This window comes from Paenibacillus sp. EB106-05-06-XG162 (assembly GCF_058791655.1).
In genome coordinates, this window is the sequence record NZ_JBYTDT010000001.1 from 1 (window position 1) to 57,671 (window position 57,671).

Here is a 57,671-nt window from a genome sequence, read left to right on the forward strand (position 1 = left end):
TCTACTTAAAAGTATTGATGGTCAAAACCTGAGAAAACGAGAGTATTTAAGAGCTAAGCGTTTCTCTATAGAGGGAGGATAGTTTAACAGTTTCGCGAATACCCTACATATGGAATTATTTATAAAGTTCGTGAATAAGACGTTAGGTGAAATACAAGCAATACGATTAATATCTAAACACCAGGAGTGATTTAATGAAAAGATTAAAGAAGGTGTTTCTTTTATCAATTATTTTTTCCTTTTTTATTATTTCGGGATGTGGTAATGATCAATCATCAGGAGATGTTGTTGAAGATGGCTTAGTTACTAACTCAATTTCTTTTGGGTTGGGTGGAGAATTAGATAAGACGAAAGTAACCTATAACTTTAATCTTTGGAACAAAACCAAAAGACCAATTACTATTAAAGTAGTTGAGCCAATACTTTCTGGAGAATTATATGAACGAATTGAGGGAAGTAACGGAATCAAAAATGAAGTTAATAAAACCATAAATGGAAGTTCAGGAGAATTAATAATGGGTTCCTTTACATTAAATACTCAAGGATTAGATAAACAAGAAATTGAAAATCTGAATATTGATATCAAGAAATTCAGAATAATTACTGAACAAGAAATAGGAATAGAAATAAATCATTGAATAAATGAACTCGTTAGTTAATCAAGGGGGCTTGTACTTCACCTAACACCGTATCTACGCTGCGGGCTACGCCCTTGGTTCGCAAGATGATGTAGACATAGAAGTGGTTTCAGCGAACAACCCTGCGAGGCTAAGTCCATCGGACCCGGCGCGTCCGCGCCTTAAGCCTCTCGGGTTCGTAGATACAAGAACGTTAGGTGAAACTGCTTGAACAAGAATGAAATCAGGGAGAGGAAGAATTCAATGTTTCTTTATCATTTTAGTGAAGAGTCACAGATAAGTATATTTCATCCTCGTAAATGTAAAAATCATGAACTTTTGCCGCCTGTTGTTTGGGCAATAGATGAAGAACATTCAGTGAATTATCTATTTCCAAGGGATTGTCCAAGAGTAATATTTAGAAGGTCTGACACTATGAGTAAAGAAGATGAACAGCGGTTTTTTAAGGATAGTAGTGCTGAAACAATTATCGCTGTGGAGAATGACTGGATGGATAGAATTCTAAATACTAAACTGTGTAGATATACGTTTCATAGTGATAGTTTTGAGATGGAAGATGGAACTGCAGGGTATTATATTTCCCGTGTTTCAGTAGAACCTTTAAAGATAGAACCTATAGATAATTTATTGCAAGAAATAGTAAAACGAAGGGTTGAGTTGAGGTTTACACCAAACTTAAATCCTATAAGGGAATCGGTTATTTCCTCAACTATTGATGATTTTTCGATCATTAGATTCAGAAATGCTAAGCAGCTTTCATAAGAGAAACGAAAGTGTACTCATAAGCACCTTCGCCTGACACCGTATCCCCGCTGCCCTTGGTTCACAAGAAGCGATAAGCAATGAAGCTGAAGATTCAGCTACGGAGGAAAGATAGTTCATTAACGCAAATCGTTGTCAAACTAGTAAGGGTTAGAAATCGTGAATCGTGAAGGAGGCGTCCTGCGGTGAAAGATTCGGCAAGATTGTTCGATTTTCAAGCGCTCAGCGAAGACATGGTAAAAAGGCTGTTCGCCGCTTTCGACCCCAAGGCAGGCATTACCCAAGTGTCGCCCTTGACGAAAGGCATGAGCACCAGCAATTATGCCTTACGGACAGACAGTGGTAGCAAGTATGTATTAAGGATTTATCCCGCTAACAACGACCATAGCCGGACTGAAGTGACGGCTTACCAGTATGCGAAAGCAAGGATTCGTACCCCTGAAATTTTCTTCTTCGATGACAGCAAACAGATTGTACCCTTTTCTTACTTAATCATGGCATTTATTGAAGGCTCAACGCTAGGGGATTTTATTGTAAGGAACGAGGGGTGCCCCGACCATGTTGTGCACCGAATCGGTACTGCGCTTGCCTTGCTGCATCAAACGGAATATCCGCATATTGCGCTCTTAGACAAGCATTTGCAGATCGCGGAACATCTTGAATCCTTCGAGAGCCAATATTACTCGCTGCTAAACGGCCATGCAGGGACCCACATTCAACCTTCAACGAAAGTAAAGTGTTTGCAATTCCTAACGAATCACGCCGCAATGGTAGAGAAGATTGCGGACAAGCATGTGTTCTCGCATGGCGATTTCATTTTCTCCAATATTATGATTACGCCTTCATTGGAGCCTTGTTTCATTGATTATGAGTACTGTTTTGCTGCTCCTGTCTTTTATGACATCGGCAAATTTTTCAGGACAAGGACGCAAGTTGAGTGCTATATCGACGCAGACACCGTTGCCGCCTTTCAGGAAGGCTACAACCGAAAGGCGAGAGAACCTTTGCCCGAGGAGTGGTACGAGCTTTCCAAGCTTGCTGATATTTCCACCATGCTCCACCTCATCAACAAACCACAAATTCCTGACGGATGGGGAGCGGCCATAGACTGCGAGATAGAGAAAAATTTGGAACTGATACTGACCGGGAAAGCCGGCAACTAAAAGTGCCGTTATCGTATAAATGAAAAATGGAATCTCGGACAAGTAAGACAAACATGAATCATTGAGCTAACGGGACACGATAGCACAATACACACCTATGACGAAGCTGCCGGCACGATGCTTCATTACGTTAACGGGCAGGTTAGTATTAATCAGCAACACATGGTAAAATTTTTTAGAGTTGCTCTTGATGAAGAAAAGGGCAGGTTTATTCAGGAGGTGGTGGCTTATTCATTAGTGCGATCCTCCTTGTGAGAGTAGCTATACATGGCGTAAGGGAATTTAAGTAAGCCTTAGAGCAATCATAAAGATTGACGTTTTATAAATCACTTGGTAACATGTTAGGTATCTAACATATGAGCGGGTGATTTTTTTGTCTTTATATGAACAAGTCAAGCGCATTAATGAAGCTGAATATACGATAAACCGTCTGATCTTCAAACATTATAAGCAATATTTAAATAGCGGTATTACAACTCAACAAGCAGTTGTATTAGATATTGTGTACTTAGCCACACGTATTACGGTCGGTGAAATTGCGATGGAAATGAATATTAGCTCTAGCGCAGTTAGCCAATTGATTGCAAAATTAGAAAAGAACCAATATATCAAGCGAGAAATTAATCTGCAAAATCGACGCGAAGTGTTTATAACGTTAGATGAAAAAGGAATGGAGTATTTTTCGAAGCAAGATTATGTAGAACAGCAAATCGCAGATAAAATTTACAGCAAACTTTCATCCAAAGAGGTAGACGAATTGGAACGCATTGTTGATAAATTAAAGGAGATTGCGATGAAGGAATATTAATAGTTTCTTCATATTCAATGTGTTAGATATCTAATTTATTTAGGAGGTTAACGAATGAAAGGTTTACTTGAAAATATTGCGTTTAATGGGGCTGTGTATAATGAGCAAAATGGGCAAATCAATCAGTATTATCATGGCTATCAAGATATCGCCAAGCAGCACCATATTACGGAAGATACACAGTTTAATCTAGCGTCATTAAGTAAAATGTATACAGCGGTCATGGCGTTCCAGCTCATCGAAAAAGGACAGCTGCAGTTAGAAGATAAAATTACAAGTTGGTTTAACGCACCACATTTTACAGAAGTGACAGTTGCACAATTACTTACACACACATCTGGAATTCCGGAGTATATTGCAGAAAATTCAACAACAAGTGTTGAAACCTTTATCGAAGTGGTGCAACCACAATATGCGCCGAATGAGCGTTGGTCGTATAGTAATACGAATTATGTTTTGCTCGCCAAAATGATTGAGGATGTGAGCGGCTTATCGTATGAAACTTATTTACAACAATATATTGCAGAACCATTACATCTTACCCATACGACAACACAACCTACAAAACAGTACGAAGCGCAAGGCCAAACGTATGATTATGAGGAGCAACAATATATTAAGGCGATGGATGATCCCTATTTCCACGAATGTGAAAAATATAATGATGGATATGGTGATGGTGGGATTTATGTAACAGTGACAGAGGTAGCGAAGTTTTTAAAAGCACTTTGGCAAGGTCAGTACATTAGCAAAGAGATGGTGCAATTTATGTTAACACCAACAGAAGCTGCTGAGCATTATAGTTATGGTTTTATCATTCAAGATGAGTGGGTTGGTCATACAGGCGGATGGATTGGTTGTTCAGCACAGGCCTTTATTCATAGATTAACAGAAGATGTGATTGTGTTCGCGACGAACCAAGAAGTATTTCCGCAATATGAACAAGAAATTATGGACTGCTTCATGGGGATACAGGATGCTGTAGAAGCACCAAAACATGTCGTTATTCTACCACTTACGAATAAAGATAATATTACGGGTCGATATGAATTAGCAGATGGACTTGGCACAAGATTTACGATTGAAAAGGATAAACAATGGATAATTTCATTTGAGCATCAGTTGTCTGTGCCACTCTATAAAATAGATGAGTCGTATTATTGGGTACGCAATACGATGAGTTATGTAGATGTTGCGAATCGATTATTTATCGATGAAGGTGTTGAAGTGCCGTATCAAAAGGTTGATTGAGCCTAACAAAGGTTGAATGGAGGAGAAAGGGATGAGAGCGATTGTATACGAGCGGTACGGGCCGCCGAATGTGCTGCAGCTGCAGGAGGTCGCCAAGTCGGAACCGAAGGACGACGAGATTTTGATTAAGGTCCATGCTGCAACCGTCGCTGCGGGGGATTGTCGCATACGCAAGGCAGCCCCTTTCCTGTCGCGGCTGTTCAACGGTCTATGGAGACCAAGGCGAATCAAGATTCTATTTTTGGCGGATTTTTCAGTTTGGTATTATTCCATTTCATCAGCTTTACGCAGTTTCATTTTGAGTCCTCCTCGAAAGTAAACAAAGTTAACGTGGGATCGTATTTATCATTTTCAATGGCATTAATGGTTTGTCTTGTAACGATGGTCTTTATTCAACTTTTTCACTAAAGGTAAAACAGGTTGGGAATTTACAATCTTGTTGATTCTTATTCAATGTACCCCCTCCTCAATTTTAAAAGTAACCAGATTACTAAATAACGATAAAGGTTTCCCATTACTTATATAGATAATTTTACCACACCTTCATTCTGGTGATCTAAATTACTGCCCGTTGCTTCAATGAAAACGGCAGCTGTTCGTTTGATCAATTGCCTCTAAATCATGATTAAACTATAGTTCTCCGTTAGCTCAATAACGAACATGTCTTTGTCATTGCGTTTTTCTTTTATAGAAAACTTTTGACCACAAGAAGACTGTATTACCTATATATCCTCCATGAATGGGCTATTTATGCCGATTATTTCGGCCATTTTCATCAGGACCCTGTCCCCCGGAGAAAATAATTGTAGGTGGATGTGCGACATTAGCCTGCTTTCAATAAAAATCGATCGCTTTATGACGGAGGTGGCGGAAATCAACAAACTACTTGTTGAACATCACATTCCTGTCACCCGGATTGAGGAGCAGAAGAAAAGTCTGGAGGATATTTTCCTGGAGCTGACGGGAAAGGAGCGGAGCTTGTGGATCACAACATTAGGACAAGAATACTTCAAAATCCGCCGCAAAAAAATTTGGGTTATGATTACATTATTTCTTGGTGTGCAGATGCTGTGAGCCTTCATGTCTATCAGCCGGTCCATTGCCAGTAATCCGAACCACGCCGTTTGGGAATCGATCATTTTCAAGATTTGAACTCGCGGGTGTGGTCGAATCGGCGGGCAGAGCTATCTCTCTTAGAACCGAAGACAATACCAAAGCGGAACGGCTGCTTCTCGCTCAAGGCTACAGTCCAGCCTTCAGCGGCAGCCGGATTGAGCTCAACAATCTTCCAGAACATATATTTTTTTTAGCCTAGCATTGTTCCACTTTTAGCAAGTCGAACGTGTCCCGTTAGTTGAATCATTTATTTACTAACCACATTAATATTCTGGACTAGGTCCGTAGATACCGTAGATACATCTAAGCTGATAAGCTGGTATTCTCATCAAGTCTATTAGACAAAATAATATAGATAATCAAGGACAAGGGCATTGTCAATATAAAAATTAATCTAATGCCAAATGAAGAAATGCCACAGAATTCAGCAATTCCTCCGCAAACCCCGTTCAATGATTTATCCCGCGATGACCTTTTCAATTTTTGTTGAATAGCCTGGGAGCAAATTACTGCGGTAGTTCCTCCCTGTTTTCATTGAAGTAACGGGCAGTTTAATGCAGTAACGTATTCAATTCATGATATGATAATAGGGATACCATATGGGTTTTCAAGGGGGATTTTTATGATATTTAGTAAATTATTCAGAAAAGATACGTCTAATATGAATTATCCTTTGATGATCCCCCCTTTTGATATCGAGTTTAGTGAGATGAATCCTGCACAAGCTCGGGAACATCTAAAATGGTATATTAGCCAGGTACCAGAAAGAATAAAACTTTTATCTGGAGTATCTGCTATACCACTTGACTACTCTGAGGCATCGTTAATACATTTATGGGAATGGTTTTTGCCCCGCATCAGAAGTGAAAAGAAAAGCAATGAAGAGATGAGTAAGGAATTATCCGTTATTCCAGAATGGCTAAAAGATACATATTCAACGGACCCAAGTCACACCAATAAATTAACCAAAGACTCGACCGTATTAGCAATTGATATAAGTATGTATCTTTCTAACTTGTTTCTAAATAAGTATCCAATGTTAAAGTGGTCGGTTAATACAAAAGCGAAAAAATATGTTTATTATAACAAGCCTGTTATCTCTGGATTCGGAAAGAATGAACTAAGCTCGGTTAACGTTGTGATTAATTTAACGAGACGTGTAGCTATTGATGGCGAAAAAGACCCAAATGGACTATTCAATCTTTACAGTACTTGGAGTAAATATATCCCAAACGACTGAACTACTATGAAAGAACGGATTAACTTTCATTCTCTGTGGTGCCGAGCGTTCTGCGAGGCATGGATGGCTAACGGGACACGATAGTTGAACAGAGCGAGGAGCAGTTTGCTACGGCAGCTGCTCCTTGTTTTTATTAAGCTAACGGGCAGTTATGCGTAACTTCCAGGGAATGTAAACGTCTAAATAAAGTAAGGAACGAGGAGGCAGACATTTCATGGGAGGAACGAATGTATGGGATGCGGAGTGGGAGGTTAACGAAGAGCAGGCGCGGACGCTGATCGGCAGACAATTCCCTCAGCTGTCATCGAAGCAAGTGAAGCGATTGGGCTGGGGCTGGGACAATACGGTTTTTCTCATCGGTGACGAGTACGTGTTCCGGTTTCCAAGAAGAACGATTGCAGTTGGCTCGATTCGTATGGAAGGGAAGCTGCTGCCGAAGCTGGAGGCATATATGACCATCCCCTATCCGAAACCGTTGTTTTATGGCGAAGCAAGTGACGAATACCCGGCACCATTTCTTGGCTATGCCTACGTGCCAGGAGATTTCCCCATCGGTTTGACGGAAGAACGCCGGGCTTTATCGGCAGAGACGCTGGCGAAATTTTTGCGGAGATTGCATGAGTTTCCGGTGCAGGCGGCGCTGAAGTGCGGAGTTCAGCAAGATCATCGAAGCTTGACGGACATAGCATCGCGCAAAGTGAAATTGGAGGGCTTTCTATCGAAGGTGGTTGAACACTTGTCGCCGGAGGAGTCCGGTGTGATCGAAGCGTATATTAGCAGGCTGCAAACGGACCGTGTCGAGGCGGTGAATGCACTGCTACATGGCGATCTTCATTTCAAAAATATGCTTGTGAATGAGAACGGGATCGTTTCCGGCATCATTGATTGGGGCGATCTGAGCGTAGGCCATCCGGCTTGCGATTTGAGCGTTGCTTACAGCTTTTTACCACCTTACGCTCGCGGCGTGTTTTTCGAAACTTACGGAGGAGCGGACGAGGAAACGAAGCTGCTGGCGCGGCTGATCGCGGTATACATCCCCGTACTGATCTTGATGCAAGCGGTCGATGACGGGAATGAAGCGATTGCGGCAGAGGCGAAATCCAACATCATGCGAGCACTGTCGGATTAGGCTCATTATTTCGTTGCAGCTATGGGGCTATGGCTATCGGCACCATTTTGTCGTTTAAAGGCCGCGATAAGGTACGATTCGCCTTCTCTGATGCCGCTTTATGTTGAGGAACACGAAATTCAACAGAGTAAGTCGTTGCGCTAACGGGACACGTTAGTTCAAAATACGAGGTAATCAAATGGAGAATGATTAATGAAACCTATGGGATGGATTCCTTTAATAAACATAAGCAACGATGAGAAAATATGGGTTGGTACCAAGATAAGGATCTTTAATGTCGGATCGAATGTGACAGATAAAGAGCTCGACTATTATGATTATCTTGTATCCTATATTTACGATAATAATGACCTTCTTCAGTTAACTAATTTGTCTCAAGGAGAAGCCGGGAATATTTTATGTGTGATTCCAAAAGACAAGCCAAACCACTATTCAATTTGCAAATCGCTAAAAGAAATGTTGGGTCTGGATAAAATTTTCGTACTTTTTGAATAGTCCTAATCTAGCTAACGGGACACTATAGCTCAACGATGACACGAAGGCAGCCGGCCAGAACGATCGGCTGCCTTCGTTGCGCTAACGGGCAGTTTTCTTTAGATACAATATTGATGTTCGGATATGTATAAGCTCTCCTGCAATGGCCAAAGATACTTTTTTATAACGAAACTTTACCTATACACGTAGTAAGACAGAATGTTACCATATTAATATTGTCCTATAATTTACCATCACTGGGGGGTATCTTAATATATGAGCATCAACTTGCAAGATTGGATTCAGGACGCTGATTTGGCCAGCATTCAAAAGGCAATGGCTACGGGTGAATGTACCTCCGAAGCCCTCGTTCTAGCATATATCGAAAGAATTCATAGGTATAATCCATTGATCAATGCGGTAATAGAGATTAATCCAGATGCGGTTGAAATCGCAAGGAATCTTGATTTTGAGCTAAAAACAACAGGTAGTCGGGGGCCACTTCACGGAATACCAATCCTGCTCAAGGATAACATCGATACACACGACCGAATGCATACGAGCGCTGGTTCAATCGCATTGGCTGAGTCGTTTGCTCCTGAAGATTCGTTTATTGCCGCTAAACTCCGCGCTGCCGGCGCAGTTCTTCTAGGAAAGGCAAATATGACCGAGTGGTCGAATTTTATGTCCAGCCGTATGCCTGCTGGATTCAGTTCTAGGGGTGGATATGTGTTGAATCCATATGGACCTGGCAAGCTCTTCGTCAGCGGGTCAAGTTCAGGATCTGCTTCAGCAATAGCCGCGGACCTGGCAGCAGCAGCGATAGGAACAGAAACCGCAGGTTCGATTATTGGGCCGGCCAGCCAACATTTTCTCGTTGGAATAAAGCCTACTGTAGGGCTTACGAGCCGCAGTGGCATAATCCCAATCTCCATAAGTCAGGATACACCAGGACCAATTTCCAAGACAGTCACTGATGCAGCGATTCTACTTGGGGCAATCGTCGGTTTTGACGAAAACGATAAGGCAACATGGAATAGCCCGCAACGTACTTTTCATGACTATACAACTTATCTCGACCGAGACTTTCTGCGTAAAGCTCGCATTGGGATTCCCAGACATTACTATCATTCATTGGATGATGAAAGACTTTCAATCATGGAATCCGCCATTAATGTTCTACGTGAGCAAGGTGCTACAGTTATCGATCCTGTGGACCTCTATTTGGAACAGCATCCATGGAACAATGATGTTATCTGCTACGAATTCAAAACAGGCCTGAATCACTATTTATCGAAGTTGAGCTCGGATATGCCCGTGCATTCTCTCCAAGAACTGATTGCTTATAATCAGAAACACGCTGCTTCCTCATTGAAGTTTGGCCAAAATAATCTGATTCGCTCGGAACAAAATGCACTAAACGAGACAACCTATCAACTTAAACGTCAAGAATATAACCATCCGACTGTATTGCAAGGAATTGACTATGCACTCGATCAACACGGCTTAGATGCATTAATGCTACCCGGTGATATTGATGGTATGTACATTGCTGCCAGATTAGGGTATCCTCTTATAACGGTGCCCGCCGGTTATTCAGCCAAAGGAACAATTGATGCGGATGGAGATTCGACGCAGGGTCCATTTGGTGTTGTCTTTTCCGGGAGGGCTTTCAGTGAGCCCACGTTAATAAGCATCGCCTATAGTTTTGAGCAGGCAACACTTTTTCGTCGTCCGCCAGATCTGGGCGAATTGAAGTAATCACATTAGTCTTAACAGCTATGTAGACCATGTCTCTGCAGGGACTTATCCATCGTGATTACGCTAACGGGACACTATAGTTGAATATCATACATTTTGAGCAGGCTGCCTAAGCCTGCTAATTTTATTGAACTAAAGGGCAGTTTAGCATGGTAGAACTGCTATTTATTACTCTCACCATTTATGATAAGGCTCACCGTAATTTAGCCTACAACTTTACTGAGTTGTTGGCTAATTTTATTTTACAAAATACGTTAGTTGATTGGATAATAAAGGGAAATGTGGGAGGAGTGTCGAAGGTATTAATGCATCTTAATCTACACTTCGAAGGGGATATGAGATTGAGTTTATCTGTGGCATCAAATTAACTGTAAGTCACAAATCTCAAATTCTAGACACAAATGTGAAATGAGAAGGGAGAAATGAGAAAATGCAAATTAGTGAAGAAATCAAACGGGAAGAAAAACTTGGGGACATAACCGGCGTTACGTGTATATACGTTCCGGTTAGTGACGTCTATAAGGCCGTTCATTGGTATCAAAAAAATTTAGGATGTACACCTACAGACCACAATTCGGTTGAACCTGGGATGGAAATAGCGATCTTGAGATTTCCTGATCATACTGGAAAGCCTCATGGAGCTACAGGAAGAGTCCCGGCTATATTCCTTATGGGTGGAGGGGGAGGGGCATCGAAAGAAGCCGGAACTTTAGGTTTTACTTGGGATAACGGTGATAGACAGGCCGTAGCTTGTTTCATTACTCCCCGTATCCAAGAGATGTACAATCGTTTCAAGGAAAACGGAGTGAACATAGTAGGTGAAATTCGGCAAACATGTGGTCCGAACTTGCAGTTCTATGACCTGGATGGGAATTTATTAGAAATATGGGAAGACGGCGCGGATAACAAGCAAGCGGAGGACATAACGGGAGTTTGCTGTATATACGTTCCGGTTAATGACGTCTATAAATCCGTACATTGGTATCAAAAAAATTTAGGATGTACACCTACAGACCACAATTCGGTTGAACCTGGGATGGAAATAGCGATCTTGAAATTGCCTAATTATCCAGGAAAGACTTATGGACCACATGAGGCTATATTCCTTATGGGTGGAGGAGGAGGGGCATCCAAGGAAGCCGGAAGTCTAGGATTTACTTTTGACAACGGTGATAGACAGGCCGTAGCTTGTTTCATTACTCCCCGTATCCAAGAGATGTACAATCGTTTCAAGGAAAACGGAGTGAACATAGTAGGTGAAATTCGGCAAACATGTGGTCCGAACTTGCAGTTCTATGACCCAGACGGTAATGTGTGGGAAATATGGCAACCTTAAACATGGTACAAAACAGGCTACCGATTGGCGGCCTGTTCAGCTAACGGGACACTATAGCTTAATAAATAACTAAAACGCGGCTGCCGGCATGTTTCGGCAGCCGCGTTGCGCTAACGGGCAGTTATGTATAATAAAAAGACTTCAAGGATTGATGACTCAATTTTCCAATAATGGTTGTATAATGGAAGGAAAGTTATTATGGCTATTCGCTGTAATGCGTGGTTAGTAAAAGCCGCGAAGTATAAGGACTTCGAGTTAGTAGATGCAATATTGCTTTTAGTAAGTCTTAAACATTTCTACTTAATCTTTGATACTTCTGGATGGAATAGTTTTATCGTATTTAATATAGTAGTATTAACTTTAATGTTATTAATATCCAAAAAAAGGAGACCGGCGCTGATCTATCAATTTATCTATGATCAACGCTTCGAGCTCCATGTCGTGAAGATGTACTGTTTTTGTGGTTATGATGACTGGACAAGGCGGAAAGAAAGCCGACGAAGCAACGCTATAAGCGGCTTGAAAAACAGATTCATCGCATCTTTTTGACAACAGGTGTCTTTATGGTAGCAAGGATGTCAGCGAATCCCTGAAGAAACAAATAGTCCGAGAGAACCGCTGGTAGCCGCGAATGTGCTGAATCAACGGTTGTGACAGTAGTTCAGAACATTTAAGCAAATGTTGGAGGTTTGATGATGGGGAATTTCATGACGAATAAAAAAGTTTTTTTCTACTCAACATTTCTAATCTTAGCGTTAGATTTCGTTGTTCTATTGTTACTACACACTTACCAGGTTCTTTTCTTAAAAGAAACATATTATTTACCTCTTATTTGTCTGAATATTATTTTGACTTTTTTTTCATAAAGAATACTGATAAAGGATTTTACAAAATTATTATAATATTGATTATGCTCTTATGTTTTTATTATCTAGTTAAAAGTTTATTAATTCAGTGTTATTATCCCTTTTATTACAAAGAAATTACTTCACCCCAAAAGAGTAAGTCAGTTATCATCGAATATCGATTTGATCTTTTTAATCAGGGAATAAGTCATTATAGAGTTTATCAAAAGGAATATGCTTTTTTAATAAGAGAACTCACAAAAAAAGAAATCAATATAACCGTAACCGGACTATATTTTCTAGATCTAACTCAAAAAGATTTATTCGATTTTGAAACTCCCACATGGATAAACGAAAAGACAGTTATTTTTGATACTCTTGAAGGTTCGCGTAAATTTAAATTAAAATAATTCGATTTAAACTAGATTTAAATTACGCAATGAATAAAGGGGCTATATTGTAATTAAATAATAAACAGGGTATTATTTAAGCGTTATTTTTCATCTGCCGAAAAAAAGAATACATGATGGTTGATACATTGTAAGTTATTTATACGGTGAACCGTATCATAAGTAGAATTGCTGATCTTTAAGCTAACGGGACACTATAGCTTAATAAATAAAAATAGCGGCTGCCGGCATAGATCGGCGGCCGCTTTGCGCTAAAGGGCAAGATAGTATAATTGTGGTCGATTTTGCTAAATGACGGTAAAATGTATAAGCCAATATCAAAGGAGGCAATCCATGCTCGATATTAATAGAATTAAAGAAGTTATTCCACATAGATATCCCTTTCTTTTGGTCGATGAAGTCTTAGAAGTTGTTGAAGGAAAGAAAGCCGTTGGAATTAAAAATGTGACATTCAATGAACCTTATTTCCTTGGTCACTTTCCTGATTATCCCGTCATGCCTGATGTCTTAATTGTAGAAGCACTGGCACAGGTCGGTGGTATCGTGATGTCCAATGGAGAGAGCAGTAATCATAAAATAGGTTTATTGACTGGTATTGATAATTGTCGGTTTAAACGGCAAGTAAAACCAGGAGACCAACTCGATCTTGTGTTCGATGTAACGCGAATCAAGGGACAGATCGTCAAAGGAAAAGGTATCGCCACAGTAAACAATGAGCTAGTTTGTGAAGTTGAAATAATGTTTGCATTCAGTTCGATTTAGTTTCTAAGCTAACTTGAACGATAGTTGAATTAGACAGGGAGCAGATCGCCGTGGCAACTGCTCCCTTCTTCATTAAAGTAACGGGCAGTTTAGTTATTGTATAATCCGTTCTCAGAGGTAGCCTTCTCCGTTAATGAATGGCTGATTTAGACATTTCTAAATCCAATAAGTGAAGCATTCGATCTCTTTGATTATCTGAAATTGTAAACGACTGTTGCCAATTTGCATTTTCTGCAGTTTGAACAGATTGTGGTGTGCCAAAACTCTCAACGAATCCTGCTGGCTCCCCTTTTTGTAACCATACAAGATAGTCAAAATTTCCTTTCTTAGTGCCGATATGGATCCAGTAATTAGGCTTACCTGGTTTCATGTCACTGGCTTGTTTCTGTTCGTTAAATGGCTGTAAGAAGAGTTGAATAGTTTTTTTCTTTTCTTTATCCGTATCGCTCAGCCTTTTCGTTTTGGGGTCTATATTCCATCGTGCTACGATTTTATATTGAGAGTCAAAGACACGAACATCCCAAACCTCGTTTCCAAACAAAGTTGGAAATTTATTTAAATAACCTATCGTACCAAAACCAATTACGGAGAAAACCGCAAGTATGGCAAATGCAAATATCCATTTTTTCATCGTTTTACCTTACTTTTCTGTTGTATTTTATGATATAAGTTCTTGTATTTTACTAAACGTAACCAATTACTACAAGGCTTATTTAATGGAAACCATTTGATATTTATCGTTCAACTAACGGGACACGTTAGTTCAATATAGACACCACGTAGCCGGTCAAGGAGATCGGCTACTTTCCTTATGTCCAGTAAGTTGGTTAGGGAATATTAACTAACAACAAAATACACATATTCCGAAGAAGTAATTAGACTTAAAGTTTTGGCATAATAAGTGAAACGCATACAGAGGAGATTATACGAAATGTTTAAGAAAATACTATTGTGGTTCAAGTCATCCAATGCGAAGGACACCAAAAAGACTTCTAGAAAATCCTCAACACCGAATGTCCCTAAAAAACGAACTATTAATTCCTCTCGAATTGGAGAACTCGGTGAATATAAAATAAATATACAACTGGACCAACTTCCAAAGGATACAAAATACCTAAGTGATATTATGATTAAAAACCCCAAATCTCGTACAGGTTTCTCTCAAATTGACCATATAATCGTATCACCATACGGATTATTTGTCATTGAAACCAAGAACTACAACGGAGAAATTAAAGGAGGCCGGTCTGATAAGTATTGGAGGGTAAGTAATAGATTCAATATGTTCAATCCTTTAAAACAAAACTTTGGACATATTAAAGCACTTGAGCGTGTGTTATCTAAACTACCCGACTTACTATATATCTCAATGGTCTCATTTGCTATGCGATGTCGCTTTAGTATTGATCCTGAACTGAGGAAGATTGAATCCAATGAGTTAATTGTCTATGATACAGAACTATCAGAGTTTATTAATCGTAAGATAAATAGGATTAAGGCTACTTCAGATAAGTCATTGTTGACCGAAACTGAAGTTCAGAATATATACGAAATAATTCAAAGCTCCAATATTACTGATCCAGCGCTTAGATCAGAGCATATAGCTAAGATAAAAAAGGAAAAAACAAAGGATTAACATGGACGGCGAAGAAAATTTATAAATTGTAGTTTGGTAGCCTATGATACAAATAATCACCCAACCTGAAGGAGATGTATAAAGATTAAGAATAAATTCGAATTTACTTCGGTTGTTTTAATAGGTAATGGCGAGTTAACAGACGATTTTACCATCGAAATCGCACAAATTGCTGACCGTTTAACCGAACAGCTGGAGATTGCGAAGAAAGCGCTGCAGACCATTGTGGAGAGTACTGAACATGGTAATGAGGCAGCCAAGACCATAGCCGCAGAAGCTCTGGATGCAATTATTAAGCCCTAAAATAACCTATGCACCATGTAAATCTTCCCGTGCATTCACAATTCTCGAATAATGTTGAGATCTGAGACGTTAGTTGAATAGCAAAGCAGAACGAAGCTGCCGGCGTAACATGCAGCTAATGAAATGATGGTAGAGCTGGCGGAATCCATGGTGTAAGGTAATTGAACTAACGGGACACTAGGGAATGATATCAAGTTCTTGTCATTCATCCCGACAAATGTCGAGGGACAAGAACATTGTCCCATTGAAAGTCGCTATTAGGTGGGCATTAAAGCAATTAGCAGATCGAGGAGAAATTGAGGCTAATGTGTACCCTCACCGTTTTCGCCATACCTATGCGTGTCAGTTACTGGATAACGGAGCACCGTTGGAGTTTATACAAGGCATGCTGGGCCACGAGAAAGCATCGACCACTCAAATATATGCCCAGCTGCGTGGGGAGCGTAGACGAGAGCTATATCGCCGGTTCTTTTAGCACCAACCCCACCTGGTAAAAAAACGTTGATATGCAAGCTTATGTAGCGTATACAAGTGCTGCTCACTTAGAACTTTAGCATTGAAATTTTTGGAATATCAGAAAGACTCCTGACCCGTCTTGGTATAAAATTGAGAGCTGAGTTAAATTAAAAAGGATAATAAAAGCATAATTTAGAACTATTCTACATCGTTTCGTGTTCACAATGTCAAAAAATTTGATAATACCGGCGAAGATCTCGAGGATCTGATCTCGATCGGCACGATCGGTCTCATTAAGGCGATCGAGAGCTTCCAGCCGAATAAAGGCACGAAATTAGCGACATTCGCGGCTCGTTGTATCGAGAACGAAATACTTATGCATCTCCGCAGCTTGAAAAAAACTCGTAAGGATGTTTCCTTACATGATCCAATTGGGACGGATAAAGAAGGTAATGAAATTACGTTAATTGATATCCTCGGCTCCGAAGCCGACGACGTCGTGGAGAAGGTGCAGCTTAAGATCGAAAAGTCGAAGATCTATCAGAATCTCGAGATCCTGGATGATCGCGAAAAAGAAGTCGTCGTGGGCCGCTTCGGACTCGAAGCCGGCGGCGAGGAGCGCACGCAGCGGGAGATTGCAAAGGAGTTGGGCATTAGCCGCTCGTACGTGTCACGGATCGAGAAGCGGGCGCTGATGAAGCTGTATCACGAGTTTTATAAGGCGAAGCGGTGAGATAGATATTCAAAAATGCAGGCATGCCGGATAGCGGATGCCTGTTTTTTTCAATATAAAAGCGGATATTTCTCTCAAAATGAAGGCCAAAGGAGAGCATATCAAGCGACTCGAAGCTGAGAAAGACTATCAGCTCGGCGATGTTGATAGAGAGGGGTCGAATAGAACGTTAGTTCAACAAGGAACTCTTCGATGGAACAGAGAATTTTATTTAGTAATCATTATTGGGAATAGATTTGCAATATAATCAGTATTATTAAATAGGGCGCGTTACTATTCAATTAGGCGTAAACTCACGGAAACAGGCTTTTGTCTGCTTCCGTAGAGTTTACGCCTTTTAGACGTCATAAGGAGGGATGCTACGAAAAGGCAGGCAAAAACGGTAAATATGATTATGCGAGATACGAGGGAGGAGAAAAGAAATTGAATGCGAGGAATGCGATAAAACGTATGATGGCAATTGCATTGGTATTGGTCATGACACACTCTTTATTCGTGGGGGCGGTGTCGGCGGCCGTATCACTTCCCAATGAAAAAACTACAAATCTGGCGCTGGGTAAGGATACTAAGGCGTCCGGTGTAAGCGCTTTCTCAAAAGAAAATGCGGTGGATGGCAACACGGGCACCCGCTGGGCTCATGAAGTGAGTTCCGCCTGGATCAGTGTGGATTTGGCCGCGCTCTGTAAGCTGGAGAAGCTGGAAATTGAGTGGGAGAATAATTCCATTGATATGGACTACTCACTCCAGTTTTCAAACGACAACGAGGTGTGGAGCGAGGCGGTCACGGGGCAGAAGGTCGGCACGTCGCACAGCACCATCGTATTGGACAGCGGCGTGACCGCGCGGTATGTCAAGGTCAGCGCCAAGGTGACAAAAGGATATCCGTCGGTTTCCATCCGCGAGCTCGAGATCTGGGGCGTTACCCCCGATACTCCCCCGCCGCCGAATAACCTCGACCCGGCGAACATCGCCCTGGGCAAAGCTGCCACGGCATACAAGAGCCCCATCAATTACTGGGGGCCAGATAAGCTGACAGACGGAATTGTTAACCGTAACGCCGACAAGCCGGCTCAGTCCCGCTGGTCCAGCGAGGCGGGTGCGCCGGGCTGGGTCACCATCGACCTCAAGCAGCAGCAGGTCTTTGATCGGTTGACCCTCGAATGGGAGCAGAACGTCGTCGAGGATTACCATATTGAGGTCTCGGACGACAACAAGACGTGGTCGAAGGTCTACACAGCAGATACAAACAAGGAGGGCTATCCTTTTACCGACCAGGTCGTCCTGAAGAACGCGGTAACTGCGCGGTACGTCAAGCTGTCAATCGACAAACTCAAACAGGGCGCATACCCTAGCGTCTCCCTGTATGAAATCAAAATTTGGGCGCCCGATGTGTCTAGAATTAATAAGGCTCTTGGCAAAACGGCGAGCGCGTCGAAGGACGACGGCACGCATAAGCCTAATTTTGCGGTAGATGGGATTGTCAACCGCGACGCCAACAGTCCGGACCAGTCCCGCTGGGCGAGTGAGCCGCAGGGAAAGGGCGCATGGCTCATGGTGGATCTCGGTGCGCCGCTGAACTTCAACCGCGTGGCGCTCGATTGGGAGACTACGAAGATCAAGATCGACTTCCACATTGAGATCTCGAGTGACAACAAGACATGGGAGACCGTGTACACTATAGGCACGCGTGAATACGCGTTGCATGAGGAATCCATGTTGGCGGCCATGTGTACCGCACGGTATGTCAGGCTGGTGGCTGACAATGTGGACGGCTATCCGTCGGTCTCACTCTATGAGTTCGGAATCTACCAGGATCTAGACTTTGTTAGCGCAATCGACAAGGTGAAGAAGCAGCTCAAGGACATCACCCTAAAGCCCGAGGACACCGAGCTCCCGATGCCTACCGGACTGCCAAGCGGCGTGGAGGTGACTTACGGCGGTACTGACTACGAACAGGTCATCGACGCAAATCGCAAGATCCACAAGCCGCTGGTTGACACCGAGGTAGCGGTCGAGTACAAGATCAAGCTTGCGGGCAGCAAGGAGACCGAACTGTACGAGGTCAAGCTGACCGTTCCAGGCAAATACGACAGCGCGCAATCGAAGAACGCCAAGCCCAAGGTGCTGCCCGAGCTGCAGCAGTGGTTTGGCCGCGAGGGCGACTTCAACATCGAATCGGCGAGCAAGATTGTAGTAGATCCAGCGCTGGGCCAGGCATATCAGGATATGGCACAGACCTTTGCGGTGGATTATAAGGAGATCACAGGAAATGCGATCACCGTGGTGACCGGCACCACGCCCGCCGCCGGGGACTTCTACTTCAAGGCCAGCACCGAGAAGCTTGACAAGGAAACCTACGACATGGAGATTGGGGAGTATGTGACCGTCTCGGCCAGCGACAGTGTGGGCGCGTTCTGGTCCACCCGTACGATCTTGCAAATCCTCAAGCGCGACAGCACCAGTATCCCAAAGGGGCTTGTGCGCGACTACCCGTTATATGAGGTGCGCGGCTTCATGTTCGACGTGGGGCGCAAGGCGATTCCGTTAGATTTCCTGGAGATGTGGGTCAAGCAGATGTCATGGTACAAAATGAACGACTTCAACCTCCATCTCTCCGACGAGGCATTCGACCTTAGCTACTGGGGCTTCCGCCTGGAGTCTAATGTACCGAAACTGACCAGCACCGACATCTACTATACCAAGGATGAGTTCCGCCAGTTACTGATCGACAGCAAGGCACAAGGCGTGAATATCGTGCCCGAGTTTGATACGCCGGGTCACGCTTCGGCCTATACGCACGCACGGCCAGATCTGGCGCGGCCGGGTAAGAGTAACTATCTCGACGTAGAGAACCCGGATTCGCTCAAATTCATGAAGGAAGTCTTCGCAGAGTACATGGAGGATGAGAACCCCGTATTCCTGTCGGATACTGTGGTACACATCGGAACCGACGAGTACAAGGGTGGCAGCCAGGCGGAAAAGGAAGCGTTCCGCGTTTATCAGGATGCGCTGCTCAAGTTTATCCGTGACGACATGCACCGCACGCCGCGCGTTTGGGGTTCGCAGACCGAGAACAGCGGAACGACCCCGATCACCGTGGAGGGCGTACAGATGTACATGTGGTATCCGGGTTACGCGAACCCGAAGGCGATGTACGATCTTGGGTACGAGATGATCAACATCCACGACGGTAACGTATACATCGTACCGGGCGCGGGCTATTACTGGGATTATTTGAGCAAGTCCAATATTCTCAACAGCTGGAAGCCGAGCAACATGATGGGCCTACAGCTCCCTGCGGGAGACCCGCAGGTCAAGGGCGGCTCTTACGCGCTGTGGAACGACAAAACCGGCGTTAAGAACGACAACGGAACCACTGACGTGGAGTTATTTGACCGTATGTTCGACATCCTGCCCACCTTTAGCGAGCGGCTGTGGAGCAGCGCCAAGGATTACAAGGTGGCTGACATCGACGCGCTAGCGGCGCAGATCAAGTACGCGCCGGGGACCAACCCGACCTATGAGGTGAAGAGTAAGGGTCAGGTCGTGCAGTACTATGCCTTTAATGAGGGCAACGAAAAGTCTGATGCATCCTCAAACAGCTACAATCTTAAGAGCGATGCGGTCAACGCGGCCTTTGTTGAGGGGCGGGATGGCCAAGTGCTCCAGCTTAAGGGCGACGAAAGCTACGTGGAGACACCGGTGGACAACATGCGCATCAACTCCACGCTGGACTTCTGGGTGAAGCGCACGGCAGATGACGACGACACGGAAAAGGTTCTGTTCGAGTCCGATATCGGCGCGATCAAGGCTGTGCAGAAGGGAACAGGCAAAGTGGGCTTCTCCCGCGACTTCCGGGACTACTCCTTCAATTACACGCTGCCTAAGGGCGAATGGGTGCGCCTGACGCTGGTGATGGAGTACACCAAGACCACGCTCTATGTTAACGGCACGAAGGTTCACACGCTGGAGAGGACAGAGCAGGGCGGCAACAAATGGGCGTCGCTGATCACGCCGCTGTCCCGCATCGGCAGCAAGATCAACGCCTTCAGGGGTGAGCTCGACAATGTCGCGCTCTATAACTTTGCGGCCAAGGCGGAGCAAGTGAATAACCTGCCGGCGCCGGACTTTATCCACACCATTACCTTTAAGACCAATGGCGGCAGTGAGGTTAACGCAGCTACCGTAAAGGACGGCGAGAAGGCGGCGAAGCCCGTCGACCCGACACGTGAAGGGTATATCTTCGCTGACTGGTACATGGATATGGATCTGACGCAGGCCTATGACTTCAACACTAAGGTTACAAAGGATCTCATCCTGTACGCCAAGTGGGAAGTCCCGGGAATGGAAAAACCGGACGCGCCGACTGCGAAGGATGTTACCGTCACCCGGCCGGCCGTCGACCCTGCAGTTGGCCAAACTCTGATTACGATCAGTGCTGCTTTAGAGTTTAGAATTACTAGTGCATCCAATGTGGTAAAACAAGCTTGGACCTCGGGAACAGGAGAAGCGAAAAAGACTTCGGCAACTCCAGCACTCGTTGCAGGAGACAAGATCGAAGTTCGCGTGAAAGCAACCGATTCTACCCCGGCTAGTGAAATTTACACCTATATCGTTTCTGTCGATGACATTGGCAAAGCGGGGGCGGAATCGGAAACAGAAACGGTGCTAACTGGTCCGGCTACGGTTTCCGGGGATCAGACATTCACTGTTAACATGGGGCTCAATCATGTGGAGAATCCAGCTTATGCCCTGGATATTTCACTGGCCTACGATGCGGATCGATTTGAGTTTATGTCAGCAGATTCGATTATGGAAGGAATCGATATCGTAGGATTGCGTCAGCAAGCGGAAGGGAAGATTCGTCTACTTGTCGCAAGCGGTGGCGCAGACCATGCTGTCGCTGATGACGCGCAGCTGCTGGCATTTACCTTCAGAGCCAAGACGGTTGCGCAGAACGCAAAGGGCAGCATTGCCGTCACGAATATGGCGTTTGGCGATGCGCAGGGCAATGAATATATCGGCAAAAATTCTATGATGCAAATTGAGATTAAAGGCGCAAATCCAGGCATGAAAGAGGATATAAACGGCGATGGGAAAGTCAGCATTGGAGATTTAGCCATTGTAGCTTCACGTTATGGAAAAACTTCGGCCGATGCAGATTGGGAAGAAGTAAAACGAGCTGATCTAAACGGAGATGGAATCATTGATTTACAGGATCTGGCTGCAGTAGCTTTAAAAATAGTTACTGAATAAGATGCAAAGGGATATCCGGAAAAGTCGAATGACTACGGAATATCCCTTTTTTCTTGATTAGGAAAAATTTTGAAACAGGTAATTACATATATGATAAACTGTTGAATTAGCAAAAGTAAAATACAACCCCATGATCGTATGTAGATTTTGAGCAGCAAGGGAGGGATTAGAGCGCATGAGGAGCAAATTACGCTTCGGTTCGACGATAATTGTAACCGCTTTCTTATTGAGCGCGGGATGTGATGTTCCGGCCAGTGAGAAGAACAGGGAGGAGCAGCACAAAGGCGCAGCCAAGTCTATCGGCATTGTCATTTCTAATCTGGGGATGACGTTTCCTGCCGGAATGGACGAGAACGACAACCGCTACCTGAGCTATATTGAGGCGCAAACGGGACTGGATATTAAGATTACGACACCCCCTACGGAAGTGTACGACGAGAAGCTCGATGTAATCATGTCCTCTGGGAATCTGCCTGATATGCTCCATGTGTACAAGGCGGTATGGTTTGGCAACTATGCGAAGCAGGGAGCTTTTCAGCCACTTGACGATCTCATTGATCAATATGGACCCCATCTGAAAGAAAAAATCCCTGCTGAGGCGTGGGATCGAGTCAGATATGGCGGGAAAATATACGCCATTCCCAGCTTGAACGAGGTTAGCGGTGTTGAGCTGATGTACGGCAGAAAGGACTGGCTTGACCGTCTCGGACTGCATCCGCCCGAGACGCTGGAGGAATACCATGAGGTCATTCGTGCGTTTGCGCAGGACGACCCCGATGGCAATGGCATCGACGATACGATCGGTCTGGCCTTGATGATTGATCTTGGACGGTCATCCCCGTTTTTCGGCGCTTTCGGAACGCAGCTGGATACGTGGCTTGAACGGGATGGAAAGCTGGTCAACGGCAGCATCTTGCCGGAAACGAGACAAGCGCTGGCCTACCTAGCCGGCTTATATGAGGAAGGCTTGCTGGACCGCGAGTTTCCGCTGAATTTGCAAAACAACCTTTTCGAAAAAATTCAGGACGGCAAAGTTGGGCTTTTCTCGGCCACCTGGTATGACACCCGCGGCCCCATTGCGGCCAACAAGCAGAAGGATCCGAAGGCCGAATGGATCGCTCTACCGTATCCCACCGGACCTGAGGGACATAAGGGCGTATACGAAACAGATATGATCCGCGGTTATAATGTGATCCCGGCCAGCTCTCAGAGCGCGAAGGAGGTCATTCAGTTCCTTGATTTTATCGCGAGCGATTATAAGAACTTGAAGCTTGGCTTTGAGAACGAAATATGGAAATGGGAGAACGGCAGGATGGTGACCGATTTCCAGAAGCACGACGAGCAGCTGTACAGGGGCATTTATCAGTCGCTGGTGGATGTGCCGGATCCTGTTTTGTCCAAGGAACGGCTGGATTCCTTGGGGGACTTTCATTTATACGACAATCTGGAGATGATACGCCAAAACGTGATCCACAACGAGTTCTACGGCATTCCTACGTGGGCCATGAGCAAATACGACAAAAAGCTGAGTGAGCTTCAAGGCATTTTTACGAATATCATTTTAGGGATTGAGCCGATCGAGTCGTTTGACCGTTATGTGGAGCAGTGGAAGCGGGAAGGCGGGGATGAAATGACGAGAGAGGTGAATCGATGGTTTGAGCGCAGTGGGCGGCAAATGGTCAGGGGGAATGAGGGTGATTAACGTATTTCGCAGGGTAACTGACCGCTTTGCTAGTAACATCCAGACTAGGCTGACCGGCTATTTTCTGCTCATTCTCCTGCCGCTCGTCCTCATCAGCCTGTTTGCAGTAGAACGGTCAAGGGACATTTTATACGAGCAGGCCGTGAAAAGAACGGAGGTAGCTCTGTCTTCGGCGATGAACCACTTTGATCTGGCGCTGCAAAATGTGGAGGAGATCTCCACGCTGATCTCGGCGGATCCGAACTTGAATGAGCTATTGAACAAGAACGGAGCGGATTTCTCGCCAAGATCGATCGTTGATTTCTCCAACGTGCTTCAGCAGCTGTCGAACTCGGTCTCGGTCAACCGATTTGTATCGCAAATTTCGGTGTACCACCAAGCCACGCACATGTTCATCTCGACTCATTTCGGTGGCCGTAAGCTGACATCGGAGCCTGAACAGGAATGGCTGGTGGAATCTGCTCGGAAAAATGGGACAGGGATTTCGTACGTCATGGCCGATTCTCCGGTATCGGACGCCCGGACGTTCGGCAAGCTGACGGGAACGGACAGCGTTTCTTTGATCCGTTCCATGGATCTATACAATATGGATCGTATGTCCAATTTGCTCGTGGTTACCTTTAACCGGAGTAAGCTGCTCAACATTCTGAAGACGCTGCTTCCGTCGGAGAACAGCCGGGTATCGCTGTTCAATGATAGAGGGGAAGTTATCGTCGAGACGGGGAAGGCCGCAGCAAGCGGAGCTCCTTCTTCCAAGGATATGGAGGTATCGATGGACTCCGAATATTCCTCCTGGCGGCTCGCGCTCGTTCAGCCGAAAAGCGAGCTCTACCGGGAGACCGATCAGCTCCGGCTGTTCACTTTTACGATTATCGGGATCAGCATTGTGCTTGCTTTTATTATCTCTTGGGTCGTGTACAGCGGAATCGCTTCCCCGGTGCTCAAGCTGTCGCGCGGGATGAGGTGCCTAAGCAGCGGTGAAATGAACGTCCACGTCGAGACCCGAAGGCAGGATGAGTTCGGCTTCTTGATCCAGTCCTTTAACCGAATGGTATCCGTGCAAAAGCATTTGATTGAGGACCATTACGAGCAGCAGCTCCGGCTCACGACAACGGAACTGAAATTTTTGCAATCCCAAATCAATCCGCATTTTTTATATAACACGCTGGATTCCATCTACTGGGCAGCCAAAAATTATGAGGCGGACGAGATCAGCGAGATGGTGATGAACCTGTCGAAGTTTTTCCGCCTAAGCCTGGATAAGGGAAGGCAGGTATTTACCGTTGAAGAGAGCATGACCCACCTGCACTATTATATTCGGATCCAGCAGCTGCGTTTTTTGGACAGCTTTGAAGTAGAGTATCGGATTTCCGATGACACGAGAGCACTTCCGATCCTGAAGCTGCTGCTTCAGCCACTCGTGGAAAACGCGATTTTGCACGGGCTGGAGGGGAAGGAGAGCGGAGGAAGGCTCATGGTGTCTAGTCGGATGGAACAGAACAGGGTGGTGATCAGTGTGCAGAATAACGGCCCAGGAATCGAGGAGGAGCGTCTGTCCTATATCCGGAGCGAGCTCGGGCGGATGAGGTCCCGGAGCTTTCCGTCCCTGTCGCAGGAGGAGGAGAACATCAAGGATTTGTTCGGTCTGCGGAATGTCTTCACACGAATGAGGCTGTACTACGGTGAAGAGGCTGATTTGACGATCGAGAGCATGCCCGGGCCCGGCACGATTGTTGCGATTCGAATCCCCGTGAATCCGGCAGGCGACGGCAGCATGGAGACGGATGCGGTGCTGGTTCCACGGCAGAGACCGGAGATCCAAGACCGAGGTCGTACATATGACACCTACGAAGGAGGGCGGGAAGTTTGAATTTAATTATTGTGGAAGACGAGCCCAGGCTCCGAAATTCGTTGGCGTACAATATCCCTTGGGAAGACCATGGGATTGAGGTGGTTGGTCTCGCGGCGAACGGGGTAGAGGCGCTTCAGTTGGCGGAACGAAAAATGCCGGATTTGATGCTGATCGACGTTCAGATGCCGGAAATGGACGGCTTGACCTTGATTGCTCGGCTGAAGGAAAAGCAGGTCGGTAAGCGGTTTATGAAGATGATTATTTTAAGCGGTCATGACAATTTCGATTTTGCCCAGCAGGCGATGGAGCATGGGGTGTCCCGTTATTTGTTAAAGCCTGCCGGGGAGGAGCTCATCCTGAAGGCGGTGCTTGAAGCACGTGATGGGCTCCGGGAGGATTTAGAGCAGTGGAGAGGGAAGGCGGAGCTTGAGCGAAAGTGGAGGGACCATGTGCCGAGCCTTCAAAACTATTTCATTCTGAATTGGGTGAGCGGCAAATACGATGAACGGGAGATACTGAATCGGAGCAGCGAGCTGTATATGGGCTTGGAGAAGGATACGCAGCTGGCCGCAGCCGTCTTGGACTTGGATCCCGTTCCGGAACATGACGCCAGGTTCGGCCCGAATGACCGTGAGCTGCTGCGGTTTACGATCCGGTGTCTGGCCGGGGAATTGCTGTCTAAGTCCTCCTGCTGGGTATGCACGGACCCGGATTCGGACGTACTTCTTGTGTTTAGGGCGGAGCCCGAACAAAATCCGAAGGAATTCATGCTGCATATCAATGCGTCCGTCGTCAAGCTGCTCTCCCATGCGAAGGAAATTTTGAAGCTGACGGCGAGCGCCGGGATTTGCGGCAGGGCGGGACGGATGGAGGAACTGCCACAGCTATATTCGGAAGCCTGTAGAGCCCTCCAGGAAAGAGTCGTGTACGGGCCGGATATCGCCATTCCTTACCGGGAAGAAGAAAGAGGGAACAGGTCAGAAATCTCCGTGCAGCAGCATCTAGAAAAAATGCTGGAGATTGCGCTGGAGACGGCGCATGAGGCTAAAGCGGCCGAGGCGGTGGACGGTCTGTGGCAGGAGCTATTCGCTCGTACCGGGACATCGCAGCAATTCCAGGAGGGCGTCATGTATATGAACAGCTTGTTCATTCGGATCATGGTCAAGCAGGGCTGGAGCATCCGGGAAGTGATAGGCGAGGACTGGGCATTTATGCAGAACATCCAACTCCTGAACACGAAATCGCAGACACGAGCTTGGCTGGAGAGAACCGTAGGCCGTATCACAGATTATATGAAGGGACAGCGCAAGAGCAGCAGCCATCAGATCGTCCAAAAAATAGCGAGTATCATTGAGCAGGAAATCGACCAGGATATTACGCTGCATACGGTGGCCGACCGGTTGTACGTCAATTCCTCCTATCTGAGCCGGCTCTTCAAGCAGGAGATGGGGATGGCTTTTTCGGCTTACGTGCTGGAGCAGAAAATGGAGAGAGCTAAGCGGGTCCTGCAGGACGGGCAAAAGGTGTATGATGCCGCAAGGCAGACGGGCTACCGTGATGTCAGCTATTTTACGAAGGTGTTCCGTAAGTACTGGGGCGTCAATCCGGGGGAGTTCAAACCGTAGCGCGAATATTATTAGATAAGGCATCCCTTGAACTGGAAGGGATGCTTTTTTGCGTGCGCCAAAGGAGCATCAAATTACCACAAACAGTAATGATTGTCGCCTATCGGGCTTTTTAGCCTCGCATTACAATTTTAGATATCGAAGTTAGAAGGTAGTGCTCATTCATCAGAGGGGGGAATTGCATGAAGACAGGATCGAAGAAACTGCCTGTACCCGGATCGAACCGCCGAGGATATTTTCCCTCGTTGTGGAGCGATATTTGGAAGGAATGGGATTTGTACTTGCTACTGGTTCCGGGGGTTCTATTTATTTTGCTGTTTAAGTACACGCCCATGTACGGCATTACGATCGCGTTTAAGGATTTCAACATATTTACCGGCTTTGCGGATAGCCCATGGGTCGGATGGAAGCATTTTGAGAAACTGTTTACCTCACCGGACTTTGCGCGGGTATTCCAAAATACCGTCATCATCAGCCTGCTGAAAATCATCATCCTGTTCCCGCTGCCGATCATCGTGGCGCTGATGCTGAACGAGATGAAAAACATGATCATCAAGCGCTCGGTACAGACCGTCATTTACCTGCCGCATTTTCTATCCTGGGTCATCGTAAGCGGCCTGTTCATCGATCTGTTGTCCACGAACGGCGGTCTGGTGAACAAGCTACTGGTATCGCTCAACCTGGAGCCGGTCGCTTTCTTTCTGGATAACAGCGTGTTCCGAAGCGTGCTGGTCACCTCGGCTGGATGGAAGGAAACCGGATGGAGCACGATCGTGTACCTCGCTGCTTTTAGCATGGTCGATCCGACCCTCTACGAGGCAGCCAAAATCGACGGGGCAGGCAGATGGAAGCAGCTGTGGCATATTACGCTTCCCGGCATCGCTCCGATCATCATTCTCATGTTCATCCTGCGTCTAGGAAACATTCTGGAAGCAGGAACGGAGCAAATCCTGGTCATGTACAACCCGGTGGTGTATAACGTTTCGGATGTCATCGGCACGTATGTATACAGACAGGGCCTTGGTAATCAGGATTACAGCTTCACGACTGCTGTAGGGCTTTTCGAAGCCGTGATCTCATTCACGCTTGTCATTGTCGGCAACGCGCTCAGCAAAAAATACCTGCAACGGGGAATCTGGTAAAGGAGGAGAGCACGATGAGACAGGATCTCGATTTAAAAACCATTTCCGCAGGTGCAGGGGTTAACACCATCAAATCTTCCACGGGAGAGAAAGTATTTACCGTATTCAATTACTGCGTTTTCATCTTGATCGGGATTACGACCCTGGTTCCTTTTATTAACTTATTGGCAAAATCCCTCAGCAGCGAGGATGCGGTGGTGTCCGGGCGTGTCGGGCTATTCCCTGTCGGCATTCAATTTGAGACCTACAAATACGTTCTACAGGATTCCTTGTTCCTGACTTCCCTGAAAACGTCCGTGCTGCTGACCGTGATCGGAACGGTTCTCAGCCTGATCATGACCACGATAACCGCCTATCCTCTCTCCAAGATCCGGTTGCGCGGGCGCAAATGGCTGCTGCTTATGTTCGTGTTCACGATGCTGTTCAGCGGCGGTTTGATTCCAACGTATCTACTTATGCACAACCTGAATTTGGTCAACACGTTCGCGGTTTTATTTCTACCCGCAATGGTAAACGTTTTCAATATGTTGATTATCAAAAATTACTTCGAGGGGCTGCCGGACTCGTTGGAGGAATCCGGTAAGCTGGACGGCGCGGGAAATATTCGGATTTTGATTCACATCATGCTTCCGCTTTCCTTACCGGTACTCGCTACGATCGCGCTGTTTTTTGCGGTTGCCTTCTGGAACGATTATTTTACCGCCATGATTTACATTACCGATCCGGAGCTTAAGCCGCTCCAATTGTATCTGAAGGAGTTGATCGTTTCTTCCAGTGGAGATTTTCTGAAAAATAACGTGGATCTGGCGATTAACATGACCCCGCAATCGATTCAAGCGTCGTCCATTTTGCTCGCGACCATCCCGATTCTGCTCGTATATCCATTCCTGCAGAAATATTTCGTCAAGGGCGTGCTGGTCGGCTCAGTCAAGGGCTGAAGAGGGTAAAGATCATTCCATAAAGGCGGTGATGCCCTCTTAGACAAGGGTTCGGCGTAAAGGTTATCCCATTCCAAGGAGGTTAACGCATGAGAAAAAGAAAAACGATGTTTGTCGCGTTGCTGGGTCTGAGTCTAGCGGTGTCCGGCTGCGGCGGAGGAGCTTCAAAGACGGAGTCGCCAGGGTCCTCTTCAGAGGGGACGAACGGAGGAGACGGCAAGAAGGAGATCCGCATGATCATGCAGTATGGGCTGTTTGATCCGGCCATGGAGTATATCAGCCAGTACATTAACGAGAAGACGGGATACAACGTCAAGTACGAAATGCTGCCGGCGGAAAATGGGAATGAAAAGCTGAATCTGCTCATGGCCAACAAAGAAAGCTTTGATGTGATGAAGCTGAGTTCCGAGCAATTCTACAATCTCGCGACGTCGGGTGCGCTGGAGCCGATCGATGATCTTCTTGCCGCCCACGGCAATTACATCAATCAGGCGATCAAACCGGAATCGTGGGGCAGCGCGACCATCGACGGCAAGAAGTACGCCATTCCGGAGACGGGGACGGGCGCGACCGTCGGCGAGGAGCTGGTCGTACGCCAGGATTGGCTGGATGAGCTGGGCTTGTCGATTCCGACCACGACGGATGAATTGTACAATATGCTGAAAACGATCAAGGAAAAGAAAAACATTATTCCACTCACCGGCAGCAAGGACTCCATCTATGGCGATATCGCGACGACGTTCGGCGTGCTTACCGACTGGAAAGAGGTTGACGGCAAGCTGATGCACAAGGCCGAGCTTCCGGAAATGAAAGAAACCTTGGCCTTTATGAACAAACTGTATAAGGAAGGGCTGCTGGATACGGAAATGCCGATCAACACAGCGCAAAAAGCGATAGAGAAATTTACAACCGGCAAGGCGGCCGTTTACAAGCTGGCCTGGTGGAACGCGGGCAGCACGATTTCCGCGCTGAATAAGAACTTTCCGGATGCCAAAGTAACGGTGATCCCTTATTTGAAAGGGAAAGACGGCAAAGCTGTCACCGGCGTAGACACGAAAACCAACTGGTTCATTGCCATACCGAAGTCCTCCAAAAACAAGGAAGAGGCGATGAAATTCCTGAACGCGAAGCTGGAGCCGGAGACGTTTAAAGGTCTCGCCATCGGACAGGAAGGCGTTCACCATGAGGTGAAGGACGGCAAATATTATCCGATTCTTCCTAAATTCAATGATGATTTGGGTAATGCCAGTGCGTTCATCACCGGCGTTGATGAGGAGAAGTATCCGATTTATTGGCAGGCCCGTGTCCGGAAGGATCCGGTGCTTCAGAATTATTTTGAAACGTTCCAGAAAAATGCCGAGGGCATTATCGTGATTGACCCGATGTCCGTTGCGCCGCCGATTGATGCCATTTCGAAAAATACGCTGAAGCTCAGAACGTTGCTCGATGATAATGTGCTGAAATTCATCAGCGGTTCCGAGCCTTTGGAAAACTATGATACGTTCCTACAGCAATGGCGCTCGGAAGGCGGAGCCGACATGGTGAAGGCCGCTAATGAGTGGTATCAGACGAAAAAATAAAAGCTTGTCGGATATATTAGACTTAAAGAGGCATTCCCCGGGTCTTTTCGGACTAGGGGAATGCCTCTTTTTGCCGTCAGGGCAACTAATCAAACCGAGTGAATGGACGGCCACACGAGCTCGATGCCCTCTTGGCTGAGACGCCGCTGAAAATCGACCAGCTCGGTCTTGTTGTTCCGCACGGCGGAAGGCATGAGCCCGCGGTCGAGACAGTAGCTCGCGCAGTATCCCGCGGCTTCTCCGATATTCCACTCCACGGGATGGAGACGGTAGCAGCCGTTCGTGATATGGGTGACTCCGATATTTTTGCAGGCGGCAAGTATATTAGAGATCCGTTTCGGAACGAGGCTGCCGAGTGGAATTTGAAAAGGCACGGAGGAGATGTCGATATAAGGCTGGCCGCCGGTGCTCGGATGCAGATCGATGCGGTAGCATCCGATGCCCACCGAATCGTGGAACGTCTCCGCTCGCCCGTCCGGACGGCATTCGGCGGCTACATGCTGCTCAAGCACCGTAAATTCCGCCTGAATCCGTCTGGATTCGCGTATGTACGGATACATCGCCAGTCCGTCTCCTGTGCCGACGACATCCGGGCGGAGGCGAAGGCCGGGATAGCCCTGTCCCCCGTCCGGACGGGGAGCCGCAGTCTGAAGCCAGTAGAGCAGGGAGAGGCTCAGCTGCTGTGCTCCATACAAATGGCGATTTCGTTCCTCTTCGCTTACGTCGATGACCGGTCCGAGCCAGTAATCGTTCTGCGGCCAGTTCACGAGCGTGACGGGGCTGCCGAATAGTCCGTCCCGAAACAGGGAGGGATTCAAAATTTGGCGGTATTCGTACAGCGAAAATTTCCCGAAGCCGGGAAACAGCTCGTAGGAGACAGGCTCCATTGTTGACGGCCTGACACCGGTCAGGCTAAGCAGACGATCTGGCCAAAACGCCGGCTTGTAGTCGCGCCAAAAGGAATACTGCTCCGGTTTGTCGATCGTGTGGTCTTCACCTTCTACATAATCCAGCGCGTAACACCAGGTAAAGCCCTGCATATCCATCGGCTGTGCCTCCCCTTCCACGGCATGGGGCTCACCAGTCTGACTTTGGGACTCCGCTCCTGTCACGTATTCGATGCCGGCTGCGGGAAGAAGGTCGCCGCATTCCGTGGCGTCCAGGTAAAAAGGCGCGATGAGCTCAGTCAAATCGCCGGTTATGCTGCATTGAACGGTGACGCTAACGATCCGGTCGCCGGACGTTTCGGCCCTCAGCAGTTTATGCCGGTGCAAAATAATCAATCGTCCGCTGTGGATGTATGGCGCCAGCATTTGCTCCAGCACGGCCAGCGCCGCGCGCGGCTCATGGCAAAGCCTGCTGACGATGCCGCCGCCGGGGTTCAGCGGAACGGCTCCTCGCCCGTGTTCCTTTAAAGGAAAAAAGGTTCTATAGTACTGGCGCACCCCGTCCCTGAATGATCGATAGCTTGCCGTGCAGCCGAATGATTCGATCCATGGGTGCTCATCGGGCGGCACCGCTTGGGTGGTCAGCTGACCACCGATCCACTCGGTTTCTTCGGTCATAATGACTCTTTTTCCGGATTTGGCCGCCGCGAGCGCCGCGGCCGTACCGCCGGTTCCGCCTCCGACAATGATGATATCGGCATGCATTTCTTTACTCATTCGAAAAACCTCCCTTTCATTGCAACTCTCATTGCCTAATATGGCGGCCGGAAGGCAGCCATCTCTAGTGTAAAAGCTAAAGCGGCGGAACAGTACGGTCCGACGGTGACCTTTTATGGTAATTTGATGCGGAGTTGGGCAAAACAAACCTCCGAAATATACCTGAACGGGTACAGTGAATGTAAGGGTTTCCTGTGTCTGGTGTTAGGCACCATATTGACAATCTAAACTTTTTTTATTATCCTTTAAAAACATTTATGAATTGAATAAAATTTCGTATAACTCCAATAATATGGTTTGGAGGTCTCTACCAGGAACCGAAATTCCTGATTACGAAGAAAGTACAAGATTTGTATTTTCTCCGTAGTCAGGAATTTTTTTCTGGTTTTTTTTGTAAAAAAATTATTTCAGGAGGTCAAAAATGAACTTTTTAGCATTGCCAAAAATCGAACTTCACTGTCATTTGGATGGAAGCCTTAGGGGTGAAACGATTATCGATATAGCCCAGAAGGAAGGCATTCAGTTACCCTCTTTTGATAAGGATGAACTGCAAAAGGAACTGATTGCTCCGTTAGAATGTGAATCCCTTGATGAGTATTTAAAACGATTTTCTCTTCCTAATTTGGTCATGCAGTCCAAGGAGAACTTAAGAAGAATTACTTTTGAGCTATTTGAGGATGCAACAAGGGAAAATGTGAAATATTTAGAAGTCAGATTTGCCCCGTTACTTCACACATTAAAAGGTCTTGATGTTGAAGAAGTTATTCAATCTGTTATAGAGGGGATGAGGGAAGCTGAAAGCTGTTACGAAATAAAGGGAAATATAATCCTGTCTTGCATGAGGACGATGTCTGTAGAAAGCGCATTTGAGGTGGTTGAAAAGGGGAAAAAGTTCCTTGGAAAAGGTGTAGTGGCAATTGACCTATGTGCATCCGAAGAAGAAGGTTTTTGTGGAAGATTCGTAGATCCAATCGCATTAGCCAAAGAATATGGCTACAGGGTCACGATTCATGCTGGTGAAACGGGAATTGGTAAAAACGTTCTAGAAGCAGTTGAACTGTTGGGTGCTGAAAGAATAGGACACGGAGTATTTATTAAAGAATGCGCTGAGGCTTATAAGATCGTGAAAGAAAGACAGGTAGTGCTTGAAATGTGTCCAACAAGTAATGTCCAAACGAAAGCTGTTCTTCATTATTCTGAACATCCGATTTATAAGTTTCATAAAGATGGAATAAAAGTGACAATTAATACGGATAACAGAACAGTATCTGATACTACAATGGCAAAAGAAATTCATTTAGTTGACAAAGAATTTATTCTAAGCGAAGAAGATTACCGGCAAATTTATTTAAATAGTGTAGAAGCATCCTTTGCCGACCAAGAAACGAAAGAATGGTGCATGGCACAATATTAAAATAAAATTAGACTTTCATGCAGTCATGCCGGAAAAGCCCGTCAAAGCATTTGCGCTCTGACGGGCTCTTTCTATTTCTTCGAGATGGGCATAAAAAACAAGGCAAACGGCAAATTGCTGCCGGAGGCGGGGGATAGCCAGATTTCGACTTTCTCCTCCTGGTCTTTGGTCCGGTACAACACCGTGGCACTTTGCTGGGATCCACTAGACTTAATATCGACGACTTGCTGGTTGACCCTTGCCGAACCAAAGTATCTTCCGCCTCGAGGGTTAAAGGCGATCAACGTACCTGGCGCGACGTGATTCAGGGTGATTTTGTACAGCACGCCGTAATTGCCTGAATTAATAGCGACGGTGTTAAGGATCCCGTCCATCCCCTCCTGAAAACGATCTGTTTTGTTATCGGTTAGCGGCAGACGTTCCGGCTTTTGTCCAACGATACCATCATATGTGAACACTCGGGTTGAATCTGCAAACGTTCCGCGGACGATCGCTTCGTTAGGGTTCAAGTTAGGCAGGGAGGGCAGAGCCGCGATGGGGTCTTGATCCGCCCGGACCATTAACATAGTGTATTCAATCGGCCCATCGCTGGTCAGATCGGCGTTCATCGATACGATATCTCCGGGAGCAGCAACGGCAGCATTGAGTTGAGGGAAGATCGCCACACTCTGACCTGGCTCTATTTGTTGGCTCGACCGTTCATTACCGGTTAGGGTAGACTGCAAATACCTTGCGCCAGCCATCCGTCCAGTCACCTCGGGATGTGGAGACGGACCGGCTAAGCCTGCGCTTTCAATCTGGATCGAGACAGCCGTGTCATTCCGATTGGTCGCGATCAAGTAAAATCGAGCCTTAGTGTTGAGACTATTCTTGTGATGAGCCATCAGGCGGGTTGGCCCGGAGATGGTGTCACGATACAGAATTCCTTCCTCATTGACGGATTCAGGTCCGCTAGTGCGGAATAAAATATATGGTTCGGTCGTGTAAGTATACGGCAGTGCATCAAAGGATAAAACCATTTCATTAATATCGATAGAGGTACCCGGTGGAGCGATGCGCTTGCCGTATTCTTCCTTGGTGTACATCACGTCGGACGTAATCTCGATTTGTTTGCTGTAAGTCGAAGTGAGCCCGTGCTTATCTTTCACCGTAAGCTTGATTTCGACCATGCCGGCTTCGAAAAAGACAGGTTCGTTGTTCACCCATTCCCGGCTAGTAATCGCGCTTTCGTCATCGGTACTCTCGTCATAGATCGTCACCGGTTCACCGATCTGATATTGATCCTTATCCGTTCTAAAATAAGCTGTGGGAGGTTCATTCTGCGGCTTTTTAGTTTCGGTTTCGGAACCCAAGTCACCGGGGGACAGCGTGATTCGATCCCCATCGAGCTTATAGGGGATACGAAAGGCGGCCGTCAGCGAGGTGAACGGAACCATGAGGACGCCTTTGTTCTCGTAGGCTGTACCGCTCATCGGTTGCCCGCTTCCGTTGACTTCGTACGTCTTCGTATTTACCCGGTACCGGGCCACAGTACCGTCTGGTACTGCTGTGTTGACTGCTTTGGCGGCCGCATCGTAGGTGACCGTATAACCCAAGATTCCGGCGAGAGAACGGAGACTAACATAGGTAACGCCTTGCTTCACCACGGTGGTGCCGCTTAAGGTCTGGGTGGCTCCGTTATTCTCGATCCGGTTGCTGTTCAGATAGAGGATCGTTTTTGCGGAACTAGGGTCTGCCTGTAAAGCGGACTCGATCTGCGGGGTTTCTGCGAAGGCAGAAGGCACTTCATAAGAGGAGAGCAGAATTGCGGTAGTGAGTAAAATGACTTTTTGCAGTTTCATGTAAGTGACTAACTCCTTTATAGGTGGGAATAGAGTGAAAAATGAGTATCATGCCACAAGCGCATCTGACGCTGACGTCATTTGGCGGCGATGATCGCCGCGCCCAGAACGATGACGGCGGCCCCGATCCAACGGTTCAGCGGAACGCTCTCGCCGAAGACATACCAGGCGGCAAAAATGCCGATCGCGTAAGCCAGACTTTGCAAAGGATACGCCAGACTCAAAGGCAGACGGGATAGCACGACAAACCACAGTCCCGTGGCCAAGGCGTAAAGCGCAATCCCAAGCAGGATCAGTGGCGAGAACAAAACCGAAACGAGATTTCCGAAATGGATGCCTCCGGACTGCTGCAGGCCGATTTTCCAAGCAATCTGTCCGGCAACAAGGAGAATGATATTGAGCATAAGCATCGAGTACGCCATGTCAACGAATCACCTCCGTCATCTGAACGTGGGAGGGAGCCTGTGTCGGCTGAACAGACAGGGCCTCTAGCTCTTTGATCCGCTGCTCCTGAAGGCCCAGCGTCTGGGTTAGAATAATGACCCGATGCGTAAGGGAAGAGACGGCCATCGTCAGATGGAGCAGAATGAACAGCACGGCCACCACGCATAGAAAATACAGCAGGGAAGGTGGATAATAAATATGAATCCACTGCGCGACGATGTCGAGTAAGGACGGGAACAGAGACAACAGCATCATGACCGTGCTCATCAGCAGCCAGAGAAGCGCATATTGCTCTCGCAGTTTGCGCTTCCGGATTAATTCTAGAATCGTGCCGGCGAAAGCCAGACTAATGCAAAAACTGATGAGGTAAATATTAAGATTCATAGCGATTTTCCCACGCTTTCCTTTTCATCGTCTTCATGAGCAGGACGGACAGGATGACCTTGGACATGTAGTACACAGACTTTAGCGACGATATGCTCGATACGCCGCCCTGACGCTCATTCATGATGACCGGGATTTCGGCAAAGGACAGCTCCCGGTTATAGAGCAGCATCAGTGCTTCCACTTCGGGATAATCAGTCGGGTACTCCCGGGCGAACAGGGAGATGGCTCGTCTTCCGCACAGACGGTAGCCCGAAGTCGGGTCCGTTACGGTCCTTCCGGTCAACTGGCTCAGGAGGGTCGACAGGACACCGATCCCCATTTTGCGGGCAAAGGTGGACTGAAATCCTTCCTTCGTGATAAACCGGGAGCCGATGACCATGTCGGCATTGGTATCGAACATGGCGAATAGAAGCCGGCCCAGATCGGACGGACTATGTTGTCCGTCGCCGTCAATTTGCACGGCATAATCGTAATGATGCTCTGCCGCATAGCGGTATCCGGTCTGAACGGCACCGCCGATCCCCAAATTGCAGGTCAGGTCGATGACGTTGACCCCGGCCGCCCTGGCAATTGGACCGGTCGCATCGCTGGACCCGTCGTTGATGACAAGAACGTCTGCGTAAGGCGTCTCCCGGCGAAGCTGGTCAATGACCTGTGCGATGCCCGTGGCTTCGTTATAGGCAGGTACGATGACAAGCACCTTAAGGGATTGATTGTGGATTTCAGCTTGGTTCGACATGAGAAACGTCTCCTTTCTGTGAGCGGGTTGATGATTGGGTTAATTTCATCCATATGGAGCGGAGGATCGCCACAGCGGTCACCGCATCCATCATGATAATCAGCGGCATGACGGTATAGTTGTAACGGTACTCGGGCACGAATGCCAGACGGGTGACCGTCATGACGACGACGATCAGCATTAGCAGCGTTAAAGGCTGCTTCCATCTCCGAAACGTTGCGATGATGGTAATCGGGCAGAACCAGACAAGCGCCAAATGCAGCAGGCTGCCCAGCGGACTCGGAAGTACGCGATATAGCGGGCCGTGGCCGCTGCCGAAGTACATATTGGAATAAATGTACTTGAGCTTCCCGACGGTGTACCACTTCATAAATACCCAGGTATGCTGCGTAAAGCCGATTTTCAGCCGCTCTTTGGCGACTTCCATCTGCGTTTTGCCATGGCGGTCCACCAGGCCGTCTTCGTAGTTTTTGTCCGGGTAGGTGCCGGCCGTAAAAGGATTAACCTGGGTCGAAGCGACAACCACCTCGTGCAGGGAGACGATATTACGAATCACCCATGGCGAGAGGACAATGGCTGTTCCGATGCAGGTGAACAGTAGCAACTTTAGCGTGATACGATGTTCTTTTTTCCAGAGAAAATGAAATATGTACACCGGTACAATTAAGATCAGAAACTCTGGCCGGGTCAGTACCAACAACCCCATGACACTTCCGCTAAGGAGAGCGAGCGTCCATGTCTTGTTCTCAAAGGTCGCCAATTGCAAGCGAATATAGAGAATTAGGAAGAAGCAGGCCAGCGTCTCCGTGAGTATGGCTCCGTTGCTCCAGACAAAAGGCGGATATACGCTGCAGATCAGCAGCACGATGATGGCTGCCTTAGTTCCGGCCAGTTTGCGCGTGATCGTGTACGTCAGCCATAGCGTGACCAGACTCATGATGAACTGGATATATCTGATGTGTGGGAACGGGTCATGGTGCTGGTAATCGACCAGTTTGTACACCGCTGCCATAAACAGAGGGTATCCCGGGGTAACCTGAGCATTCGGCTCGTTGTCTTTATAAGCGTAAATCCCTTTTTCCAGCAGTTGTCGGACCATCACGTCGTAGTTTTTGGTATCGTGTGAAACATGGTGGTTTACCGAGATGAGGAAATCGAGCCGCAAATACGTTGCCAGTGTGAAGATCAGCAAGATCAATATGACGAGTAGCGGCTTTTTATAAGTGGGTGATGCCTTGGACATTCTAGTGCTTCTTGTGTACATTCGAGATTCGTACTCCTTCCTCTATAGACATTCTAAGTAACGGGATGATTCGTCCGATGCAGATGTCTTTATCTGTATCCAAGAGTACCGGAGACATCTTAACGGGCGACTACCCAAATGCTTAACAAATACTTAAGTATTTAGTGAGTTTTGGTAATTTTTAATCGGACGGATGGCGGCAAGCGTGAACACAAAAAAAGCTCCCGTCTAGTGGCGGGAGCTGTCATTGCATGCTTCAATGATCGTACGTTTCAATCTAATGGCGACGGGACTGCAGCGGGAAACCGGGTTTCAAATACCGTCTGTTTGGTAGAGCTCTCTACGGAGATTTGTCCTCCGTGTACCTCGATAATGCTCTTCGTGATCGCCAGTCCGAGTCCGGTACCGCCGGTCGATTTGGAACGTGATTTTTCGACGCGGTAGAAGCGATCAAAAATGAAAGGAAGGTCCTGCTTCGGAATCGGTTCCCCGTAGTTGCAGATTCGCACACTGGCATGCCCGTCCTCCTGAGCGATATAGATGTCGATATGCTTGCCGCTGCTTCCGTATTTGATCGCATTGGAAACCAAATTTTCATACGCACGCACCAAGTGATCCCCGTCGGCACGTATCGTCACCGGCTGTTTGGGGGCGTGAATTTGAAGTGCCATGCCCGCATGATCCAAGGTGGGAACGAATTCTTCAGCCAGCTGTTTGAAAAACCCGCCCACATCGAGCTCTTGCAAATGAAGGGGCATACCGTTATTGATCCGGGTGTATTCGAACAGATCGTCAACGAGCTTTTTGAGGGTGAGTGATTTTTCATAGGCAATATTCATGTAATAGCGGAGCTCAACCTCATCGGTATAACGGTCCTTATCAATGATTTCTAGGAAACCAAGAATGGTGGTCAGCGGGGTCCGCAGATCATGGGAAACGCCTGTAATCAAGTCGTTTTTCGTCTTCTCGGCGTTACGTTCTTCCTGAATGGAATGGCTCAGCTGTTCACTCATGGCGTTGATGTTGTCCGCAATCCGACCGAGCTCATGGTTCTCCCTGACCGGGATTTGATAATCAAAATGTCCCTTGGCAATTTCGGTCAACCCGTGATGGATTTCTTCAAGATAAGAGTGCATCTGTTCGGATAAGCTGTTGATGTTCCCTGCGATGGTACCAAGTTCATCGGCGGTTTTTACATCCATGGAAGCGTGAAGCCTGCCGCTCGCCATATCCTCAAGAACAGCGCCAAGTTCCTTGGCATTCCGTACGAACGGCCGAGTGGCGTATACGTAGAGAAGCACAAAAAAGCTTAAGCCTAATACCACGGCCGTGGGCTGGGAACCGATATGGTTGATCACCCATATGAGGGGCCGGTTATAAGGGGGATAATTAATCAAATAGGTGACGAGCAGCCGGCCGAGCAGGACGAACAGCAGCGTGAGTCCGAGACAAGCGACGATTACTGCAAGGAACTTCCAGCGTATGCCGATGGATATCTTGGTCTTCATGGCAGCTACACCTCCTTCGTCGATTTCATTTTATAGCCGATGCCCCATACGGTTTTTATGAAATCGGGGTGCTGGGCGTCCTTCTCGATTTTTTCACGGAGTTTGCGAATATGGACCATGACCGTGTTTTTCGATTCCATGAATGGCTCGTTCCATACTTCTTCATAAATCTTGTCCATACTGAGCACGATTCCTTGATTGAAAGCAAGCAACTTCAAAATATCGAACTCACGGGGCGTCAGTTTCACCTCTTGATCATCGACCGTTACGGTATGCGTCGCGGTGTTTATTACCAAGTCGTCGATGATGATTTCATTTTCAGCGGGCTTGCTGCGATAGTTTAATAGCTTGTACCGGCGGATCTGAGATTTGACCCGGGCGACAAGTTCCAGGGGATTGAACGGCTTGGTGACATAATCATCAGCACCGATGCTGAGTCCTGAAATTTTGTCGATATCCTGGGTTTTCGCCGACAGCATAATGATCGGGGTATTGTTCTCCTCACGGATTTTCATGCACGCTTGGATCCCATCCATTTTAGGCATCATGACATCGAGAATGATCAGATCCACCGGATGGCTGCGCAGGATGTCCAAGGCTTCCAGGCCGTTAGCGGCGCTATATAGAACGTATCCTTCATTTTTAAGATAAACTTCGATTAGCTTAATAATTTCTTTCTCATCATCAACGAGAAGAATGGCTTCTCTGGACATGCTGTATTACACCTCTTTGAATGATATAAGAACTAAGCGTTAGCTATACATCGAATTATACACCATAACCCTTAACAGGTTGGTCATGAAATCCTTAACATTCGCTTAAGTTCCTGGTTGATGATGTGACCTATAAATCTCTTGTTCATGAATCGACCGATAGAGGGTGACGAGAGTTTCCAACATCAGTGAAGGCGATCGACGGCATTGATCTTGAAATTCATGAAGGCGAGTTTGTTGCTATTGTAGGAACCACGGTAGTGGAAAATCAACATTATTGCCAGCGGGAGATCGCGAAGGAACTGGGCATTTCGCGGAGTTACGTGTCGCGGATCGAGAAGCGGGCGCTGATGAAGCTATACCATGAGTTTTACAAGGCGAAGCGGTAAATTACTTAATGATCTTATACGGGCGTGCCGGATTACGGATGCCTATTTTTTTTGCTGTTTTGAAGTAATCATGTTGTTTGTCGTACGAGGGATGTTCTGCTTTCATCTCATTATCCGTCATTTGGATGACGATCCCCCCTATTCTACTTCTTGTTGGATCTGGTGCCTTAGCCTGTAAGACATTGGAGAAACTCCGGTCCATCTTTTAAATTGTCTGCTGAAATGGCTTAGGGAAGTAATATATTGTCTTGGCGACATCCCGAATATTTTAGAGAACAATCTTGTGAATTGATTTCGGCTCATTCCCATTTGCCTGGCTATGTGCTGAACGAAAATGTCGAAACTGTAAAAGGAAGCCATAGGGGGAATTGCAAAAAAGTCCACATAAACATAACATTCTTGTTTCATCCATGTTAATGCTTAGACGAAGGATATAAAGTTAATTGAAGGGGCTCAACAGGAGTGTTTCTAGATTTACCCTCGTTATTCTTCGCAATTGCAAGCGATTGCAAGGGGGGGGGGGTGAAAACAATACAGGTTGAATTGATGTTCGTAGTTTAGGGGCTATTGAATTACAAGTGAACGCCAAAATACTGTAAAAGGAGAAAGTAAAATGAAACGTACTAAGTTTAAGAATTCTATGGTACTTTTGTTATGCGTTTTAATGTTATTTGGTCACCCGATTAGCACAATGGCTCAAAGCATACCTGCGAATACAGACAATGCTGTAGACATGCAATTGGAAAGGCCAATAACAACTCCTGTTTCACGTAATAATGCTTCCGTTGCCACAGACGGTTTGATTTTTGATTTTAACATGGATGAGATCAAGCAAGGCACCAGTAGCAATGCTGGAAATAATTCGGAATATGTCATTAATGGACAGCCCAAATAAGGTGGGATATGAGAACCCCGAACATTTCAGCCGTGTGTTTAAGAAATATATGGAAATGAGTCCTCAGAAATATCGGGATGATGATGCGCGAAAAAAGAAATGAACCACAAAATATATCATGTAAATCACTAAATATATCAATGAAAGCGTATACAATTTTTTGTAAGATAAAGTATGAATTAGGCAGCCAAGAAATTCCAAGAGTGGATGTTCAGCCCCGACGTATACACCTTCTATGTGAATAAAAAGCAAGCGAATTCCGTTCTTGAATGACTTCTACAAAGCGTACAAATTCGAATAGTTCAACTACCGTCCAGGCGGCACGGAGTTCAATAAATATGTGAACTCTATACAATTGGATTGGAAGAAGCTTGGTCAAGACATGATGAGGGGAAGGCACTGGATTCAATTTCCGGCGAATTGAATGACATGTGACGAAAGCAAGAGCGAGCACCAATTAATGGAAAAATTATACACTTGGAGGTCAGAAACAGGTTGAAACAATACAAGAATAACTTGGTTTTTTGTTTATTGTCACTCACCTCCTTTCCATATGTGAAAATGAAAACGTTCGCTGTCTCATTGCTAATGCAAATTATATATGACGGACAGAATGAAAACGAAATGGGAGATGAAATATGAAAAAGTATTGCAGGTTTTGGACTATCATGGTTTGTATAATTTCGCTTGTCTTCACTCCTTTGCTTTTTGGGGGTGTCACTGCCAGCGCAGCTACGATCTCTGTCGTGAATGACGGGAATCTTGCTTTAGGCAAGCCGGCCAGCGCGGACAGCGAGGAAGCTTCCAAAGGCAATGTTGCAGCAAACGGCAATGATGGAGACTTATTAACCAGATGGACGGCGAATGACGGAGAGCTAGGCCACTGGTGGATGGTTGACTTGGGAAGCGCACAACCGTTAACGGGAACAGAAGTGAAATGGGAGCACAGCACTATTTATAAATACAAGATCGATGTTTCGGGTGATAACGTCACTTGGAATCCCGTCGTAGATCAAACTGCAAATACGGTTAGCAATCAAACAAATCACGATAATTTTACTGCAAACGGCCGGTATGTAAGGATTACAATAACCGGATTGCCTGATAACGAATGGGCAAGCTTCTATGAATTCAAAGTATTTGGAGAAAATGATTCCGATACAAATGCTCCCGATACAAGTGCCTATTATAGGATCAAGAACAGCAACAGCGGGAAGCTGATGGACATTGGAGGAGGTTCTGTATCGAATGGTGCCGCTGATATTCAGTGGAGCGATAACAAAGGAATCAACCAACAATGGCAGTTCACGGCAACCGGAGACGGTTATTACAAAATTATTAATCGAAAAAGCGGGAAGTTGCTTCAGGTGAGCGATAGCTCGACTGCAGATGGAGCTACAGTTGTGCAATGGGATGACAATGGAAGCAGCAATCAGCAATGGAAGTTGACCAGCTTAGGTAATGGAAATTGGAAGATTGAGAATCGAAACAGCGGGCAAGCCGCATCGATCGAAAGTGCTTCCACGGCTGACGGAGCCGCAGTCATTCAATGGCCTTACAACGGCGGCCCAGAACAGCAATGGCAGCTGATTGCGCCGATGCCAAATGCCTATACCGCTACTGTCGATCCAAAAGTCCAATATCAAAATTGGGAGGGCTGGGGGACATCGCTTGCCTGGTTTGCTAACCGCGTTGGTGGTGCTCCCGATGCCGTAAGAAATAATTATGCCGATCTTCTATTTGGCGCAGATGGGCTGAATATGAATATCGTTCGCTACAATATTGGCGGCGGCGAGAATCCGGCATACCCGGATTGGCCAACGGAGCTGCGTGCCAGGGTTCCAGGATTTCAACCAACACAGGGCACTTATGATTGGACAGCCGATGCGAACCAGCGTTGGTTTCTCCAAGCCGCCAAGTCCAGAATTGCTTCAAATGAATTCGTTGCCGAAGCCTTCTCCAATTCACCTCCGTGGTGGATGACGAAAAGCGGCAGTGTGACGGGTTATCAAGATGGAGCAGACAATAATTTGCGAGACGATATGTATGATGCCTTTGCTGATTATTTAGTGACCGTGAATCAGCATTTCAAAGACAACTGGGGTGTTACGTTCCAAACATTGGAACCTGTGAATGAACCGAGTTCCGGGTGGAATTTCGGCAATCGACAAGAAGGCAGTCGTTTCGATCCGCCTTATCAGGAGCGAATTATTCAGAAAGTGGCGGCAAAGCTACAGCAACAAGGTTCATCAACGAAGGTAAGCGCTTCGGATGAAACGTCCATCGACATGGGTCGAGATACGATTAACAGCTTCTCTGAAGATACCAAGTCTGTCATCTCACGGTATAACGTGCATACGTACGGTGGATCGGACCGGGTTGGCTTTAATCAAGCGGCAGCGGGCAAGAACATCTGGATGTCGGAGCACGGAGACGGGGATGCTACAGGCCTACAGATGTCCAGATCCATCATCGAGGATTTGCGATATATGAAAGCCTCAGGTTGGGCATATTGGCAAGCTGTAGATAATTATGGTTGGGGAATGCTGGATATCAATGATATCAATGATCCTAATTCCACGTTCGCATACGAGGTAAACAAAAAATATTGGGCAATGGCACAGTGGAGCAAATATATCCGTCCAGGCTATACCATTATTGACATTCAAGATGAAAATTCCATCGCGGCGTATGATCAGGCTTCCAAGAAACTCGTCATCGTCACATTAAACGACAGAGATGCGGCTAACACGGTAACGTATAATTTATCGGCATTTAGTCCATTAACTGGCTCCTTGACAGGGACACGTACTGTTATGAGTACAAGCGAGAACTTGGCTCCGATCTCCGGACTCAGTCTTAGCAATAATACCTTCCAGTACACCCTGCCTGAAGGATCTATCGCTACGTTTGTGATCTCGGACGTGCAGGTGGGAGAAGAGGGAACTCCAGGCTCTGTCAATATTGACGGAACCGGTTCGGGAAGAGTCTTTGACGGAGAAGGTGTGCTAAGCGGAGGCGGAGGAAACACCAAGTTTCTCATTGACTATCCGGAGCCATATCGCAGTGATATTTTGGATTATCTGTTTAAACCTAATTTTGGAGCTTCTTTTCAAGAACTCAAAATTGAAATCGGTGGGGATATCAATTCTACCAGCGGAACTGAGCCGAGTCATGCAAGGACAAGAGCCGAAAATGACAACCCGAATATGACACGAGGTTATGAAACCTGGCTCATCAACGAAGCAAAAAAGAGAAACCCCAATATCAAGCTATCCGGCTTGCAGTGGGGAGCGCCAGGCTGGGTAGGCAATATGTGGTCCCAAGACAATGCGGATTATCTTGTCAGTTACATCAAGGGATTGAAAGATGTTTGGGGCTATGATTTGGATTACATTGGCGGCAACCAGAATGAAAATTATAATGGTACGTCCCAGCAGGTACGAGATTATATTGTAAATATATTGAGACCAACATTGGATAGGAATGGTCTTCAAAACGTCAAAATTGTAGCACCCGATATATTAAGCAATGATTGGTCTTTTGCCAATCAAATTCTAAACGATCCAGAGTTGAAAAATGCAGTATCAGCACTCGGATATCACTACGTCAATAGTACTTCTACAAGAAATGCTCTGAATAGCGGGTTGCCGATTTGGGAAAGTGAAGGCTGGACTGGGATCGGCGATTGGAAAGGTGCATTTAACCTCGCGAAGGAATTGAACCTCAACTATGTGAATGCTAAAATTACGAAGACGAATATCTGGCACCTCATTAACTCCATGTACAATAATGTAATGTGGGCGCATTCGGGTATTATGGAGGCCAATACGCCGTGGTCAGGCAATTATATTGTACAGCCAGCCGTTTGGGCAGCAGCGCATACAACCCAATTTGCTGAGCCCGGATGGAAATATCTTGACAGCGGCTGTGGCGTCACATCAAACGGAGCTTCCTATGTAACCTTTAAAAAGCCTGACAGTGGAGATTATAGTATTGTTATTGTAACAGGAGATTCACCCGAATCCATAACCTTTAACCTTTCCGGAGGGCTTTCTACCGGGGCGGTTCATGTATGGAAATCAAATAGTAGCGAGCAGTTTATTCAACAAAGTGATATTCAGGTCAATGCAGGCTCGTATTCGATTAATCTTGAGGCCAATTCGATCTATTCATTGACAACAACGACGGGACAACAAAAAGGTGTTCCAGCAAATGCTATACCTGCCGACCATTCTTTTGGCAAGAATTACAGTGAGGATTTTGAAGGATATGCAGCAGGTAAAACACCAAAGTATACGTACGATATCGAAGGGGCGTTCGAAGTCAGCAACAGCTTTAATGGCGGAGCTGGGAAGACCTTGCGCCAGGTTATTTTAAAACCGATCATTCCATGGAATAGCTGGGGGGATAAGGGGGATTCTTCAAATCCAAGTACATTTACCGAATTCGGAGACTTAGCTTGGCGGGACTATGATTACAATGTCGATACGCTTATAGAAAATTCAGGTTCAGTCAGTATATACGGTAGAGTGGGCAGGGCATTATCCGGTGGACATGTCGAAGATTACAAGGGATATAGGCTAGCCATTCACGACAACGGGCAGTGGTATCTTAGCTATGGCGATCCCTATACCTATGAGACGAATAACGATATCGTGCTTGCTTCAGGAACAGTTCCCGGATTTACTGCTGATACATGGCATAATTTAAAGCTATCCTTTATGGGAAGCAATATCAAAGCCTACGTAGACAATGAACAAATCGCTTCGGTTACCGATAGCAGACGAACCAAAGGATTGGCGGGCTTGGGTAGCGGGTGGAACCATGCTCAGTTTGACAATATCAATGTAGAAGGCAAAGATTCACCGCCGGATTCCAACCCAGCAATTCCTCAGTCGCAGATGACGGCATCGGCAACAAGTGAGGAGTTGAAAGGTGAAAATAATGCAGCATCCATGGTGCTCGATGAAGATCCAAATACTATTTGGCATACGAAGTGGGATAAGTCTGATCCGCTTCCGCAATCGATCACATTGAATCTTGGCGGTACGTACGACGTGAATAAAATTAAAGTGCTCCCTAGACAAGGCGGGGTAACTAACGGTATGATTACGGCCTACAATGTCTATACGAGTACGGATGGCATCCAGTACACCAAGGTCACCAATGGAACTTGGGCTAATGACATCACGGAGAAAATTGCAGAGTTCCCGGTGACGAAAGCCTCCTTTATTAAACTGGAAGCAACCGCAGGACAAGGCGGATGGGCATCTGCAGCTGAAATTAATGTCTATCGTATTGCCGAGGTGCCCGTGCTCAAGACGAAGCTGGAAGCTATGATATCGCAAGCGAATCAATTATATGCACAAGCACAGGAGGGGACGTCCGCTGGCTATTACCCAGTCGGATCGAAATCTCGACTCAAGTCGGCGATTACCGCAGCCGAGGCTGTGATGCAGGATGGGGCGGCCATGCAAGAGGCTGTCGATGCAGCCGTGGCAGCTCTTACGCAAGCTGTCGAGAAGTTCAAGAAATCCGTCCATATCGATCAACCGACGAACCCAGGTAATCCAAGCAATCCCTATAATCCATCTACACCTTCCGTGCCGAAAAACATTGACAAGACAGCACTGAATCAGACGATCGCTGACGCAAAAGCAAAGTATGCGGCAGCTGTGGAAGGCAGCGCACCAGGTGAGTATAAAGCAGGGGCGAAGAAAGCCCTGCAAACGGCGATTGATGCGGCCGTCGCGGTCCAGAAGTTAGACAACGCTACGCAGCAGCAACTGAATGAAGCAGCGGCAGCCCTGAAGCGCGCGCTGACTGAATTTATGAATCAGGTGGTTTTCGCAGGAGGCAGTGAGGGCAATGGCGGTGGTCAGGAGACGATTGCCTTCAAAGACATGCAAGGCCATTGGTCGGATTCCGTTGTAGCCAGAGCGGCAGCGCTTGGTATTGTCAAAGGCTTTGCCGACGGTACCTTCCGCCCAAATCAGCAAGTGACGAGAGAGCAGTTCGTATCGATGCTCGCGCGTGCTCTTCAGCTTTCTTCCGGTTCGGCAGCGGGGAGTGGGACTACGTCATTTAAAGATGATGATCAAATTTCGCCATGGGCTAAATCCGACGTCACCGCAGCGGTTGATGCGAAGTTGATTCAAGGATTCCAGGACGGCGCCTTCCGTCCTGCGCTGTTGATCAGCCGCACGCAACTCGCCGTGCTGGCTGCTCGTGCCGCGGGACTGGAACCACAATCGGCTGAAGCCTCGCAAGTGGACTATGCGGATTCGAACCATATTCCATCATGGGCTAAGGCGGAAGTTGCAGCCGCAACGGCTGCCCACTTCGTTCAAGGGAAAGACGAAGACCGATTCGACCCATTGGCAGCAGCAACGAGAGCGGAAGCGGTGAAGGTCATTTTGGCCGTACTCGATTATATGGGTGCGGGGAATGGCAAGAAGTAGAGGGTTCTATTAAGCTTTGAATGGGTCTTAAGTTAAAAACGTAAAAAACACACCGAGCAAATCTCGGTGTGTTTTATTGTGTTTGTGCAGGATCGAATCACTTGGATTGATCGTATGAAACCGATGATGCTGGGTATAACGTGGTTCCCCAAATCGAAACATTGATATTGCTGGATAATGGAATGTTTGTCTCGTTGACAACGGTTCTCCACCAATCCCACGCCAGAAGAAGACACTGGTGTATGAAATCGGATATGCTGGATTTTTGCTGCTGAATTAGGCATTGTCTTGAATGACATGTTGGATGACATTAAAGTCTTTCGTGACGACTTGATTATGGGTCTGCGCATGCCGCTTACACATCGCTACTCTTCGAGGTTGTCTCCAATTTGACTTAAATGGTTCTGCCATAAGCGACATTGGATACCATTAGCGGCGGTGCTTCATTACTTACCCGTTTACGGGCTAATTCTGCAAATGTCACGCTATTATCAGTTCGAATGGATTGTTCGGAAGGCTCGCGCTTACGGTATAAAAGATTTGTTTGTAAGCTACGACCATGACTTTGAAAGGGTTGCGGACCTTATATCGAGAATGTCACTTGAAGAAAAGGTAAGACAACTTGATATTTATTCGGGAAATGAAATTTCCGATTCCGTAGAAGGCTTAAATGCAGATGCGCTCAACTATGAAAAAATGGAAAAGGTATCTGCCGGCATTGGAATCGGATGCATACAAAACCGAAATTCCAAAGCAGAGACAGCCAATAAAATTCAGGAGTATATCATCCAAAATACAAGATGGGGGATTCCGGGTACTCTTCAGTGAAGAGGGACTTCACGGTTTTGGATGGAGAGGCTGTACCGTGCTCCCTCAGCAGGTTGCACTCGCATCAACATTTGAGCCTGAACTTGGATATAAACAAGTGAGAGTAATCGCTTCCGAGGCGCGCAGCTTTGGTATACATGAGGTTTGGGCACCTGTTCTCGACCTTGCCAGGGAAATTCGATGGGGACGCGTGGAAGAAGGGTACGGAGAGGATCCCTATCTGGGGTCTCTGTTCGCGGAGAGCATGGTAAGAGGGCTTCAAACGGATGACCTCACAAGACCCGATGCCTTGGTGTCGGAACCAAAACACTTTACAGGATACGGTGCTCCTAGGGGAGGACACAATTGTGCTCCGGCCATGATGGGGAATCATGACAATGCATTTTTCTGTCTGCCTGTATTTGAGGCTGCTTTCCAAGCGGGAGCCATGAATACCATGTGTTCCTATAACTCTATTGACGGCACTCCTGTGGCTGGCGACCATTCGACAGGTACGACAAGTTGGCGAAGAAGCACCCAGGCTTTAACTTTGCAATCGAAGGCGGCATAAAGGGGCCGGATGGCAAATACGGCATATCGCAATACAATCCAGCCTATGCTTCTGGAGTCATGTTCGGAAAGCAACTGGAAAACGATCATGACAAAATGATCAAATACATGCAAATCTTCGAAGCGACGCAATTCGATCCAGAAACTTATGAAATATTAAACTTTGGAGAGAAAGGTGTCCATTGGAATAAGAGCGAGAAAGGAACGGTTGAATTCATCGCGCCGTATACCGACGAGAAGGAACGCAAAAAAGCTGGGATTGGAGTTTACTCGATGGCTGGCTCTTTCAATGATTACGATTTCCAAACATCGTATACATCCGATGAAAGCCTGCGTCAATTAGCGAAAGATACCCGTGCTAAGGGAACGAGAAACATTGATATTTTAGCGCCATTCAACAAGCCAATCTACAATGAAACCCAAGATAAACTGAATCAGTATACGCTGCAGACGTATATCGATTTTATTACGGGCCGTAAGCCTCTGAGCGAATTTGATAGTTTTGTTGATGAATGGAAAAAGATGGGCGGAGATAAAGTGTTAGACGAAGCACAAAAAATTTATGATGAAAATTTGAAATAGTAATCATAACTTTTGATCAAACATCCTTCCCAATTGGATTGGAATTGGTAAGGATGTTTGAATTTACTGTGACAGGGAGATAAGAAAACCATGTATACGATAAATGCTGGAGCCTTGGGGATACACTTGAACGAAAAAGGTCAATTCATGGGTATGAATGATGGCAGCAAACATCATTATGCATCATCGACATACACTGCAGCGCTTATTCGTACTGTCATCGAAGGCCGAATAGAGGAGCCTTCGAAGGTATCGTACAATGAGGGGCTATTAACTTTCGAATTTACTGAAAGTGGTGCAATTGTCGATGTGTTGGTGAAAGAAAAGTCGCAGTATGCGACGTTTGAAATTCAACGTATTACAGGCGTTGATGTGGATGCAATCCTATGGGGGCCTTACTTTACAACCATTACCGATTCGATCGGCGAATCCGTTGGCGTCGTGCATAACGAACAGTTCGCGGTGGGTCTTCAGGCCTTGAACATCAAGACCGTTGGAGGCTGGCCCATCGAGCTCGATCGATTGGAAGGTGTGCAGCAAAGTTATTCTGATAATCGGAACGAAAAACCTGATCCTGACACACATCAAGTATCCGACAATAAGTTCGAATATCATGTCTGCGCAGCGTGGCCGACGAGCGATGGAAGCATGTTGCAGGCATATGCTAGAAATCGGTCGAAAAGCGCACGTCGTCCGGCATGGAACTTACCGCTCGTTGATGTCGCGCCCATTCATGGGGAAGATGCTAATATCGTTGGATCACGCATTGCCTTGTTCGGCTGTGAAGTTCGGCAAGTGCTTGAGACAATTGAAGCGATCGAGCTAGGAGAAGGATTGCCTCATCCGATGATCGAAGGAAAATGGGGGAAAGTATCTCCTGCAGCGAACCAATCCTATTTGATTACGGATTTCTCTGAAGCCACGATATCCGAAGCGGTACGTTATACCAAAATGGCCGGTCTTAAATATGTGTATCATCCCGATCCGTTCAGCACTTGGGGACATTTCACGCTAAAACCGAAGAGCTTCCCGAATGGGGATGAAGGATTAAAGTCAGCTGTCGCTTTGGCTGAAAGCGAGGGCGTTCATGTCGGCATTCATACCCTGACGAACTTTACGACTCTAAATGATGCGTATGTAACGCCAAAGCCGGACGAAAGATTGCAATTGGCGGGCACGTCGCGGTTAGTTGCAACCTTGGACGTAGATGCAGATTGGATTGAGGTCGACGACCCGACACCGTTTCAGGTGAAGTTGTTCCGACAGACGGCACAACTCGGAAGTGAGCAAATTGAATATCATGCTGTGACAGATTGCGCGCCTTGGAAACTGACCGGCGTTAAGCGTGGTGCTAATGGAACATCCATTGCAGTGCATGAAGCGGGAGCGACCATAGGTCGGTTATGGGATCACCCGTACGATGTATTCTTCCCGAACATCGAGCTGCAAGACGAATATTGCGCACGGATTAACGATCTGTTCACGAAAACGGGTTTGAAGCAAATATCATTCGATGGTCTAGAAGGCTGCTATGCAACAGGGCATGACGACTACGGCGTTAATCGGTTTGTGAAAATGTGTTATGACGGCTGGGGCGAAGAAGTCATTAATGATGCAAGTATTGTAGTTCCGAACTATTTGTGGCATGTATTCACAAGGTTTAATTGGGGCGAGCCTTGGGGGGCTGCAACACGTGAAGGGCAGCTTGAATGGCGGCTTACGAACCAACGGTATTTTACGAGGAACTTCATTCCGCCTATGCTGGGCTGGTTCCTTGTTCGTTCTGCTTCGGATCAGTTCGAAGCGACGTCACCGGACGAAATCGAATGGGTATTATCCAAAGCAGCAGGATTTAATGCTGGCTTTGCTCTAGTTGCCAATATGCAAGTGCTTGAGCGTAACGGAAACATCGAGTCGATATTTACGACCGTACGCGAGTGGGAGAGAGCGAGACAAGTCGGCGCCTTCACACCAGAACAGCGGGAACGGCTGAAGGAGCCGAAAGGCGACTGGCATTTGGAATCAGCTGGAGAAGACAAGTGGAACTTATATCCAGTCCATATTTCTAAACCACTCGTATGCAACCCAGCTGAGCTGCAACCAGGGCAACCAGGGGGGGCAGATTGGACGTATTTTAACCGATATGCGGATCAACCCCTGAAGTTTACACTGCGCGTCATTCCTTCGTATGGTAACGACGACGCTTCAATTAAACGACCTACGTTCTATACGAATGGTGTATATATGACGTTTGATACGGAAGTCTTCGCGAACCAATATCTCATTTGTGATAGCGGCAGCATCGGTAAAATTTACGATCAAAACTGGAATCTACTAAAAACCGTACAGGCTTCTGCCGATGCACCGATCTTACGGACTGGTGGACAACCGCTATCGTTCAGCTGCAAGTTCGAAGGCGATCCGAAGCCTCTAGTCAGCGTCAGAGTGACGACTTGGGGCGAACGGGAAGAAGTAGTAATGTAAGAACTTATACATGTTTCCCCAATAAGAAGAAGACTCTTGAGGATTGATGGAGTCTTCTTCTTATTTTATTTACAGACTCAAGAAAAATCCTTAAAATATTCTCCTCGTTTCAGGGCATCGACAAACTTCTGGAGCCATTCGTAATAGGTTTGTCCATGTCGGAGTTTATATAAATCTTGCAGAGCAAGATTACGCTCCTGGTCTGTAATATGTTCATCAATAACCATTTCTGTTAATTCAAGAAGAGATTTACTAATGGCTTCTGTCATGACATTGATTTCACGCTGGAGCTTGATCGTGAAGAAGTTTTGAAACGCAAGAAAAAAATCGACCTCCGCGAGATACAGTTCTTTTCGATCCTGTTTTTCTTCTAACTTTTTGACCATTTGAGATTCTACCAAAGATCTAACCGCATAGCTCATGTTGCTTTTACTCATATTCATTCGTACTTTCATCTCATCAAGAGTCATCGGTCTATTTTCAAAGAACATAATTCCGTACAATTGACCGGATGAAGGAGTGGCACCGTACAAATCCATCGTTTCCGCAATAGCGTCAATTACTTTTTGTCTGATATGCAATCTTTGTTCCGATATGTAGTTTTCCCTGTCTTGAGACAATAGACTTTTCACTTCCTTATTTCTGCATAAATGACAGATTCAATAGATTTCGCTTTTATTATATCAGCGGTTTCGTGAGGAAGGGAAACTGAATTTTTCATTTACGTAATCTTAACGCTGAGTTAATAATCGTTTGACACAAAGTAGGAAAATCTTATGTACAATAAAATTTGTACGTAACAATAAATTTTGAGAGTTTGGAGGTTTTACTAGTAAAAATTCAATTATTTTTGAATGATAAACGGGATTATCCTAATTTCTGCAAACATCAATTAACGACTAAATCGTGAAAAGGGGATTAACTATGAAGACGAGATGGAAATCACTTACGTCGATGTTACTCATTACTGGTTTATTGGCAGGTTGTGGCACAGCGAAGCCAGAAAGCACAACGCAAAACAGTAGCCAACCGAGTTCGGAAGGAACTGCTGCAGCAAGCGAATCAGGAGAAATTACCGTATATTCCGCAATAGAAGAAGAACAAATTAAAACCTATCTGGCCTCTTTCAAGTCTCAATATCCGGATATCAAGGTGAACATTGTTCGTGATTCAACAGGGATCATGACAGCCAAGTTAATTGCAGAGAAAGATAATCCTCAAGCCGATGTCATCTGGGGATTGGCAGCAACAAGCTTACTCGTTATGGATGATCAAGATATGTTGGAGCCTTATGCGCCTAAAGGTGTCGATCAGGTGCTCCCGGAGTTTAAAGATAAATCGAGTGTTCCAAAATGGGTCGGAATTGACATCTGGGAGACAGCCATCATTGTCAACAAGGTGGAGATGGAAAAGCGTCACCTGGCCATTCCCCAATCTTACGAGGATCTAGTTAAGCCGGAATACAAAGGATTAATCGCTATGCCGGATCCGGCATCCTCAGGCACGGGATATTTGACCGTTAATGCACTTATCCAACTGTACGGCAAGGATAAAGCATGGACTTTCATGGACAAGCTGCATGAAAACATGATGGTATATACCCATTCCGGATCCAAACCGGCGAAAATGGCAGCTTCAGGTGAAGTTCCGATCGGTATTTCTTATGGATACAGCGGTATCCAGGAGCAGAAAAAAGGTTCCCCGATTGAAGTCATCTTCCCTACAGAAGGATCGGGCTGGGATATGGAAGCCAACGCACTCGTGAAAAAGAAAGAAGTGAAGCCGGAAGCGAAATTGTTCCTGGATTGGGCGATAAGCGCTGAGCCGATGAAGGAATACAATAAAAACTACGCGATCTTGAGTATTAAACAAGAAGGCAATACAATTCCTGACGGCTACAGTAAAGATCCGGTATCTCAATTAACGAAGCTGAATTTGTACCAAGCTGCTAGAGACCGTGAATCTGTGCTGGAAGAATGGACCACAAAATACGCTTCCAAGTCAGAGCCGAAAAAATAGATGGTAGATTACGATGGGGTGCCGATAGTGGGCATCCTTCCCGTTTTTCGGGGAATCATTTGGGTAAATTAGGTAAAAAGGGGCATTTGTTATGAAGCTGGGATATTTATCGCTGCGCAACCTGTCTAAGCATTTTGGGAAGCAAACAGCGCTACAGGAAATAAATTTAGATATTTATCAACATGAATTCATCTGTCTGCTCGGGCCGAGCGGATGTGGTAAAACAACGCTGCTGCGCATCCTTGCGGGTCTGGAAAAAACGGATAGGGGTCAATTGACCATTGGCGGGAAAGATATCACTTCTGTACCTGCCGGAAAACGAAACTTCGGGATGATGTTTCAATCGTATGCATTATTTCCTAATCTATCGGTTTCTGAGAATATTGCGTACGGGCTTCGCAATCGCCTAACCAAGTCCCAAATTATAGATCGTGTGGACGAGCTATTAGGATTAGTGGAATTGAACGACCAGCGCCACAAAGTGCCTGCTCAATTATCGGGAGGCCAACAGCAGCGGGTCGCACTTGCGCGGGCGCTCGCGTTCTCACCGGACTGTTTGTTGTTGGATGAGCCATTATCTGCTCTTGACGCTAAGGTGCGCGTCAAGTTGCGGCGTGAAATCTGCCGTCTGCATCAACAATTTGGTATGACGACAATTATGGTCACGCATGATCAAGAGGAAGCTTTAACGATGGCTGATCGCATTGTCGTGATGAACCAATCGCGAATCATTCAAGTCGGCGCCCCAAATGAAGTGTATGAACGCCCGAATAGTCCCTTTGTTGCCGATTTTATTGGAGCAGTCAGCTTTATAGAACCGGATGGCGGACAACAAGGAAACCCTATCATGGCTATACGTCCAGAGCATGTTCAATTGGTTCGGGAAGGCCAAGAGAAAGGCAGACAGGGAATCGTACGGGAAATCGAATATCGAGGGACTCATTACCGTTTGGTTCTAGAGTTATTAGATCATCAGGATGCTCCGCGTCAGCAATTCCTTACCGTTGATCTGCCAACGCAAGATATGGCGACTTTTCATATCAAACCCAATCAGAAGGTAACGTTTAGCTTGCTGCCTGAACACATTATCCGGTTTGATACGGTATCCAATACCAGTATTGCGGTTGGGTGAGGAGGTTCATGGCATGGAAACGTGGTTAAAACGAATACGGCCGAATGCTAACGGATGGAGTCAAAATGGATTCATATTAATCATGATGCTCATCTTAATGTTCACGATCCTGCTGCCGCTTGGTGAACTCTTGATCAAAGCCGTAAGCAATAAAGAAGGGAACTTTATTGGATTCGCCAATTTTGCTAAATATTTCTCCACACCGACACTTGTAACTTCATTATGGAATTCCATTAAGGTTTCATTGATTACGACCTTAGTCGCTGTACCGCTTGCATTCTGGTTTGCCTATGCACTTGAGAGAAGCGGAATTCGGGGAAAATGGTTTTTTAGATCCGTAGCGCTGCTTCCGCTTTTTGCTCCTTCGATGCTGCACGGACTTGCGTTAATCTATTTATTCGGCAATCAAGGACTTATTTCTACAGGGTTCTTCGGTCTGCTGCCTGAATTTCGAATTCAGCTTTATGGGCAGTTCGGAATTGTACTGTCCGAAATTTTATATACGTTTCCACAAGCATTTCTTATCCTGTCGGTTGCTTTTGCAAGTTCGGATTATCGGCTATATGAAGCGGCGGAGACGCTTGGTGCGTCAAAATGGCGTACGTTTTGGACGGTAACTGTACCAGGTACCAAATTTGCGCTCATTAGCACAGTTGTTGTTTGTTTTGTCCTGACGTTTACTGACTTTGGGGCGCCCAAGGTTGTAGGAGGACAATACAACGTTCTTGCGACCGATTTGTTCAAGCAAGTGATTGGTCAACAGAATATGCAAATGGGGGCCGCTGTCGGTGTGCTGTTGTTAATCCCGGCCGTGATTTCATTTGCCATAGACCGAATTTCACAGCGGAAACAGAGCGGGTGGCTTAGCGCAAAATCATTGCCATATCGGATTGAAGCAAACAAGACGCGTGATGTCCTGTTATTCATTCTTTGTTCGATGGTATCTGTTGTCATTCTAAGCATTATTCTTGTGGCTATCTATGGATCAATCGTGAAAGTATGGCCATATAACTTACAGCTCTCTTTTTCCCACTACGAAGGTTTTTTGGACGGAGCGGGACCGTTTGTGAACAGTTTGCTCATTTCGGTTGGCGCTGCGGTAATTGGCAGTATCGTGACATTTATGTTTGCCTATCTCATTGAGAAATCGAGTGGTCATGCATTATTGCGAAATAGCGCTTATTTGCTCTCCATGCTGCCGCTTGCGTTGCCGGGATTGGTGCTGGGTCTCATCTATGTATTCTTCTTTAATAATCCGAACCAACCCTTGCATGGACTATACGGGACCATATGGATCATGATCATATGTAATATTGTGCATTATTATTCGGTTTCGTTCTTAACGGTGACTTCGGCACTTAAAAAGCTAGATAGCGAGTTCGAGGCTGCATCAGAAACGATGAATGTACCCTGGTATAGGACCCTTGTCAGAGTAACGTTACCCATGTCATTGCCATG

Annotated in this window: 46 protein-coding genes, 4 pseudogenes and 1 riboswitch (1 of these 51 running past the window's edge); of the genes and pseudogenes, 36 read left to right on the top strand and 14 right to left on the bottom strand. The window is 46.3% G+C overall.

Annotated elements, in window-relative coordinates; genetic code table 11:
- Positions 1-194 precede the first annotated feature (194 nt).
- The 8 genes and pseudogenes from AC3WU2_RS00005 to AC3WU2_RS00040 form a co-directional block, all read left to right on the top strand.
- Complete coding sequence (locus tag AC3WU2_RS00005; RefSeq protein ID WP_492450161.1) at positions 195-638, top strand: hypothetical protein; 444 nt, start codon at positions 195-197, stop codon at positions 636-638.
- A gap of 207 nt (positions 639-845) precedes the next feature.
- A complete protein-coding gene (locus tag AC3WU2_RS00010) occupies positions 846-1,400 on the top strand; it encodes a DUF6886 family protein (protein ID WP_492450163.1) in 555 nt (184 codons plus the stop codon).
- A 185-nt stretch (positions 1,401-1,585) separates the two neighbouring features.
- Entirely contained in the window at positions 1,586-2,563 is a 978-nt protein-coding gene (locus AC3WU2_RS00015; protein ID WP_492450165.1) for a phosphotransferase family protein, read from the top strand.
- Between the two features lie 364 nt (positions 2,564-2,927).
- On the top strand, positions 2,928-3,371 hold the full coding sequence (locus AC3WU2_RS00020) for a MarR family winged helix-turn-helix transcriptional regulator (RefSeq protein ID WP_492450167.1): 444 nt from the start codon (positions 2,928-2,930) through the stop codon (positions 3,369-3,371).
- Between the two features lie 54 nt (positions 3,372-3,425).
- A complete protein-coding gene (locus AC3WU2_RS00025; protein WP_492450169.1) occupies positions 3,426-4,622 on the top strand; it encodes a serine hydrolase domain-containing protein in 1,197 nt (398 codons plus the stop codon).
- Positions 4,623-4,653: 31 nt separating this feature from the next.
- Positions 4,654-4,941: a hypothetical protein gene (locus AC3WU2_RS00030; RefSeq protein ID WP_492450172.1), complete on the top strand. Its 288-nt coding sequence runs from the start codon at positions 4,654-4,656 to the stop codon at positions 4,939-4,941.
- A 539-nt stretch (positions 4,942-5,480) separates the two neighbouring features.
- Positions 5,481-5,603: pseudogene (locus AC3WU2_RS00035) on the top strand (bacitracin ABC transporter ATP-binding protein); the annotation flags it as partial.
- Positions 5,604-5,660: 57 nt separating this feature from the next.
- Positions 5,661-5,771: pseudogene (locus AC3WU2_RS00040) on the top strand (ABC transporter permease); the annotation flags it as partial.
- 270 nt (positions 5,772-6,041) lie between these two features.
- On the opposite strand, the gene AC3WU2_RS00045 reads toward AC3WU2_RS00040, so the two are convergent.
- The gene (locus tag AC3WU2_RS00045) at positions 6,042-6,218 is read right to left on the bottom strand and encodes a PspC domain-containing protein (protein ID WP_492450174.1); all 177 of its coding nucleotides are present in this window, start codon (positions 6,216-6,218) and stop codon (positions 6,042-6,044) included.
- Positions 6,219-6,360: 142 nt separating this feature from the next.
- Here AC3WU2_RS00045 and AC3WU2_RS00050 point away from each other — a divergent pair, with 142 nt between their 5' ends.
- From AC3WU2_RS00050 to fabZ, 6 genes are all read left to right on the top strand, one after another.
- A complete protein-coding gene (locus AC3WU2_RS00050) occupies positions 6,361-6,978 on the top strand; it encodes a hypothetical protein (protein WP_492450176.1) in 618 nt (205 codons plus the stop codon).
- Between the two features lie 214 nt (positions 6,979-7,192).
- Complete coding sequence (locus AC3WU2_RS00055; protein WP_068531634.1) at positions 7,193-8,107, top strand: phosphotransferase; 915 nt, start codon at positions 7,193-7,195, stop codon at positions 8,105-8,107.
- Between the two features lie 192 nt (positions 8,108-8,299).
- Complete coding sequence (locus AC3WU2_RS00060; RefSeq protein WP_492450179.1) at positions 8,300-8,602, top strand: hypothetical protein; 303 nt, start codon at positions 8,300-8,302, stop codon at positions 8,600-8,602.
- A 255-nt stretch (positions 8,603-8,857) separates the two neighbouring features.
- Positions 8,858-10,342, top strand: coding sequence for an amidase family protein (locus AC3WU2_RS00065; RefSeq protein ID WP_492450181.1), 1,485 nt, complete (start codon positions 8,858-8,860; stop codon positions 10,340-10,342).
- A gap of 430 nt (positions 10,343-10,772) precedes the next feature.
- Positions 10,773-11,678, top strand: coding sequence for a VOC family protein (locus AC3WU2_RS00070; RefSeq protein WP_492450183.1), 906 nt, complete (start codon positions 10,773-10,775; stop codon positions 11,676-11,678).
- 1,588 nt (positions 11,679-13,266) lie between these two features.
- Positions 13,267-13,695 (top strand): 3-hydroxyacyl-ACP dehydratase FabZ, encoded by a 429-nt coding sequence (gene fabZ / locus AC3WU2_RS00075; protein ID WP_492450185.1) that lies wholly within the window; start codon positions 13,267-13,269, stop codon positions 13,693-13,695.
- A 130-nt stretch (positions 13,696-13,825) separates the two neighbouring features.
- Here the strand turns inward: fabZ and AC3WU2_RS00080 are convergent, their stop codons facing one another.
- On the bottom strand, positions 13,826-14,326 hold the full coding sequence (locus AC3WU2_RS00080; protein WP_492450187.1) for a hypothetical protein: 501 nt from the start codon (positions 14,324-14,326) through the stop codon (positions 13,826-13,828).
- 300 nt (positions 14,327-14,626) lie between these two features.
- Between AC3WU2_RS00080 and AC3WU2_RS00085 the strand changes: the two genes are divergently transcribed.
- The 10 genes and pseudogenes from AC3WU2_RS00085 to AC3WU2_RS00130 all read left to right on the top strand — a co-directional run bounded on the left by AC3WU2_RS00085 (position 14,627) and on the right by AC3WU2_RS00130 (position 30,918).
- Entirely contained in the window at positions 14,627-15,331 is a 705-nt protein-coding gene (locus AC3WU2_RS00085) for a nuclease-related domain-containing protein (protein WP_492450189.1), read from the top strand.
- Positions 15,332-15,851: 520 nt separating this feature from the next.
- Positions 15,852-16,109 (top strand): tyrosine-type recombinase/integrase, encoded by a 258-nt coding sequence (locus tag AC3WU2_RS00090; protein ID WP_492452120.1) that lies wholly within the window; start codon positions 15,852-15,854, stop codon positions 16,107-16,109.
- Between the two features lie 201 nt (positions 16,110-16,310).
- Positions 16,311-16,823 (top strand): annotated as a pseudogene (gene sigK / locus AC3WU2_RS00095) (RNA polymerase sporulation sigma factor SigK); the annotation flags it as partial.
- 423 nt (positions 16,824-17,246) lie between these two features.
- Positions 17,247-22,079 carry a discoidin domain-containing protein gene (locus AC3WU2_RS00100; protein ID WP_492450191.1) on the top strand — a complete coding sequence of 1,611 codons (4,833 nt, stop codon included), beginning with the start codon at positions 17,247-17,249 and terminating at the stop codon, positions 22,077-22,079.
- Between the two features lie 175 nt (positions 22,080-22,254).
- A complete protein-coding gene (locus tag AC3WU2_RS00105) occupies positions 22,255-23,781 on the top strand; it encodes an extracellular solute-binding protein (RefSeq protein WP_492450193.1) in 1,527 nt (508 codons plus the stop codon).
- On the top strand, positions 23,768-25,651 hold the full coding sequence (locus AC3WU2_RS00110) for a cache domain-containing sensor histidine kinase (protein ID WP_492450195.1): 1,884 nt from the start codon (positions 23,768-23,770) through the stop codon (positions 25,649-25,651). Before AC3WU2_RS00105 ends, AC3WU2_RS00110 begins: the two co-directional genes overlap by 14 nt.
- Positions 25,648-27,258, top strand: coding sequence for a response regulator (locus AC3WU2_RS00115; protein WP_492450197.1), 1,611 nt, complete (start codon positions 25,648-25,650; stop codon positions 27,256-27,258). The genes AC3WU2_RS00110 and AC3WU2_RS00115 overlap by 4 nt, the downstream gene beginning before the upstream one ends.
- Positions 27,259-27,440: 182 nt before the next feature.
- Positions 27,441-28,400, top strand: a complete 960-nt coding sequence (locus AC3WU2_RS00120; RefSeq protein ID WP_492450199.1) for an ABC transporter permease — start codon at positions 27,441-27,443, stop codon at positions 28,398-28,400.
- A 14-nt stretch (positions 28,401-28,414) separates the two neighbouring features.
- Positions 28,415-29,338: a carbohydrate ABC transporter permease gene (locus AC3WU2_RS00125; RefSeq protein WP_492450201.1), complete on the top strand. Its 924-nt coding sequence runs from the start codon at positions 28,415-28,417 to the stop codon at positions 29,336-29,338.
- A gap of 89 nt (positions 29,339-29,427) precedes the next feature.
- Complete coding sequence (locus AC3WU2_RS00130) at positions 29,428-30,918, top strand: extracellular solute-binding protein (protein ID WP_492450203.1); 1,491 nt, start codon at positions 29,428-29,430, stop codon at positions 30,916-30,918.
- 89 nt (positions 30,919-31,007) lie between these two features.
- Here the strand turns inward: AC3WU2_RS00130 and AC3WU2_RS00135 are convergent, their stop codons facing one another.
- Positions 31,008-32,582: an FAD-dependent oxidoreductase gene (locus AC3WU2_RS00135; RefSeq protein WP_492450205.1), complete on the bottom strand. Its 1,575-nt coding sequence runs from the start codon at positions 32,580-32,582 to the stop codon at positions 31,008-31,010.
- A 254-nt stretch (positions 32,583-32,836) separates the two neighbouring features.
- A riboswitch (purine riboswitch) is annotated at positions 32,837-32,935 on the top strand.
- A 68-nt stretch (positions 32,936-33,003) separates the two neighbouring features.
- On the opposite strand from AC3WU2_RS00135, the gene add reads away from it, so the two are divergent.
- Entirely contained in the window at positions 33,004-33,996 is a 993-nt protein-coding gene (gene add / locus AC3WU2_RS00140) for an adenosine deaminase (protein WP_492450207.1), read from the top strand.
- A gap of 71 nt (positions 33,997-34,067) precedes the next feature.
- Here add and AC3WU2_RS00145 read toward each other — a convergent pair whose 3' ends face one another.
- The 7 genes from AC3WU2_RS00145 to AC3WU2_RS00175 form a co-directional block, all read right to left on the bottom strand.
- The gene (locus AC3WU2_RS00145; RefSeq protein WP_492450209.1) at positions 34,068-35,837 is read right to left on the bottom strand and encodes a copper amine oxidase N-terminal domain-containing protein; all 1,770 of its coding nucleotides are present in this window, start codon (positions 35,835-35,837) and stop codon (positions 34,068-34,070) included.
- Positions 35,838-35,914: 77 nt separating this feature from the next.
- Entirely contained in the window at positions 35,915-36,259 is a 345-nt protein-coding gene (locus tag AC3WU2_RS00150) for an EamA family transporter (protein WP_492450211.1), read from the bottom strand.
- A 1-nt stretch (position 36,260) separates the two neighbouring features.
- A complete protein-coding gene (locus tag AC3WU2_RS00155; RefSeq protein ID WP_492450213.1) occupies positions 36,261-36,665 on the bottom strand; it encodes a DUF2304 domain-containing protein in 405 nt (134 codons plus the stop codon).
- Positions 36,655-37,407, bottom strand: a complete 753-nt coding sequence (locus tag AC3WU2_RS00160; protein WP_492450215.1) for a glycosyltransferase family 2 protein — start codon at positions 37,405-37,407, stop codon at positions 36,655-36,657. The genes AC3WU2_RS00155 and AC3WU2_RS00160 overlap by 11 nt, the downstream gene beginning before the upstream one ends.
- Positions 37,391-38,650 carry an ArnT family glycosyltransferase gene (locus AC3WU2_RS00165; protein WP_492450217.1) on the bottom strand — a complete coding sequence of 420 codons (1,260 nt, stop codon included), beginning with the start codon at positions 38,648-38,650 and terminating at the stop codon, positions 37,391-37,393. The genes AC3WU2_RS00160 and AC3WU2_RS00165 overlap by 17 nt, the downstream gene beginning before the upstream one ends.
- Before the next feature lie 272 nt (positions 38,651-38,922).
- Positions 38,923-40,158, bottom strand: coding sequence for a sensor histidine kinase (locus AC3WU2_RS00170; RefSeq protein WP_492450219.1), 1,236 nt, complete (start codon positions 40,156-40,158; stop codon positions 38,923-38,925).
- Positions 40,159-40,163: 5 nt separating this feature from the next.
- Positions 40,164-40,871 (bottom strand): response regulator transcription factor, encoded by a 708-nt coding sequence (locus tag AC3WU2_RS00175; RefSeq protein ID WP_492450221.1) that lies wholly within the window; start codon positions 40,869-40,871, stop codon positions 40,164-40,166.
- A 278-nt stretch (positions 40,872-41,149) separates the two neighbouring features.
- Here AC3WU2_RS00175 and AC3WU2_RS00180 point away from each other — a divergent pair.
- A pseudogene (locus AC3WU2_RS00180) lies at positions 41,150-41,260 on the top strand (sigma factor-like helix-turn-helix DNA-binding protein); the annotation flags it as partial.
- A gap of 138 nt (positions 41,261-41,398) precedes the next feature.
- On the opposite strand, the gene AC3WU2_RS00185 reads toward AC3WU2_RS00180, so the two are convergent.
- Positions 41,399-41,668 (bottom strand): AraC family transcriptional regulator, encoded by a 270-nt coding sequence (locus AC3WU2_RS00185; protein WP_492450223.1) that lies wholly within the window; start codon positions 41,666-41,668, stop codon positions 41,399-41,401.
- 205 nt (positions 41,669-41,873) lie between these two features.
- Between AC3WU2_RS00185 and AC3WU2_RS00190 the strand changes: the two genes are divergently transcribed.
- The 3 genes from AC3WU2_RS00190 (at position 41,874) to AC3WU2_RS00200 (ending at position 48,619) form a co-directional block, all read left to right on the top strand.
- Positions 41,874-42,155: a hypothetical protein gene (locus tag AC3WU2_RS00190; protein ID WP_492450225.1), complete on the top strand. Its 282-nt coding sequence runs from the start codon at positions 41,874-41,876 to the stop codon at positions 42,153-42,155.
- Positions 42,130-42,258: an AraC family transcriptional regulator gene (locus tag AC3WU2_RS00195; RefSeq protein ID WP_492450227.1), complete on the top strand. Its 129-nt coding sequence runs from the start codon at positions 42,130-42,132 to the stop codon at positions 42,256-42,258. The genes AC3WU2_RS00190 and AC3WU2_RS00195 overlap by 26 nt, the downstream gene beginning before the upstream one ends.
- Positions 42,259-42,823: 565 nt before the next feature.
- On the top strand, positions 42,824-48,619 hold the full coding sequence (locus AC3WU2_RS00200; RefSeq protein ID WP_492450229.1) for a discoidin domain-containing protein: 5,796 nt from the start codon (positions 42,824-42,826) through the stop codon (positions 48,617-48,619).
- 97 nt (positions 48,620-48,716) lie between these two features.
- Here AC3WU2_RS00200 and AC3WU2_RS00205 read toward each other — a convergent pair whose 3' ends face one another.
- Both AC3WU2_RS00205 and AC3WU2_RS00210 read right to left on the bottom strand, forming a co-directional pair.
- Positions 48,717-48,896 (bottom strand): thiol-activated cytolysin C-terminal domain-containing protein, encoded by a 180-nt coding sequence (locus tag AC3WU2_RS00205; RefSeq protein ID WP_492452122.1) that lies wholly within the window; start codon positions 48,894-48,896, stop codon positions 48,717-48,719.
- Positions 48,897-49,013: 117 nt separating this feature from the next.
- Complete coding sequence (locus AC3WU2_RS00210; protein ID WP_492450231.1) at positions 49,014-49,103, bottom strand: thiol-activated cytolysin family protein; 90 nt, start codon at positions 49,101-49,103, stop codon at positions 49,014-49,016.
- On the opposite strand from AC3WU2_RS00210, the gene AC3WU2_RS00215 reads away from it, so the two are divergent.
- From AC3WU2_RS00215 to AC3WU2_RS00230, 4 genes are all read left to right on the top strand, one after another.
- Positions 49,097-49,447, top strand: coding sequence for a hypothetical protein (locus tag AC3WU2_RS00215; protein ID WP_492452211.1), 351 nt, complete (start codon positions 49,097-49,099; stop codon positions 49,445-49,447). The genes AC3WU2_RS00210 and AC3WU2_RS00215 overlap by 7 nt on opposite strands.
- On the top strand, positions 49,338-49,997 hold the full coding sequence (locus tag AC3WU2_RS00220; RefSeq protein WP_492452124.1) for a glycoside hydrolase family 3 N-terminal domain-containing protein: 660 nt from the start codon (positions 49,338-49,340) through the stop codon (positions 49,995-49,997). The genes AC3WU2_RS00215 and AC3WU2_RS00220 overlap by 110 nt, the downstream gene beginning before the upstream one ends.
- Positions 49,949-50,578, top strand: coding sequence for a type 2 periplasmic-binding domain-containing protein (locus AC3WU2_RS00225; RefSeq protein WP_492450234.1), 630 nt, complete (start codon positions 49,949-49,951; stop codon positions 50,576-50,578). The genes AC3WU2_RS00220 and AC3WU2_RS00225 overlap by 49 nt, the downstream gene beginning before the upstream one ends.
- 90 nt (positions 50,579-50,668) lie before the next feature.
- Positions 50,669-53,062, top strand: coding sequence for a hypothetical protein (locus AC3WU2_RS00230; protein WP_492450236.1), 2,394 nt, complete (start codon positions 50,669-50,671; stop codon positions 53,060-53,062).
- 77 nt (positions 53,063-53,139) lie between these two features.
- Here AC3WU2_RS00230 and AC3WU2_RS00235 read toward each other — a convergent pair whose 3' ends face one another.
- Entirely contained in the window at positions 53,140-53,682 is a 543-nt protein-coding gene (locus AC3WU2_RS00235; protein ID WP_018757307.1) for a GbsR/MarR family transcriptional regulator, read from the bottom strand.
- Between the two features lie 304 nt (positions 53,683-53,986).
- Here AC3WU2_RS00235 and AC3WU2_RS00240 point away from each other — a divergent pair, with 304 nt between their 5' ends.
- The 3 genes from AC3WU2_RS00240 to AC3WU2_RS00250 form a co-directional block, all read left to right on the top strand.
- Positions 53,987-55,081: a putative 2-aminoethylphosphonate ABC transporter substrate-binding protein gene (locus tag AC3WU2_RS00240; protein ID WP_492450238.1), complete on the top strand. Its 1,095-nt coding sequence runs from the start codon at positions 53,987-53,989 to the stop codon at positions 55,079-55,081.
- A gap of 91 nt (positions 55,082-55,172) precedes the next feature.
- Positions 55,173-56,213, top strand: a complete 1,041-nt coding sequence (locus tag AC3WU2_RS00245; RefSeq protein WP_492450241.1) for an ABC transporter ATP-binding protein — start codon at positions 55,173-55,175, stop codon at positions 56,211-56,213.
- Positions 56,214-56,226: 13 nt separating this feature from the next.
- Positions 56,227-57,671: the 5' portion of a putative 2-aminoethylphosphonate ABC transporter permease subunit gene (locus AC3WU2_RS00250; protein WP_492450243.1), read on the top strand. Its footprint extends 256 nt past the window's final position; the window shows 1,445 of its 1,701 coding nt (coding positions 1-1,445); the start codon lies at positions 56,227-56,229; the stop codon falls past the right edge of the window.

Bases quoted from the DNA above. Each gene is read 5' to 3' on its own strand.
- add (WP_492450207.1), top strand. From the start codon at position 33,004: ATGAACTTTTTAGCATTGCCAAAAATCGAACTTCACTGTCATTTGGAT.
- AC3WU2_RS00110 (WP_492450195.1), top strand. From the start codon at position 23,768: ATGAGGGTGATTAACGTATTTCGCAGGGTAACTGACCGCTTTGCTAGT.
- AC3WU2_RS00230 (WP_492450236.1), top strand. From the start codon at position 50,669: ATGTATACGATAAATGCTGGAGCCTTGGGGATACACTTGAACGAAAAA.
- AC3WU2_RS00165 (WP_492450217.1), bottom strand. From the start codon at position 38,650: ATGTCCAAGGCATCACCCACTTATAAAAAGCCGCTACTCGTCATATTG.
- AC3WU2_RS00195 (WP_492450227.1), top strand. From the start codon at position 42,130: ATGTCATTAATGGACAGCCCAAATAAGGTGGGATATGAGAACCCCGAA.
- AC3WU2_RS00060 (WP_492450179.1), top strand. From the start codon at position 8,300: ATGAAACCTATGGGATGGATTCCTTTAATAAACATAAGCAACGATGAG.
- AC3WU2_RS00025 (WP_492450169.1), top strand. From the start codon at position 3,426: ATGAAAGGTTTACTTGAAAATATTGCGTTTAATGGGGCTGTGTATAAT.
- AC3WU2_RS00130 (WP_492450203.1), top strand. From the start codon at position 29,428: ATGAGAAAAAGAAAAACGATGTTTGTCGCGTTGCTGGGTCTGAGTCTA.
- AC3WU2_RS00160 (WP_492450215.1), bottom strand. From the start codon at position 37,407: ATGTCGAACCAAGCTGAAATCCACAATCAATCCCTTAAGGTGCTTGTC.
- AC3WU2_RS00030 (WP_492450172.1), top strand. From the start codon at position 4,654: ATGAGAGCGATTGTATACGAGCGGTACGGGCCGCCGAATGTGCTGCAG.
- AC3WU2_RS00155 (WP_492450213.1), bottom strand. From the start codon at position 36,665: ATGAATCTTAATATTTACCTCATCAGTTTTTGCATTAGTCTGGCTTTC.
- AC3WU2_RS00145 (WP_492450209.1), bottom strand. From the start codon at position 35,837: ATGAAACTGCAAAAAGTCATTTTACTCACTACCGCAATTCTGCTCTCC.
- AC3WU2_RS00175 (WP_492450221.1), bottom strand. From the start codon at position 40,871: ATGTCCAGAGAAGCCATTCTTCTCGTTGATGATGAGAAAGAAATTATT.
- AC3WU2_RS00190 (WP_492450225.1), top strand. From the start codon at position 41,874: ATGAAACGTACTAAGTTTAAGAATTCTATGGTACTTTTGTTATGCGTT.
- AC3WU2_RS00090 (WP_492452120.1), top strand. From the start codon at position 15,852: ATGTCGAGGGACAAGAACATTGTCCCATTGAAAGTCGCTATTAGGTGG.
- AC3WU2_RS00070 (WP_492450183.1), top strand. From the start codon at position 10,773: ATGCAAATTAGTGAAGAAATCAAACGGGAAGAAAAACTTGGGGACATA.
- AC3WU2_RS00185 (WP_492450223.1), bottom strand. From the start codon at position 41,668: ATGAAACAAGAATGTTATGTTTATGTGGACTTTTTTGCAATTCCCCCT.
- AC3WU2_RS00150 (WP_492450211.1), bottom strand. From the start codon at position 36,259: ATGGCGTACTCGATGCTTATGCTCAATATCATTCTCCTTGTTGCCGGA.
- AC3WU2_RS00050 (WP_492450176.1), top strand. From the start codon at position 6,361: ATGATATTTAGTAAATTATTCAGAAAAGATACGTCTAATATGAATTAT.
- AC3WU2_RS00170 (WP_492450219.1), bottom strand. From the start codon at position 40,158: ATGAAGACCAAGATATCCATCGGCATACGCTGGAAGTTCCTTGCAGTA.
- AC3WU2_RS00200 (WP_492450229.1), top strand. From the start codon at position 42,824: ATGGTTTGTATAATTTCGCTTGTCTTCACTCCTTTGCTTTTTGGGGGT.
- AC3WU2_RS00245 (WP_492450241.1), top strand. From the start codon at position 55,173: ATGAAGCTGGGATATTTATCGCTGCGCAACCTGTCTAAGCATTTTGGG.
- AC3WU2_RS00215 (WP_492452211.1), top strand. From the start codon at position 49,097: ATGTCACGCTATTATCAGTTCGAATGGATTGTTCGGAAGGCTCGCGCT.
- AC3WU2_RS00105 (WP_492450193.1), top strand. From the start codon at position 22,255: ATGAGGAGCAAATTACGCTTCGGTTCGACGATAATTGTAACCGCTTTC.
- AC3WU2_RS00085 (WP_492450189.1), top strand. From the start codon at position 14,627: ATGTTTAAGAAAATACTATTGTGGTTCAAGTCATCCAATGCGAAGGAC.
- AC3WU2_RS00065 (WP_492450181.1), top strand. From the start codon at position 8,858: ATGAGCATCAACTTGCAAGATTGGATTCAGGACGCTGATTTGGCCAGC.
- AC3WU2_RS00135 (WP_492450205.1), bottom strand. From the start codon at position 32,582: ATGAGTAAAGAAATGCATGCCGATATCATCATTGTCGGAGGCGGAACC.
- fabZ (WP_492450185.1), top strand. From the start codon at position 13,267: ATGCTCGATATTAATAGAATTAAAGAAGTTATTCCACATAGATATCCC.
- AC3WU2_RS00125 (WP_492450201.1), top strand. From the start codon at position 28,415: ATGAGACAGGATCTCGATTTAAAAACCATTTCCGCAGGTGCAGGGGTT.
- AC3WU2_RS00055 (WP_068531634.1), top strand. From the start codon at position 7,193: ATGGGAGGAACGAATGTATGGGATGCGGAGTGGGAGGTTAACGAAGAG.
- AC3WU2_RS00120 (WP_492450199.1), top strand. From the start codon at position 27,441: ATGAAGACAGGATCGAAGAAACTGCCTGTACCCGGATCGAACCGCCGA.
- AC3WU2_RS00080 (WP_492450187.1), bottom strand. From the start codon at position 14,326: ATGAAAAAATGGATATTTGCATTTGCCATACTTGCGGTTTTCTCCGTA.
- AC3WU2_RS00005 (WP_492450161.1), top strand. From the start codon at position 195: ATGAAAAGATTAAAGAAGGTGTTTCTTTTATCAATTATTTTTTCCTTT.
- AC3WU2_RS00240 (WP_492450238.1), top strand. From the start codon at position 53,987: ATGAAGACGAGATGGAAATCACTTACGTCGATGTTACTCATTACTGGT.